Origin of the sequence: Specibacter cremeus, from assembly GCF_003946885.1 — a bacterium.
Taxonomy (GTDB): Bacteria; Actinomycetota; Actinomycetes; order Actinomycetales; family Micrococcaceae; genus Specibacter; species Specibacter cremeus.
The window spans coordinates 1-51,873 of the sequence record NZ_RWKQ01000032.1 but is presented as its reverse complement, the minus strand read 5'-3'; the positions used below and the strand labels follow the sequence as shown (position 1 = coordinate 51,873).

Annotated in this window: 56 protein-coding genes and 1 pseudogene; 23 read left to right on the top strand and 34 right to left on the bottom strand. The window is 69.9% G+C overall.

The features are described 5' to 3' along the window. Positions 1-48 precede the first annotated feature (48 nt). From EJC77_RS13215 to EJC77_RS21590, 3 genes are all read right to left on the bottom strand, one after another. Positions 49-426, bottom strand: a complete 378-nt coding sequence (locus tag EJC77_RS13215) for a type II toxin-antitoxin system VapC family toxin (RefSeq protein ID WP_125613379.1) — start codon at positions 424-426, stop codon at positions 49-51. 3 nt (positions 427-429) lie between these two features. Next, positions 430-621, bottom strand: a complete 192-nt coding sequence (locus tag EJC77_RS13210) for a type II toxin-antitoxin system VapB family antitoxin (RefSeq protein ID WP_125613377.1) — start codon at positions 619-621, stop codon at positions 430-432. 202 nt (positions 622-823) lie between these two features. After that, complete coding sequence (locus EJC77_RS21590) at positions 824-1,306, bottom strand: HigA family addiction module antitoxin (protein WP_125613375.1); 483 nt, start codon at positions 1,304-1,306, stop codon at positions 824-826. A gap of 241 nt (positions 1,307-1,547) precedes the next feature. On the opposite strand from EJC77_RS21590, the gene EJC77_RS13195 reads away from it, so the two are divergent. Further along, positions 1,548-2,525 carry a S1C family serine protease gene (locus EJC77_RS13195; RefSeq protein ID WP_240630239.1) on the top strand — a complete coding sequence of 326 codons (978 nt, stop codon included), beginning with the start codon at positions 1,548-1,550 and terminating at the stop codon, positions 2,523-2,525. Positions 2,526-2,617: 92 nt separating this feature from the next. Here EJC77_RS13195 and EJC77_RS13190 read toward each other — a convergent pair whose 3' ends face one another. The 10 genes from EJC77_RS13190 to ychF all read right to left on the bottom strand — a co-directional run bounded on the left by EJC77_RS13190 (position 2,618) and on the right by ychF (position 7,731). Next, positions 2,618-3,097, bottom strand: coding sequence for an NUDIX hydrolase (locus tag EJC77_RS13190; RefSeq protein WP_125613373.1), 480 nt, complete (start codon positions 3,095-3,097; stop codon positions 2,618-2,620). Beyond that, complete coding sequence (locus EJC77_RS13185) at positions 3,094-3,396, bottom strand: HigA family addiction module antitoxin (protein ID WP_125613371.1); 303 nt, start codon at positions 3,394-3,396, stop codon at positions 3,094-3,096. Before EJC77_RS13185 ends, EJC77_RS13190 begins: the two co-directional genes overlap by 4 nt. Beyond that, positions 3,383-3,664 (bottom strand): type II toxin-antitoxin system RelE/ParE family toxin, encoded by a 282-nt coding sequence (locus EJC77_RS13180; protein ID WP_125613369.1) that lies wholly within the window; start codon positions 3,662-3,664, stop codon positions 3,383-3,385. The genes EJC77_RS13185 and EJC77_RS13180 overlap by 14 nt, the downstream gene beginning before the upstream one ends. A 113-nt stretch (positions 3,665-3,777) precedes the next feature. Beyond that, complete coding sequence (locus EJC77_RS13175; protein ID WP_125613367.1) at positions 3,778-4,191, bottom strand: PIN domain-containing protein; 414 nt, start codon at positions 4,189-4,191, stop codon at positions 3,778-3,780. After that, complete coding sequence (locus tag EJC77_RS13170) at positions 4,188-4,400, bottom strand: type II toxin-antitoxin system VapB family antitoxin (RefSeq protein WP_125613365.1); 213 nt, start codon at positions 4,398-4,400, stop codon at positions 4,188-4,190. Before EJC77_RS13170 ends, EJC77_RS13175 begins: the two co-directional genes overlap by 4 nt. Positions 4,401-4,653: 253 nt before the next feature. Continuing rightward, positions 4,654-4,998 carry a type II toxin-antitoxin system PemK/MazF family toxin gene (locus EJC77_RS13165; protein WP_125613363.1) on the bottom strand — a complete coding sequence of 115 codons (345 nt, stop codon included), beginning with the start codon at positions 4,996-4,998 and terminating at the stop codon, positions 4,654-4,656. Then, positions 4,991-5,218 carry a ribbon-helix-helix protein gene (locus tag EJC77_RS13160; protein ID WP_125613361.1) on the bottom strand — a complete coding sequence of 76 codons (228 nt, stop codon included), beginning with the start codon at positions 5,216-5,218 and terminating at the stop codon, positions 4,991-4,993. The genes EJC77_RS13165 and EJC77_RS13160 overlap by 8 nt, the downstream gene beginning before the upstream one ends. 571 nt (positions 5,219-5,789) lie before the next feature. Next, positions 5,790-6,128, bottom strand: a complete 339-nt coding sequence (locus tag EJC77_RS13155) for a HepT-like ribonuclease domain-containing protein (protein ID WP_125613359.1) — start codon at positions 6,126-6,128, stop codon at positions 5,790-5,792. After that, positions 6,125-6,568 carry a helix-turn-helix domain-containing protein gene (locus EJC77_RS13150; RefSeq protein WP_205787268.1) on the bottom strand — a complete coding sequence of 148 codons (444 nt, stop codon included), beginning with the start codon at positions 6,566-6,568 and terminating at the stop codon, positions 6,125-6,127. Before EJC77_RS13150 ends, EJC77_RS13155 begins: the two co-directional genes overlap by 4 nt. A 77-nt stretch (positions 6,569-6,645) precedes the next feature. Continuing rightward, a complete protein-coding gene (gene ychF, locus EJC77_RS13145; RefSeq protein WP_125613357.1) occupies positions 6,646-7,731 on the bottom strand; it encodes a redox-regulated ATPase YchF in 1,086 nt (361 codons plus the stop codon). 129 nt (positions 7,732-7,860) lie between these two features. Here ychF and EJC77_RS13140 point away from each other — a divergent pair, with 129 nt between their 5' ends. Beyond that, positions 7,861-9,051: a DNA recombination protein RmuC gene (locus EJC77_RS13140; RefSeq protein ID WP_125613354.1), complete on the top strand. Its 1,191-nt coding sequence runs from the start codon at positions 7,861-7,863 to the stop codon at positions 9,049-9,051. Positions 9,052-9,060: 9 nt separating this feature from the next. On the opposite strand, the gene EJC77_RS13135 is transcribed toward EJC77_RS13140, so the two are convergent. Together EJC77_RS13135 and EJC77_RS13130 are read right to left on the bottom strand one after the other, a co-directional pair. Then, positions 9,061-9,699 carry a TetR/AcrR family transcriptional regulator gene (locus EJC77_RS13135; RefSeq protein ID WP_164520411.1) on the bottom strand — a complete coding sequence of 213 codons (639 nt, stop codon included), beginning with the start codon at positions 9,697-9,699 and terminating at the stop codon, positions 9,061-9,063. Between the two features lie 14 nt (positions 9,700-9,713). Next, positions 9,714-11,177, bottom strand: a complete 1,464-nt coding sequence (locus tag EJC77_RS13130; RefSeq protein ID WP_240630237.1) for an APC family permease — start codon at positions 11,175-11,177, stop codon at positions 9,714-9,716. A gap of 176 nt (positions 11,178-11,353) precedes the next feature. Here EJC77_RS13130 and EJC77_RS13125 point away from each other — a divergent pair, with 176 nt between their 5' ends. Further along, positions 11,354-12,538 carry a DmpA family aminopeptidase gene (locus tag EJC77_RS13125; RefSeq protein WP_125613350.1) on the top strand — a complete coding sequence of 395 codons (1,185 nt, stop codon included), beginning with the start codon at positions 11,354-11,356 and terminating at the stop codon, positions 12,536-12,538. Here EJC77_RS13125 and EJC77_RS13120 read toward each other — a convergent pair. Both EJC77_RS13120 and EJC77_RS13115 read right to left on the bottom strand, forming a co-directional pair. Beyond that, positions 12,535-13,620 carry a 4-hydroxy-3-methylbut-2-enyl diphosphate reductase gene (locus EJC77_RS13120; RefSeq protein WP_125613348.1) on the bottom strand — a complete coding sequence of 362 codons (1,086 nt, stop codon included), beginning with the start codon at positions 13,618-13,620 and terminating at the stop codon, positions 12,535-12,537. The genes EJC77_RS13125 and EJC77_RS13120 overlap by 4 nt on opposite strands. 9 nt (positions 13,621-13,629) lie before the next feature. Then, positions 13,630-14,451 carry a hypothetical protein gene (locus EJC77_RS13115; RefSeq protein WP_125613346.1) on the bottom strand — a complete coding sequence of 274 codons (822 nt, stop codon included), beginning with the start codon at positions 14,449-14,451 and terminating at the stop codon, positions 13,630-13,632. Positions 14,452-14,679: 228 nt separating this feature from the next. Here EJC77_RS13115 and xseA point away from each other — a divergent pair, with 228 nt between their 5' ends. Then, the gene (gene xseA / locus EJC77_RS13110) at positions 14,680-15,942 is read left to right on the top strand and encodes an exodeoxyribonuclease VII large subunit (protein ID WP_125613395.1); all 1,263 of its coding nucleotides are present in this window, start codon (positions 14,680-14,682) and stop codon (positions 15,940-15,942) included. Positions 15,943-15,951: 9 nt separating this feature from the next. Further along, positions 15,952-16,194, top strand: a complete 243-nt coding sequence (locus EJC77_RS13105; protein WP_205787266.1) for an exodeoxyribonuclease VII small subunit — start codon at positions 15,952-15,954, stop codon at positions 16,192-16,194. A 363-nt stretch (positions 16,195-16,557) separates the two neighbouring features. Here the strand turns inward: EJC77_RS13105 and EJC77_RS13095 are convergent, their stop codons facing one another. Continuing rightward, positions 16,558-17,469: an SPFH domain-containing protein gene (locus tag EJC77_RS13095; protein WP_125613312.1), complete on the bottom strand. Its 912-nt coding sequence runs from the start codon at positions 17,467-17,469 to the stop codon at positions 16,558-16,560. Positions 17,470-17,789: 320 nt separating this feature from the next. On the opposite strand from EJC77_RS13095, the gene EJC77_RS13090 reads away from it, so the two are divergent. Then, a complete protein-coding gene (locus EJC77_RS13090) occupies positions 17,790-19,076 on the top strand; it encodes an NAD(P)-binding protein (protein WP_125613310.1) in 1,287 nt (428 codons plus the stop codon). A gap of 329 nt (positions 19,077-19,405) precedes the next feature. On the opposite strand, the gene EJC77_RS13085 is transcribed toward EJC77_RS13090, so the two are convergent. After that, entirely contained in the window at positions 19,406-20,290 is an 885-nt protein-coding gene (locus tag EJC77_RS13085; protein WP_125613308.1) for a polyphosphate kinase 2 family protein, read from the bottom strand. A 29-nt stretch (positions 20,291-20,319) separates the two neighbouring features. Further along, positions 20,320-21,537 carry a pyridoxal phosphate-dependent aminotransferase gene (locus EJC77_RS13080; protein WP_125613306.1) on the bottom strand — a complete coding sequence of 406 codons (1,218 nt, stop codon included), beginning with the start codon at positions 21,535-21,537 and terminating at the stop codon, positions 20,320-20,322. Between the two features lie 186 nt (positions 21,538-21,723). Here EJC77_RS13080 and EJC77_RS13075 point away from each other — a divergent pair, with 186 nt between their 5' ends. Beyond that, positions 21,724-22,737, top strand: a complete 1,014-nt coding sequence (locus EJC77_RS13075) for a LacI family DNA-binding transcriptional regulator (protein WP_125613304.1) — start codon at positions 21,724-21,726, stop codon at positions 22,735-22,737. Between the two features lie 258 nt (positions 22,738-22,995). Here the strand turns inward: EJC77_RS13075 and EJC77_RS13070 are convergent, their stop codons facing one another. The 4 genes from EJC77_RS13070 to EJC77_RS13055 form a co-directional block, all read right to left on the bottom strand. Next, complete coding sequence (locus tag EJC77_RS13070; RefSeq protein WP_125613302.1) at positions 22,996-23,280, bottom strand: hypothetical protein; 285 nt, start codon at positions 23,278-23,280, stop codon at positions 22,996-22,998. A gap of 219 nt (positions 23,281-23,499) precedes the next feature. Then, a complete protein-coding gene (locus EJC77_RS13065; RefSeq protein ID WP_125613300.1) occupies positions 23,500-24,453 on the bottom strand; it encodes an ABC transporter substrate-binding protein in 954 nt (317 codons plus the stop codon). A gap of 72 nt (positions 24,454-24,525) precedes the next feature. Further along, the gene (locus EJC77_RS13060; RefSeq protein ID WP_240630235.1) at positions 24,526-26,340 is read right to left on the bottom strand and encodes a glycoside hydrolase family 35 protein; all 1,815 of its coding nucleotides are present in this window, start codon (positions 26,338-26,340) and stop codon (positions 24,526-24,528) included. An 85-nt stretch (positions 26,341-26,425) separates the two neighbouring features. Next, positions 26,426-27,334 carry an N-acetylglucosamine kinase gene (locus EJC77_RS13055; protein WP_338069478.1) on the bottom strand — a complete coding sequence of 303 codons (909 nt, stop codon included), beginning with the start codon at positions 27,332-27,334 and terminating at the stop codon, positions 26,426-26,428. A gap of 17 nt (positions 27,335-27,351) precedes the next feature. Between EJC77_RS13055 and EJC77_RS13050 the strand changes: the two genes are divergently transcribed. Beyond that, positions 27,352-28,389, top strand: coding sequence for a nitronate monooxygenase (locus EJC77_RS13050; protein WP_125613298.1), 1,038 nt, complete (start codon positions 27,352-27,354; stop codon positions 28,387-28,389). Between the two features lie 70 nt (positions 28,390-28,459). On the opposite strand, the gene EJC77_RS13045 is transcribed toward EJC77_RS13050, so the two are convergent. Next, complete coding sequence (locus EJC77_RS13045) at positions 28,460-29,413, bottom strand: LysR family transcriptional regulator (RefSeq protein ID WP_125613296.1); 954 nt, start codon at positions 29,411-29,413, stop codon at positions 28,460-28,462. Positions 29,414-29,465: 52 nt separating this feature from the next. On the opposite strand from EJC77_RS13045, the gene EJC77_RS13040 reads away from it, so the two are divergent. Next, a complete protein-coding gene (locus tag EJC77_RS13040; protein ID WP_125613387.1) occupies positions 29,466-30,731 on the top strand; it encodes an MFS transporter in 1,266 nt (421 codons plus the stop codon). On the opposite strand, the gene EJC77_RS13035 is transcribed toward EJC77_RS13040, so the two are convergent. Further along, entirely contained in the window at positions 30,712-31,875 is a 1,164-nt protein-coding gene (locus EJC77_RS13035) for a trans-sulfuration enzyme family protein (protein WP_125613294.1), read from the bottom strand. The two genes, EJC77_RS13040 and EJC77_RS13035, sit on opposite strands and share 20 nt — an antisense overlap. Before the next feature lie 152 nt (positions 31,876-32,027). Here EJC77_RS13035 and EJC77_RS13030 point away from each other — a divergent pair, with 152 nt between their 5' ends. Together EJC77_RS13030 and EJC77_RS13025 are read left to right on the top strand one after the other, a co-directional pair. Then, positions 32,028-32,537 (top strand): Lrp/AsnC family transcriptional regulator, encoded by a 510-nt coding sequence (locus EJC77_RS13030; RefSeq protein WP_125613385.1) that lies wholly within the window; start codon positions 32,028-32,030, stop codon positions 32,535-32,537. Between the two features lie 132 nt (positions 32,538-32,669). Next, complete coding sequence (locus EJC77_RS13025) at positions 32,670-33,602, top strand: endonuclease domain-containing protein (protein ID WP_125613292.1); 933 nt, start codon at positions 32,670-32,672, stop codon at positions 33,600-33,602. A gap of 38 nt (positions 33,603-33,640) precedes the next feature. Here EJC77_RS13025 and EJC77_RS13020 read toward each other — a convergent pair whose 3' ends face one another. Beyond that, on the bottom strand, positions 33,641-34,873 hold the full coding sequence (locus EJC77_RS13020) for an MFS transporter (RefSeq protein ID WP_125613290.1): 1,233 nt from the start codon (positions 34,871-34,873) through the stop codon (positions 33,641-33,643). A 168-nt stretch (positions 34,874-35,041) separates the two neighbouring features. Here EJC77_RS13020 and EJC77_RS13015 point away from each other — a divergent pair, with 168 nt between their 5' ends. Together EJC77_RS13015 and EJC77_RS13010 are read left to right on the top strand one after the other, a co-directional pair. Beyond that, positions 35,042-35,554: an Lrp/AsnC family transcriptional regulator gene (locus EJC77_RS13015; protein ID WP_240630232.1), complete on the top strand. Its 513-nt coding sequence runs from the start codon at positions 35,042-35,044 to the stop codon at positions 35,552-35,554. After that, positions 35,551-36,447 carry an alanyl-tRNA editing protein gene (locus EJC77_RS13010; protein WP_125613286.1) on the top strand — a complete coding sequence of 299 codons (897 nt, stop codon included), beginning with the start codon at positions 35,551-35,553 and terminating at the stop codon, positions 36,445-36,447. Before EJC77_RS13015 ends, EJC77_RS13010 begins: the two co-directional genes overlap by 4 nt. Before the next feature lie 13 nt (positions 36,448-36,460). Here EJC77_RS13010 and EJC77_RS13005 read toward each other — a convergent pair whose 3' ends face one another. After that, positions 36,461-37,747 (bottom strand): ATP-binding protein, encoded by a 1,287-nt coding sequence (locus EJC77_RS13005; RefSeq protein ID WP_125613285.1) that lies wholly within the window; start codon positions 37,745-37,747, stop codon positions 36,461-36,463. Between the two features lie 136 nt (positions 37,748-37,883). Continuing rightward, entirely contained in the window at positions 37,884-39,302 is a 1,419-nt protein-coding gene (locus EJC77_RS13000) for an MFS transporter (RefSeq protein WP_125613282.1), read from the bottom strand. A 162-nt stretch (positions 39,303-39,464) separates the two neighbouring features. On the opposite strand from EJC77_RS13000, the gene EJC77_RS12995 reads away from it, so the two are divergent. Beyond that, a complete protein-coding gene (locus tag EJC77_RS12995) occupies positions 39,465-40,094 on the top strand; it encodes a malonic semialdehyde reductase (protein ID WP_240630230.1) in 630 nt (209 codons plus the stop codon). Between the two features lie 161 nt (positions 40,095-40,255). On the opposite strand, the gene EJC77_RS12990 is transcribed toward EJC77_RS12995, so the two are convergent. Continuing rightward, positions 40,256-40,867: a TetR/AcrR family transcriptional regulator C-terminal domain-containing protein gene (locus tag EJC77_RS12990; protein ID WP_125613278.1), complete on the bottom strand. Its 612-nt coding sequence runs from the start codon at positions 40,865-40,867 to the stop codon at positions 40,256-40,258. Between the two features lie 111 nt (positions 40,868-40,978). Here EJC77_RS12990 and bioB point away from each other — a divergent pair, with 111 nt between their 5' ends. From bioB to bioD, 5 genes are read left to right on the top strand one after another with little or no spacing between them, the layout of a single operon-like run. Beyond that, positions 40,979-42,055 carry a biotin synthase BioB gene (gene bioB / locus EJC77_RS12985; RefSeq protein WP_205787262.1) on the top strand — a complete coding sequence of 359 codons (1,077 nt, stop codon included), beginning with the start codon at positions 40,979-40,981 and terminating at the stop codon, positions 42,053-42,055. Then, positions 42,048-43,385: an adenosylmethionine--8-amino-7-oxononanoate transaminase gene (locus tag EJC77_RS12980; RefSeq protein WP_125613276.1), complete on the top strand. Its 1,338-nt coding sequence runs from the start codon at positions 42,048-42,050 to the stop codon at positions 43,383-43,385. Before bioB ends, EJC77_RS12980 begins: the two co-directional genes overlap by 8 nt. Continuing rightward, positions 43,385-44,530 carry an 8-amino-7-oxononanoate synthase gene (locus EJC77_RS12975; protein ID WP_125613274.1) on the top strand — a complete coding sequence of 382 codons (1,146 nt, stop codon included), beginning with the start codon at positions 43,385-43,387 and terminating at the stop codon, positions 44,528-44,530. The genes EJC77_RS12980 and EJC77_RS12975 overlap by 1 nt, the downstream gene beginning before the upstream one ends. Beyond that, positions 44,527-45,612 carry a cytochrome P450 gene (locus EJC77_RS12970; RefSeq protein ID WP_240630228.1) on the top strand — a complete coding sequence of 362 codons (1,086 nt, stop codon included), beginning with the start codon at positions 44,527-44,529 and terminating at the stop codon, positions 45,610-45,612. Before EJC77_RS12975 ends, EJC77_RS12970 begins: the two co-directional genes overlap by 4 nt. Beyond that, positions 45,609-46,322, top strand: a complete 714-nt coding sequence (bioD, locus tag EJC77_RS12965; protein WP_125613272.1) for a dethiobiotin synthase — start codon at positions 45,609-45,611, stop codon at positions 46,320-46,322. The genes EJC77_RS12970 and bioD overlap by 4 nt, the downstream gene beginning before the upstream one ends. Before the next feature lies 1 nt (position 46,323). Here the strand turns inward: bioD and EJC77_RS12960 are convergent, their stop codons facing one another. Beyond that, positions 46,324-46,887: a dihydrofolate reductase family protein gene (locus tag EJC77_RS12960; protein ID WP_240630226.1), complete on the bottom strand. Its 564-nt coding sequence runs from the start codon at positions 46,885-46,887 to the stop codon at positions 46,324-46,326. 153 nt (positions 46,888-47,040) lie between these two features. Beyond that, complete coding sequence (locus tag EJC77_RS12955; protein WP_125613268.1) at positions 47,041-47,232, bottom strand: hypothetical protein; 192 nt, start codon at positions 47,230-47,232, stop codon at positions 47,041-47,043. 173 nt (positions 47,233-47,405) lie between these two features. Between EJC77_RS12955 and EJC77_RS12950 the strand changes: the two genes are divergently transcribed. From EJC77_RS12950 to EJC77_RS12945, 3 genes and pseudogenes are all read left to right on the top strand, one after another. Next, positions 47,406-48,185: a LamB/YcsF family protein gene (locus EJC77_RS12950; RefSeq protein ID WP_125613266.1), complete on the top strand. Its 780-nt coding sequence runs from the start codon at positions 47,406-47,408 to the stop codon at positions 48,183-48,185. Positions 48,186-48,221: 36 nt separating this feature from the next. After that, positions 48,222-48,742 (top strand): annotated as a pseudogene (locus tag EJC77_RS21585) (carboxyltransferase domain-containing protein); the annotation flags it as partial. Between the two features lie 27 nt (positions 48,743-48,769). Further along, a complete protein-coding gene (locus tag EJC77_RS12945) occupies positions 48,770-49,795 on the top strand; it encodes a 5-oxoprolinase subunit C family protein (RefSeq protein ID WP_420820317.1) in 1,026 nt (341 codons plus the stop codon). A 68-nt stretch (positions 49,796-49,863) separates the two neighbouring features. On the opposite strand, the gene EJC77_RS12940 is transcribed toward EJC77_RS12945, so the two are convergent. Then, on the bottom strand, positions 49,864-50,343 hold the full coding sequence (locus tag EJC77_RS12940) for an SRPBCC family protein (RefSeq protein ID WP_125613264.1): 480 nt from the start codon (positions 50,341-50,343) through the stop codon (positions 49,864-49,866). Then, positions 50,340-50,675 carry an ArsR/SmtB family transcription factor gene (locus tag EJC77_RS12935; protein ID WP_125613262.1) on the bottom strand — a complete coding sequence of 112 codons (336 nt, stop codon included), beginning with the start codon at positions 50,673-50,675 and terminating at the stop codon, positions 50,340-50,342. Before EJC77_RS12935 ends, EJC77_RS12940 begins: the two co-directional genes overlap by 4 nt. A gap of 109 nt (positions 50,676-50,784) precedes the next feature. Between EJC77_RS12935 and EJC77_RS12930 the strand changes: the two genes are divergently transcribed. After that, entirely contained in the window at positions 50,785-51,783 is a 999-nt protein-coding gene (locus tag EJC77_RS12930) for a malate dehydrogenase (RefSeq protein WP_125613260.1), read from the top strand. The last annotated feature ends 90 nt before the right edge of the window (positions 51,784-51,873 follow it).

Genomic DNA, 51,873 nt, shown 5'->3' with positions numbered 1-51,873 from the left:
ACGACAGCGAACCCCGCCCCTCCGAATTGCCCCTTGTTCAGCGCCCTCCTAGCGTGCACCCGGGTCAGGAGCGGCCACGCCCACATCCGCCGCGGCCGCGCCCAGGCGCCGATCCCGCGTCCACAGCACGACGCCGGGGGTCAGCAAAGCGGACGCCAACAGGTGTGCGCCGACGAGCCCCAGGCCCCGCCCGTACAAGCGTCGACGCTCGATGAGTTCGCTGACCTCGGCGTGTGAGGCGACTCGGGTCGAGGGCAACGCCGCCAGTAACGCCAGGAATTCGGTGCGGACCCGCAGCGTTCCAAGCGCCAATTCGCCCAAGATCATCGGGTGTTGGAGGACGTTCGAGCGTCCCAGTGCTGCGACGAGTCGCGGCTCGAATCCGCGCAGGTGGTCGATCCAGATCGACGTGTCGACGAGGAGCATCAATCAGCCGGTGCGCAGCCGTGGGGCCGCGGCCGCCTCCGGGTCCGTTCCCGCAAGCAGGGCCAGCCTGCGTGCACTCTCGCGTTCGATCAAAGCCTCAAGTCCCAGACGGATGAGCGCGGACTTCTCTTCCCTGCCGGTGAGTTCGGCGGCCCGGGCGATCAGGGCGTCGTCCACCGTCACCGTGGTTCGCATGGTCACACCTCCTGCATCAATTTTCGCATCAGCTGGTGCGCTTTGGCAGTGCCTGTGGAGAACCCGTGGCAGGTCGTTGCAAGAATCCCGTGTCATGGGGATTCGTTGCTGTGCCCGTCAGGTGGCCGCGGTCCACACGGAACCCTCGCCCAAGCCGACGACGGCCTTGTCCAAGTGATCGGGTGACGGCCGCAGCGGCCGCTCAGGCCGATTCCAACGGCGTGATCGCATCCAGGGCGGACCCGAGGTTGTCGCGCTCGATCTCCAGGACGTACCGCGTCTGCAGGTTCAGCCAGAACCTATCGGTGGTGCCGAAAAAGCGGGCCAGTCGCAGCGCCGTGTCTACCGTGATCCGGCGCTTGCCATGCACGATCTCGTTGATCCTCCGCGGTGGCACTCCGACGGCGATGGCCAGTCGATGCGGGGTCACCCCGAGCGGGTCGAGGAACTCATCCATGAGTACCTCCCCGGAATGGATCGGTGAAATCCGGTCCATGCGTGCCACCTCCTGGTGATAGTCCACAATCTCCAAGCGATCGGGGCCGGCTTCAGTCCACACGAAGCCGATCCGCCACCGCTGGTTGACGCGGATGCCGTGCTGGCCGACCCTGTCGCCGCGCAGGGCCTCCAAACGGTCGCCCGGCGGGACCCGCAAATCGTCCAGGGTCTCGGCTGCATCCAGCATTGAATCGGACCTCGACGATGTCGTCATCCTGCATGACGCGGTCCTTGCCCACGACCCGAACCGTGCCTTGCGCCTTGGCCTCGCGCATGGAGTCGACCTGGTGATGGCAGGGACGTCGCTGTCCAACCCGCACCCAGCGGATGCCTGCTCGACGGCGGTTCGCCGAGGGCGTACCGGGATCCGGATTAGTCGCGCGGCCAAGGACGTTGTACAGGCAAGTACCAGCCCAAGGAGGTGCGCCGTGGACACCAGCCCCGACACGCACATTGAACAGCCCCCCGACGCCCAAGACCCGCTTGACACCTACTCACAGACGGTCATCCGCGTTGCCGAGACCGTCATCCCGCACGTGGCGGCCATCGAGATGTCGGGCAGCGCCCCCGACGGACGCTCCACGTTGGGAAGCGGCTCCGCCGTCGTCTTCACCGAGGACGGCTACATGCTCACGAACGCCCACGTGGTGGCCGGGGCCTACGCGGGCCGCGCCAGCTTCGCCGACGGCACGGGAACGGAGGTGGACATCATCGGCTCGGACGCGTTGTCGGACCTCGCCATCGTCCGCGCCCGGACGACGGCGCCGACGCCGGCCACGCTCGGGGACGCCGAGGCACTGCGCGTCGGCCAGTTGGTCATTGCCGTCGGCAACCCGCTCGGCCTGGCCGGTTCCGTGACGGCCGGCGTCGTCAGCGGCCTGGGGCGCTCCATCCCGACCCGGTCCGGGAGGTCACGACGGGTGATCGAGGACGTGATCCAGACCGACGCCGCCCTCAACCCCGGCAATTCCGGCGGGGCGCTGGCCGATACCCGGGGCCGCGTGGTGGGCATCAACACGGCCGTCGCGGGGGCCGGGCTTGGCCTGGCCGTGCCCATCAACGCCACCACGCGCCGGATCATCTCCGCGCTGCTGTCGGACGGCCTTGTCCGGCGCGCCTATCTCGGTGTGGTCAGTACGCCGGTCGCGCTGAGTCCGGCCGTCGCGCACCGCACCGGCCAGCGCCAGGCGCTGCGCGCCGTCGAGGTGATCGCCGGCTCGCCCGCCGAGGAGGCCGGCCTCAAGGCCGGCGACGTCGTGCTCAGCGCCGGACGCCGCCCCGTCGCGAGCGCCCAGAGCCTGCAAAAGCTGCTGTTCAGCGACGCCATCGGCGTGCCCCTTCCCATCACGGTGCTGCGTTCCGGGGCCGCGGTGGACGTCATCGCCGTGCCACGGGAAATGACGTAGGCGTTCGTCGCGGGCCGGTCGGTCACCACGGGCCGCCGAGCTGCGGTCTTATCGCACGACTACACGTTGAAGCGGAACTCCACCACGTTCCGTCACGGAGAAACATCACGTAGTGGGTTCATCGGGTGCGATGCTACTGATACGCGCACCGAACGGAATCCGGCGCAGAGGACGTGCGCGTTCTTGAGCGGGAGCCACCAGCACGTCCACCGCTCAGCATCACCGCCGTCGGATGGAGACTCTTCTCCCGCGCCCCATCGGTCCGGAAGCGCTTGCTCTAACGGCGCAAGCAAGAAGAAGTGACGCTCGTGCACCTCAGCTTTTGACGGCCGCACGTCATAGTGCTCGACACCCAGAGCACGGACAACGCGCGTCGCAATGCCAGTCTCTTCAAGTGCCTCACGCACGACCGCCTCTTCAGGCAACTCCCCCGGTTCGATCGTTCCTGCGGGCACTTGCACTCCCGCGATCTCGATCGCTACGTGATCGTGAGTGAACACCAGCAGACGGCGATCGTGAACGATGTAGGCGACAACCTTCCGCACCGTGCGTCGACCTGGACGCTCGGTCATGCGACGCGGAGTGGCGTGATTGCGTCGATTTGGTCAGCTGCACGGTCTTCCGCTAGATCCAGGTCGTAATGTGCCTGCAGGTTGAGCCAGAACTGTGCCGAGGTCCCGAAGTACTTGGCAAGGCGCAGAGCGGTATCTGCGGAGATGCCGCGCTTTCCATGCACGATCTCGTTGATGCGGCGCGGCGGCACACCGATCGACACCGCGAGCTTGTTCTGTGTGATGCCGAAGCCCTCGATGAAGTCCTCCATGAGAACCTCGCCCGGGTGGATCGGGGCGATCTTGTCAGTGGTAGTCAACGATCTCGACCTCCTCGGGGCCAGCGTCGGTCCATCGGAAACAGATCCGCCACTGGTCGTTGATTCTAATGCTGTGTTGACCGGCACGGTTCCCTTTCAAGAGTTCGAGCCGGTTGCCGGGTGGAATCCGAAGATCGCCAAGCGACTCCGCCGACCCCACCTGGCGGAGCTTCCTGAGTGCAGCCCGCTGAATCCGAGGATCCAGCGACGGCACACGTTCACGACGCCACAGTCGTTCGGTGTCCCTGTTGCCGAACGACCTGATCACGAGATCAGCATATAACGGAACGCGTTATTAACGCTAGACGTTAAATCTAAATTCCACTGAGTTCCGACAGAGAGAACCATCACGATTGCACGGCTGCAGCGATGCCCACGACTTCACGACAAAGGCGGAACATACTCGTGTCTCAAATCGCTCACCGCGGCGATATGGTCGAAGTCGTGGTCTGCAGCCAGCACAGTCGCGTCGTTCACGATCGCGTAGCCCGCGATGAGAATGTCGAGTGAACCCGCCGCGCGGACAAGGCCCGAACTCCACAGAGCACTCTGAATATCGAGCACCAACGACTCGTCCGGCGCATGCTCCAACGGGAATCCGAGCGAGATCTGTTCCCGGTACTTCGCGTACTCAGCGGGCGTCCGGGCACTATGGCAGAACTCCAGTACTTGCGGTGGACAGGTCACGAAGAGATCCGACGGCGCGCGCTCAATGTGCCGCAGCCGTCCGGTGATGCGAGCATCACCGGACGCGAGCCGGGCCCAAACGGAGTTGTCGACCAGATAGTCGGTCACGAGGCCTGGGCCGGAGCAACGACCGGCGCGCCGAGCTCGGACTCAAGATCACCCAAAGCAGAGATGCCGTCAATCATCATGCCCTTCTGCTTCGAGGCGATAAGGCGGCGCAATGCGAGGTCGAGGACGGCGCGATTCGACTTTTCGCCCGTGAGCGCCCTTGCCCGCTCGATTAACTTCAGGTCCAGATCGACACTTGTGACTGCCATGATGGACTCCCCTCTGTATATAACTAATTATATATCAAATGATCTTGGGCGTCACTGCTGCAACCACATACCCACATGTCTGGGACAAAGCACACTGCCGCGGCCCGAGCACAGAAACGCCTGGAATGCTTGAAGCATCCCGGGCGTCCCCAAAGCAGTACAGCGGCACTACACGTTGAAGCGGAACTCCACCACGTCGCCACGGCGAAAAACATCTGCGTTCTGGGGCGGTGGCGATCGCACCTTCAGCCCTTCACGGCAACGCGAGGAAGTCCCGCAACCAGCCGTCCACATCCCGCATCGTTGCGGCGTCGACCGCTCCGATGTCGCCGACGAAGCGGTCCCGGGTCACGGTGCGCGGCTGCTCCGTCATCACGAACGTCGGCTTCGACAGGCCGAGCCGCGGACCACGCAGGAGTATGTGGTTCGGCCATCCCCGATCGATCGTTGTCGCAGGCAGCACGATCGCGAGCGTGTCCGCCTGCTCGAGGTACAGATCGCTCGCCACCACCAGCGCTGGTCGGCGCCCAGACTGCTCACGTCCGCGCACTGGATCGAGCTCCGCCCAGACGACGTCTCCGCGACGAAGTTCACTCACCGGGTCGGCCGTCGTCGAGGGTCACGTCCCATGACCGGAACTCATCCCAGTACGCCGCGTCTGCGTCCCTAAACACACGCCCGAATGCCTCCATGCGCTGACGCCTCTCATGCGCATCGAGCAGTCGCTCGATCAGACCTGCCGCAGTGACACCGCGCTCGTGCGCGTCACGGTTGATCCGATCGCGCAGCTCCGCGCTCACCTTGATCGTCGTAGCCATGGTTCGATTATACCGAACGGGATACCATCAGGTCTACCTCATCTACGCATCAATCTGGCTCAACCACGACGCCACGCTTTCAGAACCGTTGAATCAGAAGTGGCCGAGACCAGACCGCCCTTCGGCAGGTGCGTATCAATGGGAGACCAACAGCGGCAGGGCCGGCGCATCACCCTCGCGCGCAGTCGGACGGGGCTATTCTCTCGCTGGCTCAACGTGCTCGGCGTCGGCCTGGCCCCCGGATGCCCTGCTCGCTCCGGGTCTGGGATCTCCAGACCGCGCCCGGCTAGGTGTCCGGCGAGCTCGTCAAGACTCAGTGGCGGCTTGTCATAGCGGAGAGTGCCACGGGGTCGCGGCGTTCGAGGCATGTGTGTTCCCCTGACCCGAGATAGAAAAAATCCCCCAAGTGCGCATCGTGGAGAGGCGTGGGGGATGTAGTGGGTCGAGAATATCACGAGCGGCCGCCAGCGGGACGGCCAGACGTTAGACCGGAATTCGATTACACATTGAATCTAAATTCCACCCACATTCCGACTCGGAGCAACCTCACCGGCGACGGGCCATGGAGGTCTCACTCTGCTTCGAGCGATTGAACGTGCCTGCTGATTGTTGGCAGATCGACGACCATCGTGTCCCAGACCGCCTCATAGTCGGTGCCTTCATAGTGATGTGCCAAGCGGTCCCGCATCCGCTTGATCAGCGACCACGGCACCTCGAGATGCCGGTCGGTCGTGTCGGCACTCAGACGAGCGACATTCTCACCGATCTTGATGATCAGCGATTCCGCGGCCAGACCCGGCACGTTGTCGATATCACCGAGGTACCACGCATGGCCGCGCGCCACGAGATTCGCACCGACACCGCACAGGCGGACGATCTCCCTCAGCGCCGCAGCGTCCCGCTCGTTCATACCGCGACGGCCGTTGCCAAGATCTCGTGGTCGGCGCGCAGACCGCCGTCGGTCACCACGTCGACCTCGACGCCGAGCAGCTCCCCCGCTTTTGCAGCGAACGCCGCAACCGTGAGCAGGCCGGTGCCCGGCGAGCGGGTAACGAGGACGTCCAGATCGCTGCCGGGGCGGTCGGTGCCGCGTGCCACGGAGCCGAAGACCCGGACGTTGCTGAGGCCATAGCGTCCGGCGAGACTCACCAGGTCGGCACGGTGCGCAGCGAGCGCATCGTGAGGCAGTGGCCGCGCGGCCGCGCGAAGGCGCTCCAGCATCTCGGCCGAGACCCTGCGCCGTCCAGCCTCGTAGGCGGCAACGTTCGGCTGAGCGACTCCGGACCGTCGGGCTAGCTCTGCCTGACTGAGGCCAGCAGCCTCACGAAGCATTCGGACAAGGTTGGCCATGAGCTGATCATATCGCGTGATATGCCCAGAGTGACAGCAGATGGGTTGGGTTTCCCAGACGTTTGACCGGATTTCGACTACACATTGAACCGGAACTCCACCACGTCACCGTCCTGCATGACGTAGTCCTTGCCCTCGATCCGGACCTTGCCGTGGGCCTTGGCCTCGTGCATGGAGCCGGCCTGGATGAGGTCGTCGAAGTGGACCACCTCGGCCTTGATGAAGCCGCGCTGGAAGTCGGAGTGGATGACGCCGGCGGCCTGCGGGGCGGTGTCGCCCTGGCGGATCGTCCAGGCCCGGGTCTCCTTCGGCCCGGCGGTCAGGTAGGTCTGCAGGCCCAGCGTGTGGAACCCGACGCGGGCCAGCTGGTCCAGCCCGGACTCGTCCTGGCCGTTCATCTCCAGCATCTCCCGGGCCTCGGCCTCGTCCAGTTCGACCAGGTCGGCCTCCAGTTTGGCGTCGAGGAAGACGGCGTCGGCCGGCGCCACGAGGGCACGCAACTCCTCCTGGCGGGCCGGGTTGCCGAGCACGGAATCGTCGGCGTTGAACACGTAGATGAACGGCTTGGCCGTCAGCAGGCCCAGCTCCTTCAGGTGCTCCATTTCCAGCTTGTCCCTCTTGATCGAGGAGAAGATGGTGTCGCCGCGTTCCAGCACGGCCTGTGCGGCCTTGATGGCGTTGAGTTCCGCGGCCTCGCGCTGCTTGAGCTTGACGGCCTTCTCGATCCGGGGGATGGCCTTCTCGATGGTCTGCAGGTCGGCCAGGATCAGCTCGGTGTGGATGGTTTCCATGTCGGAGCTCGGGTCAATCTTGCCGTCGACGTGGACCACGTCCGGGTCGTCGAACACGCGGACGACCTGGGCGATCGCCTCGGCCTCGCGGATGTTGGCCAGGAACTTGTTGCCCAGGCCCTCGCCCTCGGAGGCGCCCTTGACGATGCCGGCGATGTCCACGAACGACACCGTGGCCGGCAGGATCCGGGCCGAGCCGAAGACGCCGGCCAGCTTCTCCAGCCGCGGGTCGGGCAGGCTGACAACGCCCACGTTGGGCTCGATGGTCGCGAACGGGTAGTTCGCGGCGAGCACGTTGTTGCGGGTCAGTGCGTTGAACAGGGTTGATTTGCCGACGTTGGGCAGTCCGACGATGCCAATAGTAAGAGCCACGGTAGTCAAGCTTACCGGCAGGATCCGCGCTCGGCCGCCTGCGGCCGGGCGCGGGAGCCGGGAAGCGTTACCGGGGTCTCGACTAGCTCGACCACCGGTCTTGTCGGTGCCCCGTGTTTAGCTGGAGGCATGACTGGAACTGGGTGGCTGGTGGCCACGGTATTGCTGTTGATCGGGCTGTTGGCGGGCGCCGCCGTCGTCGGTCTTTACTTCCGTGCGCGGCTGCGCGACGCGGAGCAGGAGACGGACCGCGCGCTGGCGCGCCTGGCGGACGTGAGCGCGCAGTTCGCCGCGGCGGACGCCGAGCGGCGGTTGCTGGCCACGCAGAACCGGTCCATCGCGACGCAGCAGGCCGGCGATTCGGCCGTGCTGCAGGCGCTGGGACCGGTGTCGGAGAAGCTGACGGCCGTGCAGCGCCAGGTCGCCCTGCTGGAGCGCGACCGCGTGGAGCAGTACGGCCAGCTGGCCGAGCAGCTGCGCGACGCGCGGCTCTCCGACGAGCGCCTGCTGTCCACCACCGAGTCGCTGGCGTCCGCGCTGCGCTCCAACAACGTGCGCGGCCGGTGGGGCGAGGTGCAGCTGCGCCGGGTTGTCGAATCGGCGGGCATGCTCGCGCACGTCGACTTCGCGGAGCAGGTGCACAACAAGGCCGACGACGGCGTGCACCGCCCCGACATGATCGTGCGCCTGCCGGGGAACAAGGAGGTTGTCCTGGACGCGAAGGTGCCGCTGTCGGCCTATCTGCGGGCGCACGACGACGGTGCGAACGGCGGGCGCGACGCCTCCGACCACCTGGCCCAGCACGCGAAGGCGCTGCGCGCGCATGTCGATGCGTTGGCCGGGAAGAAGTATTGGGCGTCGGCGACGAATTCGCCGGAGCTGGTGATCTGCTTCGTGCCGGTGGAGTCCATCCTGTCGGCGGCGCTGGCGGCGGATCCGGCGCTGCTGGACTACGCGATCGGCAAGAACGTGGTGCTCGCCTCCCCCATTTCCCTGCTGGCAATCCTCAAGGCGGTGGCGTTCAGCTGGCGGCAGGACGTGCTGACCGAGAGCGCGAAGGAACTGTTCGACCTGTGCGCGCAACTGTACGCACGGCTCGGCACCATGGGCGAGGCCGTGGCGAACGTGGGGGCATCGCTGAAGTCCTCCGTGGACAGGTACAACAAGCTGGTGGGCACGCTTGAAACCCGCGTCCTGCCCACGGCCCGCAAGCTGAACGCCTTCGACCCCAAGTCGCTGGACGCCCCGGCGAAGGTCGAGGCCGTGCCCCGGACGCTGACGGCGCCGGAATTCGGCGACGCGGAGGACGCCATCGCGTAGGACGGCCGGCTACCCGGCGGCTCCCCCGGCCGGTTGCTCCAGGGCCTCCAGCGGGGGGAGCTCGCAGGCCAGGGCGGTCTGCACATAGGAGGCAATGTTGCGGCGGTAGCCGGCGGCCGGGAGATCGAACCCGATCAGGGGGTACATATCGTAGGCGTCCTCGAGCGCGACGATGTTCCGCGCGATGACGTCGATCCCGGTGGTCGGGTGGAAGTCGCCCAGGGCAACGCCAATCTCGATGGCGGAGCGGTACAGCATGACCTGCCGTTCGACGACCGAGCGGTGCAGCGGCTTGTACTGGGGCTGTTGCCGAAGCAGCGGGATGCTCTCGTACGCCATCCGGAGATCAGAACTGATCTCATCCGGGACGCCCGCCACGATGAGGGCGGCCAGCCGTGCACGGGGATCCGTGTGCGCGTCGGAGATGGCCCGCCGACGCTCGTAGAATTCCTCCATGACGCCCTCGACCGTGGCAAACATGAGCTCGTCAAAATTGGGGAAGTAATACAGCACCGAGCCCACGCTGACGGCCGCCTCGGCGGCGACGGCGCGCACGCTGGTGCCGGCGAGACCGCTCTCCCTCGCCACCTTGCGCGTCGCGGAGATCAGCGCCTCGCGTCGCTGGATGCGGGTCTTCTGCTGGGCCACTCTTTCCCGCCTGACTATTGTTCTGCCACCATGTTCGTCAATTCAGCATAGTGTGCCGGACGCCGGCGCTTGAGGACGCGTCCGGTGACGATTCCCGCGATGAACAGCACCGGGGTGGGCAGCAGCAGGATCCAGTTGACGGCCCCTTCCATGCCGGTGACGATGTCGAAATTCACGACGATGAGGATGAAGCCCGTCGCCAGTCCGAGCACGCCCAGCGCGGGGGCGACGATCACCCGCCAGATGTTGTGGCCGCGCCGATCCTTGACGAAGAAGACGACCACCGACAACGCCGCCACCGTTTGGGCGAAGACCAGCCCGGCCACGCCGGTCGCATAGGTCCAGATGGCGAACTGGAGGAACGGATCGGCCCCCGTGACGATGCACACCAGGATCGCCGCGAGGGCGATGCCGGACAGCAGGGCGCTCGCACGGAACGGCGACTTGGTCTTCGGGTGGGTTTTGCCCAGCGCCCGGGGAAGCAGCCGCTCCCTGCCCATGGAGAACAAGTAGCGCGAGCAGGCGTTGTGGAATGCCAGCAGGCAGGCCAGGAAGCTTGTCACGATGAGCACGCGCATGACGATGGTCGCCCAAACGCCCAGATAGTTCCCCGAGGCGGTGAAGACCATGTCCTGGAAATCGTCGGACGTGGCCATCTTGAGGACGCCGTCAAGCCCGAAGGCCACCGTGAGCACCCAGAACGTGAAGGCGTAGAAGATCCCCAGGAAGGCGATCGCGATGTAGGTGGCGGCCGGGACCGTCCGTGCCGGGTTCTTGGCCTCCTCGGCATAGATGGCGGTCCCCTCGAAGCCCAGGTAGGCGCCAAAGCCCATCACGAACAGGCTCCCCGAGCCCGCCGCGAAGAACACATTGCCCGGGGAGAACGACGCGAACGACACCGGCTCCGGGCCGCCGTGGGCGAGCACTGCCACGGACAGCACCAACAGGATCGTGATCTCGAGGGTCAGCAGGACGGCGAGCACCTTGGCGCCGACGTCGATGTTCCGGTATCCGAGCACGGCCACGAGGACCAGTGCGAGCAGGGAATAGACGCCCCATGGCAGATCGAGTCCAAAGAGGTCCTTGAACGTGGTCGCAGCAAAGAAGCCGATGAAGCCGTAGAAGCAGATGCACAGGAATCCGTACGCGAAGATGGTCACGAAGGCGATCCCGATGCCCGCCGGCTTCCCGAGCCCCTTGGCCGCGTAGACGTAGAAGGCCCCGGCGTTGCGGACATACTTGGACATGGCCGTGAACCCCACGGCGAAGAGGGTGAGCACCAGGCCGCAGGCGAGCATCGCGCCGGGTGCACCGATGCCGCCCATCCGCATGGAGGTCGGCGCGGCGCTGGCGACGACCGTCAGCGGGGCGGCCGCCGAGACGACGAAGAACACGATGGCCCAGATGCCGAGGCGCCCCTTGGCGAGTCCGTCCGGTTTGGCTGTGCTGGTTTCCAGCGTTTGCACTCGTTCTGGCACTGTTCTGCTCCTCGTTGGTCCGGGTGTGGGGAATCAGTCATCCGCGTTCACTCGAAGTTGAACACTAATTCAGAAGCGATGCTAGTGACTTAAATCACCCATTGCAATGATTTTTGGACTACAATTTGAACAGTCGTTCAAATACGCATGTGCGTCGGACCAGGAGGAGCACCCCCATGACAGCATCGACCAGCCCAGGCACCCACAGCCCGGACGGCAGGCCGCGCGCCCGCGGCCTCGGCCTCGACTTCGACGGGACCCCTGGCCGGTTCAACGCCATCACCGACGTCCCCGGCCTGGAGGTCGGGTATCGAACGCTCATCGCCGGAGACGGCCCTCTGGTTGACGGGAAAGGGCCGGTCCGCACGGGCGTGACGGCGATCCTGCCCCGGGGCAGGCCGGGGGTCGGGGTCCCGTGCGCGGCTGGCACCTACTCGTTCAACGGCAACGGCGAATTGACCGGACGCGCATGGATCGACGAAGCGGGCATGCTGGCGATGCCCATAGCGCTCACCAGTTCGCATGCGGTCGGCGCGTGCCACCAGGGCATCGACCAGTGGGTTCACCGACACCGTCCCGACCTGTCCGCCCGATGGATGCTGCCGGTCGTCGGCGAGACCTGGGACGGTTATCTCAACGACATCAACGGCGGCCACGTCCAACCCGCCGATGCCGGGATGGCCATTGACGCGGCAACGTCCGGGCCAATCGAGGAAGGCTCGGTCGGCGGCGGGACCGGCATGAACTGCTATGCGTTCAAGGGCGGATCCGGGACGGCGTCGAGAACCATCGCGCACGGGGGTGAACGCTACACGGTGGGGGTGTTCATCCAGGCGAATTTCGGCAGCCGGCGGGAGCTCCGGCTCGCCGGGATGCCCCTGGGCCGTGACTCGTGCGCACCGAACCCGATGGAGGGGACGGACTGGCTGGTCCAGGACGGGCGCCCCCACAGGGCACCGGGCGGTGCCGGCTCGGCGATCATCGTGATCGCCACGGATGCGCCGCTGCTGCCCGGCCAGTGCGCCGCGCTGGCCCGCCGGGCACCGCTCGGACTGGCCCGCACCGGAACCGCTGGAAGCCACTTCTCAGGCGACATCGCCCTGGCGTTTTCGACGGCGAACCCCGGCAGCCTGACCTCGAGCATACCGGCGCACCGCGCGACCCGGGACGACTATGAGAGCCTGGCGTTCATCCCCTGGGGATACATCGACCCGTTCTACACCGCCGTGGTTGAGGCCGTGGAGGAGGCCGTGGCGAATGCGCTGGTCGTCAACCAGGACATGACGGGACGCGACGGCCATTTCAGCCCCGCCTTGCCGCACGAGGAAATCGTCGCGGCACTTGGCAGGCGAGCCGGCTAGGAACTGGGACGCTGGCCGTGCCCGCCGAGGGCCCGGCTGGTGTCCCCGGCCTCCTTCAACGTGGCCCGCAGTTCCTTGGGCAGCGAGAACAGCAGGTCCTCCTCGGCCGTGACGACCTCCTCGACGTCGGCGTAGCCATAATCGGCCAGCAGGCGCAGCACGTCCTTGACCAGGACCTCGGGGACGGAGGCGCCGCTGGTGACGCCGACGGTGGCCACGCCCTCGAGCCAGGCCTCATCCACCTCGTTGGCGAAGTCCACACGCCGGGCGGCGCCGGCGCCGTATTCCAGCGCCACTTCGACGAGCCGCACCGAGTTGGATGAGTTGGCCGAGCCGACCACGATGACCAGGTCCGCCTGGGGGGCGATCTTCTTGATGGCAACCTGGCGGTTCGTGGTGGCGTAGCAGATGTCGTCGCTGGGCGGGTCCTGCAACGTCGGGAAGCGGTCCTTCAGGAGCCTGACGGTCTCCATGGTCTCGTCCACGCTGAGCGTCGTCTGGGACAGCCAGATGACCTTCTCGGGATCGCGCACCCGGACCGAGTCCACCTCGTGCGGGCCGTTGACGATCTGGATGTGCTCCGGCGCCTCGCCGGCCGTCCCCTCGACCTCCTCGTGGCCTTCGTGGCCGATCAGCAGGATGTCGTAGTCGTCCTTCGCGAACCGGACGGCCTCGCGGTGCACCTTCGTGACCAGCGGGCAGGTCGCGTCGATGGTGCGCAGGCCGCGATCCTCGGCGGATTGCACCACGGCCGGGGACACGCCGTGGGCGGAGAAGATCACCAGCGCGCCCTCGGGGACCTCGTCGTTCTCCTCCACGAAGATGGCGCCCTTGGCCTCGAGCGAGCTGACCACGTGCACGTTGTGGACGATCTGCTTGCGCACGTACACGGGCGGGCCGTAGTGTTCCAGCGCCTTCTCAACGGCGATGACGGCGCGGTCGACGCCGGCGCAATAGCCGCGGGGGGCGGCCAGCAGCACCTTCTTGGACCCGGTCACGGGCGCCGCGGCGGCGACCTCCGCGGGTGACCGGCGCTGCCGGGGTACGGAGGGCATGGGGATGGAGACTGCGGCACTGCTCATGTCCCCATCCTACTGGGGCGCCCTCCCCGCCAGGACCCTGCCGACCAGCCCGACCGCCGCCATCGACGCCGCAACGATGAGCGCCATCAGGATCCACCGGTCCACGCTCTGGCTGAGGAGCGCCTGGTATTGGTCCGCGAATTGCTTGAGCAGGGTGTTGGCCAGGTGGTTGCGTTCCAGCGTCGCGGTGAGCACCAGCTCCGCCACCTTCCAGAGCCCGGCCACCACGGCCAGCCCGATGCCGGCGAGCAGCAGCGTCGTCGTCCGCCGGCGTGCCAGCAGCAGCCCGAGCACCAGCAGCAGGACCGCACCGCCCAGCATCCAGTACGCGGCGGCGCCGATGTCCTTCAGCAGCGGCACCACGGTGCCCTGCGCGGAGTTGTCGACGGTGACCAGGACCTGGTCCGGGGTGGGGACCGTGGCGCCGAGGCCGGTCGTGGCATTATCGACCAGCAGGCGCACGAGCGGGGCGATGTCGAGTTGCAGGGCGGCATCGGCCGGGGCGTCGAACGCCAGCTCGTGGCTGCGGCGCAGCGTCTCGGTCCAGGCCGCCGGGTAGCCGGGCAGCGTTGTCAGTTTCGCGGCCGCCGCCTCGATGAGCTTGCCCGCCGCCTGGTCCAGTCCGTGCGGCACGTCAAGGTGCTTGACGGCGGTCTGGGCGACCGTCTGCGTCAGGGCCTGCTGGAACCGTGCGTCGCCGCCGAGGGGGTCGACCATGGACACGAACCCCTGCTCGTTGACGACGTTGCGCTGCACCCAGACGGATGGCACCGCCACGGCCGTCAGCAACAGCGACAAGATGACCATGACGGCCGAACCGAACGTGCGCACGGTGTCCCTTCGTTGGCGAAGCTTTCCACCCCAAGGCTACTGGACGCGCCTCCCCGGCCGGCCTGTGGATAAGCGCCGTGCCCGTCGGTGCGCAACGATACAGTGGAGGCCACGGCAGGATGCGGGCGGCAACGTGGGATGGTGAGTGGGATGGTGAGCGGGGCAATGGGCGCAGCACAGGACGGATTCGTTCCCGAGGGGACGCTGGATGCCGCCGGGTACGCCGGCATGAACGACGACGACGTGCCCGCCCCCCAGCGCGGGGTCATCCCCCCGACGGCCGCCCAGACCAGCCCCGAGAACCCGTGGCCGCTGCACCTGCTCAGCGAGAAGCTGAAGGCGCACATCGAGAAGGCCCCGCCCGCCTGGGTCGAGGGCCAGGTCATTGAGCTGAACCGGCGAGCCAACGTCAGCTACATCACGCTGCGCGACGTCGACGCCGAAATATCCTTGAGCGTGACCGTGTGGGGTTCGGTCATGAACGCCCTGGCCACGCCGCTGGAGCGCGGCGCCCGGGTCGTGGCCCAGCTCAAGCCCGACTTCTGGCTCAAGACCGGCCGCCTGTCCATGCAGGGCCGGGACATCCGGCCGGTGGGGGTGGGCGACCTGCTGGCCCGGATCGAACGGCTTCGCCAGGCGCTGGCCGCCGAGGGCCTGTTCGACGCGGACCGCAAGCGAGCGCTGCCGCTGCTGCCGCACCGGATCGGGCTCATCACCGGACGCAACTCCGACGCCATGAAGGACGTGCTGCGCAATGCGGCCCTGCGCTGGCCCGCCGTGGAGTTCGAGGTCCGCGAGGTCGCCGTCCAGGGCGTGAACGCCGTGTCCGCCGTCATGGGGGCCCTGGCCGAGCTGGATGGGCGTCCGGACGTCGACGTCATCGTGATAGCCCGTGGCGGCGGGTCGCTGGAGGACCTGCTCCCGTTCAGCCATGAGGCCCTGGTCCGGGCGGTGGCCGCCGCCCGGACACCGGTGGTCAGCGCCATCGGCCATGAGGCGGACAGGCCGCTGCTCGACGATGTGGCCGACCTGCGCGCCTCGACGCCGACCGACGCGGCCAAGCGCATCGTCCCCGACGTGGCCGAGGAGCTCCGCCGCGTCGACCAGGCCCGGGCGCAGCTCAACCGGCGGATCGACTCGCTGCTCGAGCACGAGTCGGAGCGTCTGGCCCAACTGCGTTCCCGCCCGGTGCTGGCCAACCCGGAGGGCATGGTGACGGTGCGCGCCGACGACGTCGCCCGGCTGGGCGGGCGCGCCCTCACGGCGATCCGGGCACAGGTGGCGCGGCACGCCGACCGGGTGGCGCACCTGCGCGCCCAGGTCCGGGCCCTGTCGCCGCAGAAGACGCTGGATCGCGGCTACGCCGTCGTGCAATTGGCCGACAGGTCGATCGTGCGCGACCCCGCGCAGGCGCCCGACGGCACCGAGCTGGCGATCCGGGTGGCCGGTGGCGGTTTCACCGCAACAGCAACGTCAACTACTGAAAACTAAGGACTGACCATGACGAAAGCAACCCCCAACCCCGCCATGGCGGACGTGGCGCAACTCAGCTACGAACAGGCGCGTGAGCAACTGCTCGCCGTGGTCACCCAGCTCGAGGCCGGCAGCGCCAGCCTGGAGGATTCGCTGGCCCTATGGGAACGCGGCGAAGCCCTGGCGCAAAAGTGCGAGGAATGGCTTGAGGGCGCCAAGACCCGGCTGGCGGCCGCCCGGGTCTCGACAGGCTCGACCAGCGGGGACTGATGCGGTGGCCGCGGTGATTGATGCGGTGGCCGCGGTGATTGAGCCAGTCGAAATCACCGACAGGCAATCACCGGACGTGCTCGCCTTTGCCTACCGGTCAGGAGTCGCCTCTGCCGGGCCCTGACCTGGCCAGGTCATCAAGGAGACACCTCCAAGCGATGGCTTATGGGTTTTTCGGTCGTCCGCGTTGAGGTAGGGGGCCCGGTGTGCTTGGCATTCGTCCGGCACCTTTGAGTGCGTCCCTGAGCAGGATCTCGATCTGCGCGTTCACGCTGCGTAGTTCGTCCGCCGCCCAGCTGGAGATCGCGTCGTGGATGGCGGGATCGATCCTGAGCAGGACCTGTTTCCGCTGGCCTGCCACGGCTAGTAGAGGGTGCCGGTGTTGACGATCGGCGAGGCGGGCTGGTCACCACAGAGCACGACCATCAGGTTGCTGACAATGGCGGCTTTGCGTTCGTCATCGAGGTCGACGATTTGCCGCTCGCCCAGTTGGGCCAACGCCATCTCAACCATTCCGACCGCGCCTTCCACGATCCGCGACCGGGCGGCAACAACCGCATTGGCCTGCTGCCGTCGCAGCATCGCCTGCGCGATCTCCGGCGCATAGGCCAGGTGACTGATCCGAACCTCCACGATCTCCACACCCGCCAACAACACGCGTTCTGCGACTTCCTTGGCGAGTTCCGCGGCGACCGTGTCGGTGGAACCACGCAGTGACTCTCCCGCGCTGTCGGCGTTATCGTACGGGTGCGTGGTCGCCGTGTGGCGAAGAGCAGATTCCGCCTGCACCGAGACGAAGTTGAGATAGTCGTCGACCGCATAGACCGCCTTGGAGGTGTCGGCGGCCTGCCAGACGACGATCGCCGCGATCTCGACCGGGTTGCCGTCCGCGTCATTGACCTTGAGCCGGTTGGTCTCGAAATTGCGGACACGAACGCTGACGCTGCGCCGGGTCGCGAGCGGGATCACCCACGACATCCCGGTGCGACGCACGGTTCCCGCGTAGCGGCCGAAGAATTGGATCACCCGGGTTTCGCCGGGCTGGACGACCACGAGCGAGGAGGCCACGACAACGAAGGCAAAAGCGGGCAACGCGGACAGCCACGTCACCGAACTCGTCAACAACCAGATGAAGGCGGCAAGGCAGAACGCCAAAACCAGGATTGCCCAACCGCCGCTGATCGCCCCTGCCTTGCGCTCGTGAATCTGCACGCGCGCCCCGTCGTGTCCGACCGGGACTGCCTCGACCAGGCCGTCGGAATCTGAAGACGACATGTCCCGCCCCTTTCATAAAGAGATATAAAAATGATATCAGTTTAACGGGTTTGCGGCCGCCCCCGGACGATCCACTGTCGGCACCGGCAGTTTCCTTCCTCGGCCGCGGCACGGTGGCCGGATATGGGTGCCCTGATGACACATCCGTTGCTCCGCTGCCTCGAGCGTGCGAGCATACGCACATGGCGACGCCCGACATCCCGCTCGTTCCGAAATCCGAGGAGGAGACCGCTCAGTGGCTCCCGGTCACGACGGCCCCGGGTACGAGACCGCATCGAGGCACAAGCCGAAGCGTCTGTAAAACGGAAAGGGGAACGGGCATGGTCACGCACCACCTCAAGGCGGACTACCTGGTGGTCGGTTCCGGTGCCGCTGGCATGGCGTTCACCGACGCGCTGATCGCCGATGCCGACGTGGATGTAGTCATGGTGGATCGGCGCCACGCGCCCGGCGGGCATTGGAACGACGCTTACCCGTTCGTGCGCCTGCACCAGCCGTCGGCCTACTACGGGGTGAACTCGCTGCCGCTCGGCGACGACGTGATCGATGACGACGGCCTGAACGCCGGCATGTACGAACAGGCGAACGCGGCCGAGATCTGCGGCTATTACGACCGGGTGATGCGCCGGAGCCTGCTGCCGTCGGGGTCGGTGCGGTACCACCCGATGTGCGAGGTCGTCGGCGACGGGCACTTCGTCTCCCGCGTCTCGGGAGATGAGTTCCGGGTCGAGGTGCGGAAGGCGCTGGTCGACGCCGCCTACCTTGAGCCGGCGATCCCGGCAACGTTCACGCCGACGTTCGACGTGGCATCCGACGTGCGATGCCTCCCCGTCAACGCGCTCGTGCGCGTCGCTGAGTCGCCCGCGGATCGCTTCGTCGTCATCGGCGCGGGCAAGACGGCCATCGACGCCTGTCTGTGGTTGCTGCAGACCGGGGTCGAGCCCGATGCGATCCGCTGGATCAAACCGCGCGAGGCGTGGCTTCGCAACCGCTTCTACGCGCAGGGTGGCGAACTGGTCGGCAACCTGATCGACGGTATCGCCCTGCAACTGGAGGCCGCGGCCTCCGCAACATCCGTCGACGACCTGTTTGATCGGCTGGAAGGGAGCGGGCAGCTGTTCCGCATCGATGATCGGGTCGCGCCCACGATGTACAAGGCCCCGACGATGAGCACCGCCGAGCTCGAGCTGGTCCGGCGCATCGACGATGTCGTGCGCCTCGGGCACGTCCGGCGCATCGCCCGCGACGAGGTCGTGCTCGACGGGGGCACGATCCCGGCCCGACCGGGCGACCTGTACGTGCACTGCGCCGCGCCCGGCCGGGACATCCGCGAGAAGAACCGATTGTGCCCGCCGAACCGGTTGCCCGATGCTCCACTCGACTGGGTGCGAGGTATCGCCATCGAGATGGGCGCCGACCGCGTCTGGTCGAAGGAGCCTGACATCGCGAGGTGGCTCGAGGGAGCGCGCCTCAACACCGCCCGTGGGCTGCGGCAGCGTGTCGCCGAACCGCAGGTGCAGGATGCGATGACGCGCTTTCGGGCCTTCGTGCAGCCGGGGCTCGCCAGGCTCGGCACGCTGCTCGCGGATGCCACCGGTTCGAGGTAGCGGACGGTGGCGCCACCGAGGTGCGACCTTGCCGGGAAGCCCTGTTCCGTGGCGCTTGACGTCGACTTCCGCGAGCACTGGGGCCGCTTGCTCGCGGGGGCCTCCCCTGGCTTCCGGTCAATCAGGTACGGGGCGGGGCAACCTCAAATATCTCGCAGATTCCCGCCAGGACCTTCGTGTCCGAAACCAGCCGCGAGGGGCCCCGCCCGAGCTTGCGAGGGTGGGGAGCGGCTGGGGAGCGAAATCACCGCCCGTGGGTCTCGACAAGCTCGACCACCGCCTGGGTCTCGACAGGCTCGACCACCGGGGACGGGGCTCGACCACCGCATTCAGGCCTGGGCGAGCCGGGCCAGCTCGACGGCCACGTCGAAGTGCCCGGACGGCCAGGTCATGTCCAGCGCGGCCAACGCCTCGATGAGGATCTCCTGGACGGCGAGGCGGGCGTACCACTTCCTGTCGGCGGGGACCACATGCCACGGCGCGGCCGGTGTGCTGGTGCGGTCAAAGGCCGCCTGGTAGGCGTCCATGTAGGCCGGCCAGTACGCGCGTTCATCCAGGTCGGTCGTGCTGTACTTCCAATGCTTGGTGGGGTCCGCCAACCGGGCGGCCAGCCGCCGCCTCTGTTCGTCGCCGCCCACGTTGAGCATGACCTTGACCACCGTGGTCCCGGCCGCCGTCAGTTCCGCCTCGAACGCGTTGATGGCCGCGTACCGGCGCCCCAGTTCGGCCGCGTCCGCCCAGCCGTGCACACGGTGGATGAGCACATCTTCGTAATGGGACCGGTCGAACACGCCGACCATGCCGGCGGCCGGGACGTTGGGGCGGATGCGCCACAGGAAGTCGTGGGACTTTTCCTCGTCCGTGGGCGCCTTGAACGATTTCAGCTGCACACCCTGCGGATCCACGGAGCCGACCACGTGCTTGACGATCCCGCCCTTGCCGGCGGTGTCCATGGCCTGCAGCACCAACAGGACGGACCTCGTGCCGCCGAACCGGCTTTCCGCGAACAGCTGCTCCTGCAGCCCCGCCAGGACCCCCGCCCGGGCACCCAGGGCGGCTGCGCCGTCGTTCTTCTTCCCGGTGAATCCAGGCGTGGCGTCGGTGGGCCGGTCAGCCAGCCGGAAGCCGGGATCGGCACGCAGCAATGCGGCCGGGCTCGCCGTGAAGACGCCCTTGTGGGTCCTTGCCTTGCGGGAGCCTGTCTTCGGATTCATGGTGCCGCCTTCCACTTGCCGTTGGTGCGTCAGGGCTTGTACGTGCTCAGGAACTCCGCGATCCGGCCAATGGCCTCCGTCAAATCCTTCACATTGGGCAGCGTGACGAGCCGGAAGTGGTCGGGGCGAACCCAGTTGAACGCCGTTCCGTGGGAGATGAGGATCTTCTGCGATTCGAGCAGGTCGAGGGCGAATTTCTCGTCGCTCGTGATTGGGTACACCTCCGGGTCCAGTTTCGGGAACAGGTACAGGGCCCCCCTGGCCTGGTTCGTGGAGACGCCGGGGATGTCATTGAGCAGGCGGTAGGCGATGTCGCGCTGTTCGCGCAGCCGGCCGCCCGGCAGGATCAGGTCCTCGATGCTCTGGTGGCCGCCCAGCGCCGTCTGGATCGCGTGCTGGCCCGGCACGTTGGCGCACATGCGCATGTTGGCCAGCAGGTTGATGCCCTCCAGGTAGTCGGCGGCCCGGGTCTTGGGCCCCGAAATGGCCAGCCAGCCGGAGCGGTAACCGCAAATCCGGTAGGCCTTGGACAGCCCGCTGAACGTCATGCACAGCACGTCGTCGCCGGTGATGGTGGCCGTGTTGATGTGTTCGGCGTCGTTGTAGAGGATTTTCTCGTAGATCTCGTCCGAGAACACCACCAGTCCGTGCTTGCGGGCCAGCTCGACCATGGCCTGTACGACGTGGCGCGGGTAGACCGCGCCGGTCGGGTTGTTGGGGTTGATGATGACCAGGCCCTTGGTGTTCGGGGTGATCTTCGATTCCAGGTCCGCCAGGTCCGGCCACCACTCGCTGTCCTCGTCGCACAGGTAGTGGACGGGACGGCCGCCGGCCAGGCTGACCGACGCCGTCCACAACGGGTAGTCGGGCGTGGGAACCAGGACCTCGTCCCCGGTGTCCAGCAGCGCCATGAGGGAGAGCGTGATCAGCTCGCTGACGCCATTGCCGAGGTAGACGTCGTCGACGTGGATGTTATGGATGCCGCGCGTCTGGTAGTACTGCACGACGGCGGTCCGGGCCGAGAAGATGCCCCGCGAGTCGCTGTAGCCCTGGGCGTGGGGCAGGTGGCGAATCATGTCCACCAGGATGGCATCCGGCGCCTCGAATCCGAAGGGGGCCGGATTGCCGATGTTCAGCTTCAGGATGCGGTGTCCCTCGGCCTCCATCTTCTGGGCCTGTGCCAGTACTGGTCCGCGGATGTCGTAGAGGACGTTGTGAAGCTTGGTGGACTGGGTGAATTCTGCCATGCTTCAAATATGGCACAGGCGCCGGTACGGCCGGCGCCGCGACGCCCCCAGTTTCGCCCGTGCGAACGGGCCAATGGTCAGGAATTGGCCTTGCGGGCCCTGGGCGGGTGTGGGGCGTGTTACAGCAACAATTACAATGTTAGGCATCACCATCCCCGTCACTGGCGGGCCGACGCCGGGAGGCCCATGCCGGAGCAACAGTTCAGCCGCGGCCCGTCCATGCGCGATGTTGCGGCGCGGGCAGGCGTCTCGGCACAAACCGTTTCGCGCGTGCTCAGCGACCACCCGAACGTGCAGGCCGGAACCCGGGGCAGGGTCTTGGCCGCCGCTGAGGAGCTCGGCTATCGACTCACCCACACGGCGCGCGCCCTCGTGACCGGCAAGTCCATGGCCATCGGGATGCTCACCCTGGCGACGGGCAACTATTCGCGTTCATCGTTGGCGCTGGGGGTGGAACTGGGTGCCCGGCAGGCCGGGTACACGGTCAACTCGGTGACGGCGGACCTGACGGTCCAGAGCCTGACGGACGCCGTCTCGCGTCTGGTCCACCAGGGTGTGGATGGCATCATCATGGCGGCGCCCCTGCTCGAGGCCGCACCGCGCATCCGCGAACTGACGAAGCGGATGCCAACGGTCAGCACGGACGAATCCTCCGACCTGGGGGGCGAGAAGGTTGGCGTCAGCCAGGACGCGGCCACCGTCCTCGCCACCCGGCACCTGCTCGACCTCGGCCACAGGACGGTGTGGCATGTGGCCGGCCCCCCGGACTGGTCGGACGCCGCCACCCGAGAGGCCAGCTGGCGGCGCGCCCTTGAGGCGGCCGGCACCGAGGTCCCCCCGGTCCTGCACGGCGACTGGAGCCCGGCCTCGGGCTACCGGAACGGGCTGATCCTGGGCCGCATGCCCGAGGTCACGGCCGTCTTGGTCGCCAGCGACGAGATGGCGTTCGGTGTCATCCGGGCGCTGACCGAACTCGGCCGGCGCGTCCCGGATGATGTTTCGGTGGTCGGCATCGACGACATTGCCCTGGCCGCGTACGCGAACCCGCCGTTGACGACGATCCGCCAGGACTTCGAGAACACGGGCCGGCGGGCCGTCGTGCGATTGCTGGCCCAGATCGCCCACCCGGATGAGGCGTTCGTGCCGGACCTGGTGGACCCCGAGTTGATCGTCCGCGGCAGCACGGCCCCGCCGCCGTGAGTCGTTTCAACAATTCCGCATTACCCGTGGGTGTCCGGCCCGGACACCCACGGGAAGTGCGGAACGGATGCTCGGACGTGGTCCTGGCCCGGCCATCCGCGAGAGCGCAGCGCGTTCTGGAAGAGATTCAAGGCGACGGCACCGTGATCACGCATGTCTGCGGCGTAGACCTTGACCTGTTCCCAGCCACGTTCGGCCGTTGTCCTGTCCCGGAACCTGTCCGACGCCGGTTGCTCGGGACTGCGGTGATGCGCCCCTTCATATTCGCCGCACACCCGGAACTTGCGGCACCCGGGCGATGCGCGGCCACGCGAAGGATCGGCGGTGTTCGGATACCAGATGATCCGCGGCCGCGACCGGGTCGTTCAGTGACAGCATGGCTGCCAGGTCCAACCAGGTACGCGCCAATGACGTGACGGGAATGCCGTCCAGGAGCTGGATCTCGTCCGGGCGCAACGCGCGCTCGTGCCCCACCACGCCAACTCGACGCGGCGCCGTGCAGGAGACGGGCCGGGTCAGGTGGATCGTGCTTGCGTTCTGCATCCCGAGCGGCAGCGGCACCCCGCGCCTCGTAGACGGTGAACGCCCGGCGGATGAGGGGTCCGGGAAGGGGCTGGCGGCGGGTCATGCATCCATCGTGGGCCACGATTCGATGGCGCAGAGCGTTATCCAGCCGGGGCCGGGGCTCCCGCAACTGTTCCGCACTCTCCATGGGTGTTTGGCGCCTGCACCCACGGGGAGTGCGCAATGGATGCGGCCGGACTACTGGGCGGCCTTGACCAGGCCCTTCGACGCCAGCCAGAACGCCGCGATCTGCCGCGGCGTCGCATGGTGCTCGCCCCGGGACAGCCCGCGCAGCTGCATCAGGTCGGTCGTGGACAGCTGCGCGGACACCTTGTCCAGCACCTGCCGGACCGCATCCGGCACGGCGCGGGTGTGGACCACCGGCACCAGCTGCTCCACGGCCAGCACGTTCTTCGGGTCCGTGAGCACCACCAGGTCGTTGTCCGGGACCGCCGGGGACGCACCCTGCAGGTCGGCCACCTGGACCTCGTCACGCAGCAGCGCCATCAGCAGGGCGTCCTGGGTGTTGGGCAGGGACCGGACCGTCGCCGGCCGGCAGCCGTACGTCTTCTCCAGCGCCGCGAGCCCGGAACCGCGTGCCCGGAACGTCTCGGGCGCGCCGAGCACCACCTTGTCGCACACCTTGGCCAGGTCGTCGATGGTCTTGAGGTTGTATTTCTGGGCCGTCACCTGCGTGACCACAAGCGTTTCGTTGTCCTCGGCCTTGGCCGGCTGGGTCATCGCGACGCCCGCGGGCAGACTGGCGGCCAGGGCTGTGAGCTGGTCGGCCGGCGTCCGGGCGACGCTGGCCGGGCCCACCGACCGCAGCAGGGATCCGGTGAATTCCGGGACGATGTCAACGGCACCGCTCGCCAGCCTCGTCACCAGCGAGGCACCCGTGGGATCGTCCGTGCTCACGACCGTCTTGATGCCGGCCGCCTCCAGCGCCGCCGCATACACGTACGCCACGATGTCCTGCTCCCCCGCGTTCCCGGTGTCCGGGAGGTCGGCGGCGGCGATGACCAGGGGCTTGGCGTCGTTGCTCCTGGTGGCCGATGGCACGGCGACGATCGGTTCGGGCGTGCAGCCGGTGACCACCGTAACGGCCAGCAGCGCGGCGGCGGCCACGGCGCCGAGTCGGCTTGCGCGCATGCCTGCGACCTCCTGGAGCGGCTGGACTGGTGGTTGGACGGCGCCCGCCCAACCACCAATTCTAGCCAATCGTCAGATTAATTCCTCCACCTGGCCCACCCGGCCGGCGCCCAGGTCGGGCCGGTCGCGCAATTGGAGCGGACCGCCGTCGTGCTCCAGTTCCAGCACGGTGACGCTGTTCGCCCCGGTGCGCAGCAGCGGCGCCGGGGCGTACAGCGTCACCTGCGGCCCACGTTCCCAGTACCGTCCGAGCAGGAACCCGTTGAGCCACACGAAGCCCTTCCCGAAGCCCGGCAGCGCCAGGTGCGTGTCGGCGGGCGTGTCGACGGTGAAGCGCGCGTGGTGGAACCCGGCGCCGCGGTGCCCGCCCACGGGGCCCGTCCCGCGTGACAGCAGTTCCGGCAGCGGCGCCTGCAGGTCGATGGCCCGGTGTTCCCAATGGAACACGTAGCGCTGGTTGACCAGGACACCGCCGAGGATGCCCTTGCCCTCGCCGAACCGCGGCCCGTAGTTGATGCGGCCCAGGTTCTCGACCAGGATTTCCAGCCGGGCCCGTTCCCCGGCACCCGCCACCGCCAGTCCGGCGTCGGCCGTGCCGTCGTCGAGCACGCCGGCGAACACGCCGTCGACCCAGACATGGGCGCGGTCGTGCAGGCCGCGGATCCGCAGGCGCGCCTCGCCGGCCGGCAGCACGGCGGTGGCCGCGTAGTGCACCAGGCCGCGGTCCAGGCCCAGCTGCTCGAACGTGAGCGGCCTGAGCCCGGATACCGGGTCGCCGGCGCGCATGAACGCCTCCAGCGTGGTCCCGCGCACGACGGCGAGTTCCCGGCTTGGCAGTGTTGGCGCCGGTTGGGTGAGGGCCGCCGGCAGCGGGGTGGGCGTCCGGCCGGCGGCGGCCAGGAACACCTCGCGCATGGCGTGGAACTTGGCGGTCAGGTGGCCGTCCTCGGCGATCGGGGCGTCCGAGTCGTAGCTGGTCACGGTCGGCTGGAGGAGGCCGTCGCCGCCGGTGTTGGCGCCGGATGCGAGACCGAAGTTCGTGCCGCCGTGGGCCATGTACAGGCAGACATGGCCGCCCAGGTCGGTGATCTTGCGGACCTCGGTGGCCGCTTCCACGGCATCCCGGGCGTGGTGCTGTTCGCCCCAGTGGTCGAACCAGCCGTTCCAGAATTCCGCGGCCAGGAACGGCTCGCCGGGGCGCCGGCGCCGCCACACGGCCACCGATTCGTCGCCGCGCGAGCCGAGCGTCGCGGCCGCCCACGTGTCCGGCAGGGCGCCGCCGTCCAGGTAGTAGTCCGTGCCGCCGTCGGCCGTGAACAGGATTTCGGTGATGCCGCGCCCGGCCAGTGCGTCCCGGGTCCATTCCAGGTAGGCCCGGTCGTCGCCGTAGCTGCCGTATTCGTTCTCGATTTGCACGGCGACGACGGGGCCGCCGTGCCGGGCCTGCAGCGGTTCGAGTACCGGCATGAGGGCGTCGAACCAGGTCCCCACGATCCTCGTGAACTTCGGGTCGGAGGAGCGCGGGACCAGGCCGGGGTCGGCGAGCGCCCAGGCCGGGAAACCGCCATTGTCCCATTCGGCGCAGATGTACGGCCCGGGGCGGACGATCACATCCAGGCCGGCCTCCCCCGCCAGCGTGATGAAGCGGGCCAGGTCGCGCCAGCCGGTGAAGTCCGGGGCCTGGTCGCGGTACGGCTGGTGGAAATTCCACGCCACGTACGTGTCGAGTGTATTGGCGCCCATGGCCACGAGGCGGTCGATGCGGTCCCGCCATTGGTCCGGGTGGACGCGGAAGTAGTGGATGGCGCCGGCCAGGATCCGGTGCGGTGCGCCGTCCCGAAGGAGGGTGCCGTCAGCGATGGACAGGGCGGGGTCGGCGTTCGGCACGGGCGCTCCAGGTGTTCAACGGCGGGTTGTTATGCATAACAACTCTAGCTGGCCGTGGTGCGCCCGTCCATGCGCCGAAGCCAGGTCACCTCCGCGGTGCGCCGGCGACCAGCAGCGGCACGCCAAGAATCGGGTCCTTGTCGAGGACGCGGACGTCGGTCAGGCCGGCGGCGGCCAGGTGGCGGCGGAACGCGTCCTGCAGCGGCGGCTGGTTGGAACCCAGGCCGCCGCCCAGCACGATCGGCCCGGCCAGGCCCAGTTGCCGCGCCACCTGCACGGCCATGCCGGCCAGGTCGCGCCCGGCGAGGTCGATCAACTCGAGGGCGCGGGCATGTCCGGCCGCGGCGGCGTCGAAGACGACCGGGGATGTGGCGGCCCAGTAGCGGCGGGTGGTGCCCTGGTGGAAGTGGGCGATCAGCTCGCGCGGTTGCGAGAGCCCGCAGCGTGCCAGCAGGGCGGTCGTCAGCCCGTCGGCGGGCAGGTCCCGGTCCATGCGGTGCAGGCTGTGCCGCACCGCCTCCCGGCCGAACCAGTAGCCGCTGCCCTCGTCGCCTAGCAGGTAGCCCCACCCGCCGGCGCGCACCTGCCCGCCAGCGGCGTTCACGCCCCACGCGGCCGAACCGGTGCCGGCGATGACAGCGACACCGGTGCTGGCGCCGGCGGCGGCCAGCAGCAGCCGGGTGTCGTGGACCACCGTGATGGCGGCGCCCGGCACCTGCGCGGCGATCAGGTTGCGCAGCGCGGCGGCGTCGGCGTCGGTGTCGATCCCGCCGGCGCCGGCGAAGACGGTGGCCGCCCCGTGCACGTCCAGGGCCGCGAACAGCTCGGCCATGTTGGCCTGCGCCGTCGCCGCCGACACGTTCTGCACGTTGGCGCTGCCGACGGTCGCGTCGGCGGCCACGGCGCCACCGCGCCACACCATGCCGCGCGTCTTCGAACCCCCCACGTCGAGGCCCACGACGACCCCGGCCATCCCTGCGTTCTCACTGTTCACGTGCCTAGACTAATGCCATGTTCTCCACCCCCCTGATCGCCGCCCCGATGGCCGGTGGCACCACAACGCCGGCCCTCGTCCATACGGCCCGACGCGCCGGCGCCTATGGGTTCGTCGCCGGCGGCTACCTGACCGCGCAGAGACTGGCCGACCAGATCGCCGCGGTCCGCCGGGACGGGGAGGACTTCGGCGTCAACCTGTTCGTCCCGCGCCCCGAACCGCTCTCCCCCGCGGACGCGGCCGCCCTGGCCCGGTACCGCACCGAACTGGAGGCGGCCGCCGGGCTGCTCGGCTCCACCGTTCCGGCGCGGCCGCCGGCCGCCACGGACCCGGCCGCGCTCGACTACTGGGATGAGAAGGTCGAGCTCCTGCTGGCCGACCCCGTGCCGGTCGTCAGCTTCACGTTCGGCCTGCCGCCGGTCCGGCTCGTCCAACAACTGCACGCCCGGGACACCCGCATCGTGGCGTCCGTGACGACCGTGGCCGAGGCGCGCGCCGCCGCGGACCTCGGCGTGGACGCCCTGGTGGTCCAGCACCCTCACGCCGGCGGGCATTCGGCGGCGTTCCTGCCGCCGGGACCGAATGCCGAAACCGGTACCGACACCATCGCCGAGCTCGTCGCCCGGGTGCGCGCCGCCGTCGACCTTCCCCTGGTCGGGGCGGGCGGCATCGGCGACGCCGCGACGGCCAAGCGCGTGCTCGCGGCCGGCGCCCAGGCCGTCCAGGTCGGCACGGCGCTGCTGCGCACCGATGAGAGCGGGGCCCGGCCGCTGCACAAGGACGCGCTCGCCGACCCGCAGTACACGAGGACGGTCGTGACGCGCGCGTTCACGGGACGGCCCGCCCGGGCGCTGGAGAACGACTTTGCCCGCGCGCATTCGGCCACGGCCCCGGCCGCCTACCCGGAGGTGCACTTCCTGACCGGCCCGTTGCGGGCCGCCGCGGCGGCCGTCGGGAACCCGCAGGCGCTGAATCTGTGGGCCGGGACGGCGTGGCGCCAGGCGCGGCCGGGCCCCGCGGCCGGCATCGTCGAATCGTTCCTGCGCGAGCTGTAGCCGTCCCATCTGTGACGCGGTAAGTGCTGATTTTGGCCGGATTTTCAGCACTTACCGCGTCACAGTTGGGCTATCCGCGGCCGAACGCGGCCTGCAGCACCTCGCGCCCCCCGGTGAGCACCAGGTCTCGGAAGCGCGCCACCTGGCCGGGCTCGTCGGGGCGGTTGCGCCACACCAGGCCGATGCCGCGCCGCGCGGGGGGCTCGTCGATGCGCAGCTCCCGCCAGCCCAGTCCGCTGCGCCGCGGGGTCAGGTGGGCGGGGCCGGTCGGCGGCAGGATGCTCACGCCGAGCCCGGCCGAGACGAGCCCGCGGACTGTGTGCGCGTCCTGCCCCTCGAACGCGATGCGCGGCCGGAACCCGGCGTCCTTGCACAGCTGTTCCACGATCGAACGCAGCCCGTAGCCGGATTCGAGCATGATGAACTTGTCGGCGCGCACCTCCGCGAGCGCCACGCCGTCGCGCCCGGCCAGCCGGTGCCCGCCCGGGACCACGAGCATCAGCTCCTCCGTGTACAGCAGCGCCGTCGGGCGTGCCCGGGTGGGGTCCGGCACCGGCGCGACGACGGCGAAGTCGGCGGTCCCGGCGTCGAGCGCGTCGAGGCAGAACGCCCGGCTGCCCTGCTGCAGGTCGAACCGGACGCCGGGATGGTCGGCCGTGAACCGTTGCAACAGCATGGGCAGGGTCGCCTCGCCGAACGTGTGCTGGAACGCGATGCCGATGCGCCCGTACGACCGTCCCGCCTCCGCGCGCGCCTCGGCGAGCCCCTCCTGCACGCGGTCGAGGGCCGCGTTGACGTGCGGGATGAGCGCCAGCGCGGCGGGCGTCAGGCGCACGCCGCGCCCCTGCCGGGTGATCAGCGGGGTGCCGACGACGGCGGCGGCCCGGGACAGCGCGCGGCTCACCGTGGGCTGGGGTATGCCGAGCAGCTCCGCCGTGGCGGTGATCTGGCCGCTACTGCCCAGTTCCGCCAGCAGCGGCAGAACGGGCAGCAGTTTCACGAGGTCGGCATAGTCGTCGCGCATGCGTCCATCGAACCACAAAGCATGACTCATTCGCATGGATTTGCGCCTATTCATGTATTGGACGCATGCCTTGGCGTGGCCCTACCGTGGAATCGTGACTGAGACCATCACCGCCGGCCCCTGGACCGGCCACCTGCACGGCAGCGTCGGCTACCGGCGCGTGCTGGCCGCGCTGGCCTGCGCCGGGGTGGCCACGTTCGCCCAGCTGTACTCCGTGCAGGGCCTGCTGCCGCTCATGGCGCGCGACCTGCAGATCACCGCCACGCAGGCGTCGTTGTCCGTGTCCGCCGCGACGATGGGCCTGGCCGTGACGGTGCTGCCGTGGTCGTTCGCCGCGGACCGGTTCGGCCGGGTGCGCACCATGGGCGCCGCCATCCTGCTCGCGACCGTGTTCGGCCTGCTCGTCCCGGCGGCACCCACGTTCGGGGTGCTGGTGGTCCTGCGCACGCTCGAGGGCGCGGCGCTGGGCGGGATCCCGGCCCTGGCGCTGGCCTATCTCAACGAGGAGATCAGCCGGAAGCACGCGGCGGCCGCGGCGGGCGCATACGTCGCCGGCACCACGATCGGCGGACTGTCAGGCCGGCTCATCGCCGGGCCCGTGGCCGATGCGTTCGACTGGCGGATCGCCACCTTGGCCGTGTCCGTGCTGGCCGCCGGCGCCGCGATCGGGTTCCTGTCCCTGGCCCCGCAACCGCACGGGTTCCGCCCGTCCGCCATGCCCGGCGGGTTCGGCGGCGTGCTGGCCAGGCTCGTGCCGCAATTGCGCAGCCGCTCCCTGCTGGCGCTCTACGCCCAGGCATTCCTGCTGATGGGCACGTTCGTCACCGTGTACAACTACCTGGGCTTCCGGCTGGAGGCGTCCCCGTACCTGCTGCCGGCGACCGCCGTCGGGCTGCTGTTCCTGGCGTACCTGGCCGGCACCGTCTCGTCCCGCGCCGTGGCGACGCTCGCCGCCCGGTGGGGCCTGCGCACCGTGCTGCTGGGTTCGATCACGCTGATGGTGGCCGGGTTGGCCGTGACGCTGGCGTCCCCGCTGGTGCTGATCCTGGCCGGGCTTCTCGTGTTCACGGCCGGGTTCTTCGGCGCGCACAGCATCGCGTCCGGGTGGACGGGGGCCATGGGCGTGACCGGCCGGGCACAGGCGGCGGCGCTGTACAACCTGAGCTACTACGCCGGGTCCAGCATCGTGGGCTGGTCGGCCGGATTCGTGTTCCAAGCGTTCGGCTGGGCGGCGCTGGCCGGGGTGCTGGCCGTGCTGGCCGGCGTATCCGCCGCGGTGGCGCTGGCCCTGCCGCGGGCTACCGCGACGCCTCGATAGCCTGCACCAGGTCCGCCGCGATGTCGTCCGGGTCCTCGAGGCCCACCGAGACGCGCAGCATGGTGGCGTGCGGTTTGGCGTCGGCGGCGACGGGGCGGTGCGTCAGTCCGGCCGGATGCTGGACGAGCGTGTCCACCCCGCCCAGGGACACCGCATGCGTGGCGAGCCGGACGAACGCCGGCATGCGTTCGGCGTGCCCGGCGGACGCCAGTTCCAGTGACAGCAGCGACCCGGATCCCGCCATCTGCGTGCCCACCAGGCCCAGCGGATCCCCCTCCGGCAGTCCCGGGTACAGCACCCGGGCGACGGCCTCGTGCCCGGCCAGCGCGGCCGCCACCTTCGCGGCATTGTCCTGCTGGGCCCGTACCCGCACCGGCAGCGTGGCCAGGCCGCGATGCAGCAGGTAGGCGGGCCAGGGGCCGAGCAGGCCTCCGGTCACGGCGCGCACCCGGCGCAGCCGGGACGCCCAATCCGCGTCCGCGGCCACGACGCCGCCCATCGCGTCGCCGTGGCCGCCGATGAACTTCGTGGCGCTGTGCAGCACGAGCGCGGCACCGTGGTCCAGCGGGCGCTGCAGCACGGGTGTGGCGAACGTGTTGTCGACCAGGACGGGGACGCCGTCGGCGGCGCGCACGAGGACGGCAATGTCGAGCAGCCGAAGGTCCGGGTTGGCCGGGGTCTCGGCGACGACGAGTCCGGTGTCCGGACGCAGTGCGGCGTGCACCCCGTCCGGTGAGACGAACGTGACATCGGTACCCAGCAATCCGGTGGCCAGCACGTGGTCGGTGCCGCCGTACAACGGGCGCACCGCCACGACGTGCGGCTTGCCGCCCGCCACGACCGCCAGCAGGACGGCGGCCATGGCGGCCATGCCGGAGGCGAAGGACACCGCCTCCTCGGCGTGCTCCAGCAGGGCCAGCCCCTGCTCGAACCGGCCCACGGTGGGATTCCACAGGCGCTGGTATACGGTGCTGGCGCCCGCGGCCGGGACGCCACCGCCGGCCAGCCGCTCATAGGCGAGCCCGCCGGCCTCGACGTCGGTCAACGGCGCCGTCGTCGACAGGTCCAGGGGCAGCGCGTGCACGCCCAGCTCCGTCAGGTCGTCGCGCCCCGCATGCACGGCTTGGGTGTCCGGACCCCACATGGCCTTGCCCCCTTCCCACCGGCGCTTCAGCCGGAGATTCGTTCATCATTTCCGGAAAGTATGACGCATATGTTCGGTGATTTGATAGAGTAGTGAACTAATAGCGTGAATTTGCCCACAATTCACGGCAAGTGAACAATCAGGAGGACCCCATGGCGTCACCGGCGAAGAATATTCGGCGCGATCCGGCGGCGACCTACGCGACCGAGCCGCTTGACGCCGTCGACCGCCAGATCATCGACGTGCTCGTGGCCGATGCGCGCATCACCAACCGGGACCTGGCCGAGGCCGTGGGCATCGCCCCGTCAACGGCGCTCATGCGCACGCGCTCGCTGGTGGAGCGCGGCGCGATCGAGGGTTTCGCGGCAAAACTGAACCTGGCCGCGATCGGCCGGTCCGTCCAGGCCCTCATCGCGGTGCGGCTGCGCGCCCACGACCGCGACCAGATCGACGCGTTCACGTCGCGCGTGCCGCGGCTGCCGGAGGTGCTCTCCACGTTCCACACGTCCGGTTCGGTGGACTACCTGCTGCACATCGCCGTCGTCGACACGGATGCCCTGCGTGACTGGGTGCTGGACAACCTGACGACCGATCCGGCGGTCGGCAACACCGAGACGACCCTCGTGTTCAAGCACATCCCCGGGCACGCCGGCCCGCTCTGACCACCCAACTGGTGGACAGTAGTTGCTCGTTTTCCGCCAATTTCCAGCAACTGCGGTCCACCAGTTGGATGGCGGGGACTGATCTGTGGATAACCTCCGCCAGCCGCGCCGTGACCTTGCCATGATGGGCTCATGTTCGATCCCGCGAAGTTCCCACCCGAGTTGCTGGCCGGTCCGTTCACGATGCAGCGTGCCCAAGAACTGGGGGTCAGCTACGGAAAGCTCCGGCACGCCCGTCTCGTCAGGCTCAGCCGCGGCATCAGAATGCTCGACGACGGCAATGTGTCACTTGCGTTGCTGACCATGCCGTATACGCAGGTCACCGGGTACTCGGCCGCCTCGCATGCGACCGCGTTCGAAATCTGGGAGCTCCCGGGCTTCATGCCCGGCACGGGGACCGAGGACATCCACATCACCCGCCAGGCGCCGCACCGGGCCCAGCGGCGTCGGGGCGTGGTCGGCCACATGACCCAGTTCCGCAACGACGAGGTGGTGCGGCTCGGCCAATTGTGGATCACCACCCGGGTGCGAACGTGGCTGGACTGCTCACGACGAATGAGCGTGACCGAGCTCGCCGTGGCCGCCGACCACCTGTTGCGCATCCCACGCCCGGAATTCGAGTTCCGCGACCAACCGTATGCGACGCGCAACCAGCTGGACTGGATGCTCGACCGGCACAAGGGCGCGCCGGGCATCCAGAAGGCCCGCATTGCGTTGGAGCTGGCACGCGTCGGGTCCGACTCGGCCCAGGAGACCCGCCTGCGCCTGGCCCTGGTTTCGGCCGGCCTGCCAGAACCGCGATTGAATGTGCATGTCGCGCTGGCCCCCGGCGTCACGCGCGTCCCGGACCAGTCGTTTCCCGAGTACCGCGTGGCCGTGGAGTACGACGGCGGCAACCACGCCGATCCGGACCAGGTCGTCCGTGACATCGCCCGTGCGGAGGACTATGCGGCCGCTGGATGGATCGAGGTCAGGATTTCCAAACGGCACATGGCCGATGGCGCGCGTGGTGCGGTCCGCGCGGTGCGCAACGCCCTGCGCCAGCGCGGCTGGCCCGGAAAGTAGTGGTCACTTGCTGCACGTTTTCGGCGGATTTCGTGCAACTACCGTCCACCAGTTGGGTGGCGGACGGACACCACGGCCAGGACGGCGCAGGCCGCGGCGACGGCCGTCGCGAACCACGCGACACAACCCTGCAGGTCCCACACCCGCACAGCCATGCCCAAACCCAGGACCGGGAGGGCACTGCCCAGGTACGTCACGATGTACACGGCCGAGACAATCTGCGCCTGCCGGCCCGGTTCGGCCGCGCCGGCCACGTTGTTGAACACGACCCGGAACGCGACGCCCTGGCCGAGCCCGGCACCCATGCCGGCGGCCACGAGCAGCCACGGCGACCCGACGGCGCCCGCCACGGCGAACAACACCACGGACGCGCCCAGCACCAGCAGCCCGGCCGGGACCAGGAACCGGCCGCGCAGCGACACGAGCTGGCTGAGCGCCGAACACGCCAGCGTCAGCGCCGCCAGCAGGCCGATGACCGGACGGGAATCCGCGTGCATGATGTGCGCGAAATACCCCGGCGCCAGGGACAGGCAGAACCCGAACACGGCGAAGCTGAGGAACCCGGTCAGCGCCGCCATCCAGAACGTGCCCCGGGCCCGGCGGGACACGGTCGGGCGGCGCGGCAACAGCACCGCGGGCCCCCGCCCGGACGCGCCGATGGCGGGACGCGCATCGAGCAGCAGCAATGGCACCAGCAGCGCGGCCAGCACGATCGAATGGACCAGGAACGGAGCCTGGCTGCCGTCCGGCAGCAGCGACAGCAGCCCACCGGCCACCGGCCCCACCGCCACCCCGCCGGAGGACGCGAGCAGCGTGAACCGCGACGCCCACTCCGGGCGCGCCGGCAGGAGCTCGCGCAGCGCCGCCGCGCTGGCCCCGGTGGCGAGGGCCACGGCGAGACCTTGCAGGGCGCGGCCGAGCACCAGCAGCGGCAGGCTGCCGGCCAGCCCGAACACGAGGCCGCCGGCGAGGCCGACGACGACGGCCAGCACCAGCGCGGCCCGCCTGCCGATGTGGTCGGACCAGTGCCCGAAGAGCACGAGGCCGCCGATGAGCGAGAGCACATACGCGCTGAACGCCACGGTCAGCCCGAACGAATCGAAGCCGAGCCGGGCCTGCAGGAGCGGATACAGCGGCGTGGCCAGGTTCGCCCCGACGAGCAGCACGAAGATGACGGTGCCTGCCAGCACCAGGCGCGTCACCGTGGACGCATCCCACGCGCGGGCAGGACGGGAGGGCGGCCGCATCCGCAGTTCACGCAGTACCGTCATGGGTCCTCCGGGGGTCGATGCCGCGTCGAAGCGGTGTTCATGGAAGGCGCGGAAATCACGCAAATTCACCTCAAGGATGCCGTCATTGCACGTGGTGATCGACCACTCGCGGAACAATGTGCCAGAATGATCAAATCCCGTGCCCCAACCAGTCCCGGAGTGAGCTTCGTGAGCACCCTCGACCCCCTCGACGTCCGCCTCGTGCTGGCCCTGATCGACGACCCCCGGGCCCAGGTCAGCGAGCTGGCCGAGCTGCTCGGCGTGGCCCGCAACACGGTGCAGTCGCACCTGCGCCGGCTGCAGCGCGGCGGGGTGCTGCGCAACGGCGGACGGGACGTGGACCTGGCCGCCGTCGGCTATGACGTCGTGGCGTTCATCACCGTCGAGGTCACCCACCGCGACCTGGACGGCGTCATCGCCGCGCTGCGCGCGGTCCCGCAGGTCCTTGAGGTGTTCGAGATCTCCGGCCGCGGCGACGTCTGGTGCCGGGTGGCCGCCCGCGACGTCCACCACCTGCAGGTCGCGCTGCGGCAGATCCTGCGCATCAAGGGCGTCATCCGCACCGAGACGTCGCTCGGGCTGCACGAACACATCCCGTACCGGCTCCAGCCTCTGCTCGAGGGGCTGCCGGGGGCCGGCCGGTCCGGGCAGGGCCCGGCGCCCTCTAGGCTGTTGCCATGACACTCCCCCGCATCGACACACTCGTCAGCTACCCCGGGCAGGCCCTGTCGGGCACCGGCACGGTCCTGCACGTCGACGGCAATGTCGCGACCCACGACGGACAAAAAGTCGTCCTGGTCGATGCGACGCCGTTCCACCCCGTTGACGCGGGCTGGCCCGACCAGGGCCCGGACACCGGCACGCTGTCCACGGACACGGACACCTGGCCGGTGCTCGATTGCGTCGTGGCCGCCACCGACGGCGCCGCCCTGCACCTCGGCGCCGACATCCCCGTGCGCAAGGGCACCGACGGGTGGGCGTTCGTCGTAGCGCATCTGCTGCCCGGCGATGCGGCCGTCACCGAGGGCGCCGCCGTCGCGCTCCGGGTCGATGCCGAAAGGCGGCGGGCCCTGAGCCTGGGCCACACCGGCTGCCACCTGGCGTCGCTGGCACTGAACCGGGCGCTGGCGCCGCGGTGGACAAAGGAGACCCGCGCCGATGCGCTCGGCGCACCCGATTTCGACGGCGCCGCGATCGCGTCCTCGACCATCACCGAGTTCGGCGCGGTGGACGTGTACCGGCTGAACAAGTCACTGCGCCGCAAGGGATTCGGCGCGGACTGGCTCACCGGCGGCGGGCTCGACGACGGCCTGGCCGGGCTGGCTGCCGACGTGAACGCCACGCTGGCCGAGTGGGTCGCAACCGGGGCGCCAGTCCGGGTCGACTGCGACGGCCCGGCGCTGACCGATCGGCGCTACTGGGTGGCCGGGCTGCCCGGGGGCGCGGCGTCCATCCCCTGTGGTGGCACGCATGCGGCATCCCTGGCGGAGCTGGCCGGGCTGCGCGCGGACTTCACCCTCGGCGAGGCGGACGGCACCATGACGCTCACCATGACGACGCGCTGCGAGCCCTAGACACCTAGCGCCGCTACGTCCGGGCCAGCAGGTCGATGTCCTCCAGGAACGCCTGCCGGACCGCGTCGCTGACCGTGGCGCGCGTGTCCGCGATGGTGTCCAGGTAGTCGGCGGTGACCGGGCCACGGCGGTCGGCGACGGGCACGTCGTCGTAGATGGCCTTCTCCAGCGCCCGCTGGGAGGCGCTGCGGGCGGCGAACTCGATGTCCGCCGGCGAGAAGCCCTCGCTGGCGCCGACAAGCTCCGGCACGTCGACGCCGTCGATCACGGCGGCCGGGATGAAACGCCCCCACATGGCCGTGCGGGCCTCGGAATCGGGCAGGCCGATCGGGATGACATAGTCGAACCGGCCGTGGCGCAGGAACGCCTTGTCCAGGGAGCGGATGAAGTTCGTGGCGCACACCAGCAGCCGGCCGGGCTGGTCGCGGAACGCCGGGATGATCTTCAGCAGCTCGTTGGTCACGCCCTGCAGCGGTGACGGCGGCTCGCCGGAACGCTTCGAGGCGATCTCCTCGACCTCGTCGATGAACACGACGGCATGCTCCAGCTCGGCGATGTCCAGGAACGTCTGGCGCAGCGCGCCCGCCAGCCCGGCCGGGTCCGCGGCCAGCCGGGACGGGAACACCTCCACGAACGGCCACTCCAGCCGGGACGCGATGGCCTTCGCGAACGTGGTCTTGCCCGTGCCGGGCGGGCCGAACAGCACGACGGCGCGCGGCGGCACGACGCCGAACTCCTCGGCCAGCTCCGCCTCCGCCAGCGGCAGCACGAGCCGGCGCTCCAGCAGTTCCTTCTCCGCCGCCATGCCGGCCACCCGGTCCCACAGGTCGCGGGGCAGCAGCCGGCCGCCGAGTTCCTCCAGCGCCCCGAGCTCGGCCCGCTGGACGGGGATGCGGCGCTCGAAGTAGCGCAGGTTCTTCTTCACGGCGAAGCCGCGGTTCGTGAACGCCTCCACCCGGGTCTCCGTCTCCGGCATGAGCGCGGAGAGCTTGTTCAGCCCATAGTGGGCCATGCGGTTCTCGACGGCGGCGAGCAGCGACGTGCCGATGCCGCGGCCGCGGAAGTCCGGCAGCGTGGACAGGAACACGATCCAGCCCTGGTCGTGGGCGGCGCGGGCGACGGCGGCGCCCACCACCTGCTCACCGTGCACGGCGACGACGGCGTGGTCCTTCTCGCACGAGGCCAGCACCTCGGACAGGTCGTAGACGGGATCGAGGCCGGCGGCGCGCAGCGACAGCCACAGCGCCAGGATCCCCTCCACGTCCTGCGAGTGGAAGTCACGGATTTTCCACGGTGTCATGCGCCAGCGCTCCCTTGCGTTGCTCCCTGTGCCCGGTGCCCGGTGCCTGCATCATGGCATGGTCGGCCCCGCCGCAGGAAATGTGCGTAGGAAATATGTCGTGCCGGCAACCCGTCAGGCTGCGCCATCCCGCGGTTCAGCGGGCGCGCACCCCGTCGCCCGCCAGCTTCGGCATGACGACAGCCTCGAACACCGGGTAGAGCATGAGCACGGCCAGCACGGCGAACGTCCACTGGTAGCTGACCACCACGGGCGCCCCCGGTACGGTCCCAGCCAGCAGCGCGTCGGCGGCGCGCAGGATCAGCGCCCCCACGGCCACGCCCAGGCCGGTCGCCACCTGGGCGATGGTGGAGGACAGGGTGTTGGCGCCGGACATGCGCGCCTGCGGCACGTCAGCGAACTGCAGCGTGTTGTAGGCGCTGAACCCGACGGACCGGAGCACGCCACTGGCAAACAGGACGGCGGCAATCACGGCCGGCGGCGTCGCCGGACCCAGCAACCCGCACGCGGCCAGCACGACGGCCCCGCCGGCATTGCTGATCAACAGCACGCCGCGGAAGCCGAGGCGGCGGATCAGCGGCGTCGTGGCCGGCTTGATCAGCACGTTGCCGGCGAACACGGCCATGGTCATCAACCCCGCCTCGGCCGCGGTCCAGCCAAATCCGAGCTGGAACATCAGCGGCAGCAGGAATGGCACGGCGTTGATGACCAGCCGGTACAGGCCGCCGCCTGCATTGCCCACGCGGAACGTGGGGATGCGCAGGGCACGCAGGTCCAGCAGCGGATGGCGCGAGTGCCGGAACCAGGCCAGCATGGTGCCACCGGCCAGGATGGCCACCGCAAACCAGAGCACGACGACGGCCCACCGGGTGGGTGACGAGCCGATCCGGTCCATGCCCACCACCAGGGCCGCCAGGGCAATGCCGCACAGCGCGAAGCCGACCCAGTCCGGTGGCGGCACGCGGCGTGCCCGAACGGTGGGAACGACCCGCGTGGCGACGACGATGGCAACCACACCCAGGGGGACGTTGATCAGGAAAATCCAGTGCCAGCTGGCATAGGTGGTGAGCAGGCCGCCCAGCGCCGGGGCGATGACCGGGGCCACCAGGGCCGGCCAGGTCAGGTAGGCGATGGCCTCCAGGAATTGCTTGCGGTCGGCGTCGCGCAGCACCACCAGCCGGCCCACCGGGACCATCATGGCGCCGCCCAGGCCCTGCAACATCCGGGCCAGGCACAGCAGCAATAGGTTGGGGCTCACGGCGCACAGCAGGGACGCGACGGTGAACACGGCGATGGCGAGCGTGAAGACCTTCCTGGCGCCGAAGCGTTCGGCCAGCCAGCCGCTGATGGGGATGCCCACGGCCAGCGTGATCAGGTAGGACGTCATGGCGGCGTTGATGTCCACCGGGCGCACATGCAGGTCCACGGCCATGCCGGCGGCCGCCGTGGCGATGATGGTGCCGTCGAGGATCTCCATGAAGTACGTGCCGGCGACCAACAGCGCCAAGGTGCGGCTGAAGGACGAGGTGTCCGCCGCCGTCGTTGTTCTGGTCATCACCGCCACAGCCTACGGCAGCACGGCGGCGCGGATCCGTCCCGTACCACCGGCCGTCCGGGCGACGTGAGGCATGTCACGTCGATTCGGGAAACAATTTGCGCCCGCGCCACGCTGACTATAGGTGGAAATATACATACGCATGAAGAAAGCGGGCACCGCGTGAGCGTCGATCTGGCCACCGAAATCAACCTTCAGGACGAACTGATCCTCGACCCGGACGCCGCCGCGGCCCTGTTCCTCGAGGCGCGCACCGCCAACTCCTTCGCTCCTGACGAGATCTCAGAGGCGACCTTGCAGGCCGTGTACACGCTGACGAGGATGGGCCCGACGGCCATGAACATCCAGCCGTTGCGGATCACCTGGGTGCGCTCGGCCGAGGCCCGCGAGCGCCTGGTCGCCCACATGAACGACGGCAACAAGGACAAGACGCTGGCCGCCCCCATGGTCGCACTGCTCAGCTACGACACCGACTGGCACGAGCTGCTCGGCTCGACGGCCCCGCACGCGGCCGGCATGGCACCGATGTTCGCCGAGAACGTCGAGGGCCGGCTGGCCATGGCCGCGAACAACGCGCACCTGCAGGCCGGCTACTTCGTGGTCGCCGCCCGCTCCGCCGGCCTGGCCGCCGGCCCGATGACCGGTTTCGACAACGCCGGGATGGATGCCGAGTTCAACGCCGGCTCCACCCACAAGTCCTTCATGGTCGTGAACCTGGGCAAGCCGAACGGCGTCATCGACCGCCCGCGCCTGCACCGGCTCGACTTCGACGTGGCCACCGCCACGCTGTAGCCCCGACCCGGCAATTGAGCCCGTTCGGTGATTGAGCCCGTCGAAATCGAGGGCCTCGATGCACGACCACCGATCCGCCCCGCCTCCGTGACCCGGACGGCGGGGCTTTTCCTTGTTCGCGGCCCGTTGCCGCGGGTCTCGACGGGCTCGACCACCGCGGGTCAGGCCGGGCTCGCGGAGAGCCCGGCCAATCCGGCCAGGACGATGTCCACGCCGAACCGGAAGGCCTCGTCGCCGCCGGGCTCCCCGGAGCCGGCTCCCCTGCCGCCGGCTTCCCTGTCTCCGGCCAGGAGGCCGGCCGCGGCGAGCTCGGCATGGGTCTGTTCCTCGGCCACGGCCCCGAGGATGTAGTGCGTCAGCGTCCGGGCGCCCCAGCGGGCCTGGCGTTCGCCGAGGCCGGAATCGGCCAACAGCGACCGCAGCGCGGTGAGCGGGGCTAACGATTCCGGCGTCAGCGCCTGTGCCAGCGAGACGACGTCGGCGCCGTCGCGCACCGACAACAGGGCCGTACGGATGTCAGCGGCCACACGCCGCACTGCGCCCAAGCCATCCGAAGCACCGGGCCCCACGCCACCGGCGGGCAGCGGCACGCCGGCGAGGATCCGGCCGGCCAGCACGCCGAGCAATTCCTGCTTGTTCTTCACATGCCAGTACAGCGCGCCCGGCTGGACGCCCAGGTCACGGGCCAGGCGTCGCATGGACAGGTCGGCCAGCCCGAAATCGCGCAGGATGGCCAGCGCGGCGCCCACCACCTGCTCCCGTGTCAACGGCATGCTCCCAACCCCTCCCCGCGCCTGCGGCGCACCTCCATCTTGCCCCATGGCCGGGCCGCACGTTCACACCCGGCGATTGACAGTCCGGCGCCGGCTTCCCATACTTGAACGGTGTTCAATTATTTTGACGACCTGGCCACCCGGCAGCGCTCCGGTGGCACCCTGACCCGCGCCGAGGCGCTCTCCGTGCTCCAATCAAGCGACGACCGGCTGCTCGACGTCGTCGCGGCCGCCGCCCGCCTGCGCCGCGCCCACTTCGGCAACACCGTCAAGGTCAACTACCTGGTCAACCTGAAATCCGGCCTGTGCCCGGAGGACTGCACCTACTGTTCGCAACGCCTCGGCTCGGCCGCGCAGATCCTCAAATACACGTGGCTGAAGCCCGAGGAGGCGGTGGCCCAGGCGGCCACCGGCATCCGTGCCGGCGCGTCGCGGGTGTGCCTGGTGGCCAGCGGCCGCGGCCCCACCGACCGGGACGTGGAGCGCGTGGCGTCCATGGTGGACGGGCTCAAGGACGAGCACCCCGGCGTGGAGGTCTGCGCGTGCCTGGGCCTGCTCAAGGACGGCCAGGCGCAGCGGCTCAAGCGTGCCGGCGTCGACGCGTACAACCACAACCTGAACACCAGCGAGGACAACTACGCGGACATCTGCTCGACGCACGAGTACACGGACCGTGTGGACACCGTGGAGCGGGCCAGGGACGCGGGCCTGTCCCCCTGTTCCGGCCTGATCGTGGGCCTGGGCGAAACCGATGACGACCTGGTCGACGCCGTCTTCGCGCTCCGCGAGCTGGCCGCCGACTCGATTCCGGTCAACTTCCTCATGCCGTTCGACGGCACGCCACTGGAGGGCACCTGGCTGCTCACCCCCGCCCGCTGCCTGCGCATCCTGGCCATGATCCGCTTCGCCTGCCCCGACGCCGAGCTGCGCATGGCCGGCGGTCGCGAGATGCACCTGCGCACGCTCCAGCCGCTGGCCCTGCACGTGGCCAATTCGCTGTTCCTGGGCGACTACCTCACCAGCGAGGGGCAGGAGGCGGACGCCGACCTGGCCATGATCGCCGACAACGGCTTCACCGTGCTGGGCAAGGACAGGCTCGGCCAGAGGGACGACGGCGGATCGCGGCCCGGTGCCCCCGTCGCCATCCGGCGCCGCGGCGCCGGCACGGCCGTGGCCCCGAATGTGTAGCGCCACGCTCGCGGCGCGCGGCAACCTTATCGGGCGCGATCAGGGGCTCCTCTGGCACCCGTACGCCCCGCTGGACGGGGACGCCCCCTACGCGGTGACGTCGGCGGAGGGGACACGGCTGCGCCTGGCCGCGGCGGACGGTTCCGGCTTCGAGGCCGTCGACGCCATGAGCTCGTGGTGGTCGGCCGTCCACGGCTACCGGCACCCGGTGCTGGACCGGGCACTGCTGGGGCAGGCCGCCCGGTTCAGCCATGTCATGTTCGGCGGGCTGACCCACGAGCCGGCCGTGGTGTTGGCCGAGCAGCTGACGGCGTTGGCCCCGGCCGGGTTGGCGCACGTCTTCCTCGCGGACTCGGGGTCCGTGTCGGTGGAGGTGGCCATGAAACTGGCCGTGCAGTACCAGCGGGCCACGGGCCACCCCGGCCGGACCGGCTTCCTGGCGCTGCGCGGCGGCTACCACGGGGACACGTTCGCGGCGATGAGCGTTTGCGACCCCGTCGACGGCATGCACGCCGAATTCCCCTCGCTGGTGGCCGAACAGCGGTTCCTGCCCCGACCGCCCGCCGCCCGGCTCGTAAACGGCCGGCTCGTCGCCGACGCGCGGGAGGTCACCGCCTGGGTCGACGTCCTGGAGCGGACGGTGGCCCGGCACGCCGGCGCCCTGGCCGCGATCATCGCCGAGCCCGTCCTGCAGGGCGCCGGCGGCATGCACGTGTACGCCCCGGAGTGCCTGGCCGCGGCCGCGCGGGTGGCGCGCGAGCACGGCCTGCTGCTCATCCTGGACGAGATCGCCACCGGCTTCGGCCGGACGGGCCGGCTGTTCGCCGCGGAGTGGGCGGCCGTGGCGCCGGACATCATGTGCGTGGGCAAGGCCCTGACGGGCGGGTACCTGACGCTGGCGGCGATGCTGTGCACCTCCGCCGTCGCCGACGCCGTCACCGGATCGCCGCTGCGCGCCCTGCTGCACGGGCCCACGTTCATGGGCAATCCGCTGGCCTGCGCCGTCGCGTCCGCGTCGCTGGGCCTGCTGGCAGAGGTCCCCTGGCGAGGGCAGGTGGCGACCATCGAAGCCGGGCTGGCCGATTCGCTGGCCCCGGCCGCGGGCCTGTCCTGTGTGCGCGACGTGCGCGTGCTCGGCGCCGTCGGCGTCGTCGAGCTCAAGGGGCCCGTCGATGTCCCGGCGCTCACTCGCGCCGCGCTGGAACGTGGTGTGTGGGTGCGCCCGTTCCGCAATCTCGTCTACACCATGCCGCCCTACATCAGCAGCGCCGACGACGTCGCCCGCATCGGCGCGGGCATCTGCGCCGCGGTCGAGGCGGTGCACGGCTGATGGCCGGCACTCCCCCGTCCGCCCTGGACGCGTGGCTGGATTCGCGTGCGCGGGTGCGCCGCCGGCGCGGGCTGGTCCGCGCGGCGACACCCCCCGATTCCGCACGGCCCCTGCTGGATCTGGCGTCCAACGACTACCTGGGCCTGTCCGCCGATCCGCGTCTCATCGACGCGGCCGTCGGCGCCCTCCGCCGGCACGGCGCCGGCGCCCGGGCGTCTCGGGTGGTTTGCGGCACGACGGCGGCGCATGCGGACCTGGAGGAGCAGCTGTGCACGCTCACCGGCCAGCCGGCCGCGCTGGTGTTCTCCAGCGGGTACGCGGCCAATCTTGGCGTGCTCACGGCGCTGGGCGGGCCGGGGACGCTGCTGGTCCTCGACGCCCATGTTCATGCCTCGCTCATCGACGCCGCCCGGCTGTCCCGGTCCCCCGTGCAGGCCGTGCCGCACAATGACATCGGGGCGGTCCGTGCGGCCCTGGCCGGGCGCGCCCAGCCGCGTGCCGTCGTCGTCGTCGAGTCCATCTATTCGGTGCTGGGCGACGCGGCGGACCTGCCCGCGTTGGCCGCGGTGTGCGCCGAGCATGATGCGTTGCTGCTCGTCGACGAGGCGCACGGCATCGGCGTGGCCGGGCACGGGCGCGGGGCCGTCTATGCGGCGGGCCTGTCCGGGAGCCCGCATGTGGCGCTCACGGCCACGTTGTCAAAGGCGCTGGGCTCGCAGGGCGGCGCCGTGCTGGGCTCGGCCGGGCTGCGCGAACACCTGGTGAACACCGCCCGGACGTTCATCTTCGACACCGGCCTGGCACCGGCGTCGGCGGCCGCGGCGGCACAGGCCTGCCGGATCGTGCTGGCCGAGCCCGCGCTGGCCGGGCGCGTCCTGGCCAATGCCGGGGTGTTGGCCGCCGGCTGCGGGGTCCTCCCGGCGGCCGGCGCCGTGCAGTCCGTTCCGGTCCATTCGGCGGGCACGGCGCTGGAGTTGGCGGCCGCCCTCCACGACGCGGGCGTCCTGGTGGGCTGCTTCCGGCCGCCCAGCGTGCCCGACGGCGTGTCCCGGCTGCGGCTCACCGCCCGGGCGGACCTCACGACGGCGGACGTGCGCCGTGCGGCCGCGCTGGTGGCTGACGCCATCGGGGTGGCGGCGCCGTGACTGACGCAATGACACCCACGGCGCCGTATACCGTGGTCGGTGAGCCGGACGCCGTCCGGGAGGTCATGCGCCGCAGCGACGACTTCGCCCCGACGAACGCCCTGACCTCGGTGGTGCCGCTGGCCCCGCCCGCCCTGCGCATCCTCAGCCGGGCCCGGTTTGCGCTGCCACCCGTGCTGGCCTCGGCGACGGGCGCCCGGCACCGTGCCGTCCGCAAGCTGGTGGGGGCGTTCTTCACGCCCGCGAAGGTCGCCCGGATCGCCCCGCAGGTGCGCGAGCTGGCCCGTGAGCGGCTGACCGGGCTTGAGGCGGCGCTGGCCGTGGGCCCCGTGGACCTGGTCCGGGCCGTGGCCGCACCGATCCCGCCGATCATCATGGCCGCGTTGACGGGCCAGCCCAACCCGGAGCTGGACGTCCTGAAGCGCTGGAGCCGGGATTCGCTGGAACTGTTCTGGGGTTGGCCGGACACCGAACGCCAGGTGGAGCTTGCCCGCAGCGCCGCCGAATTCCACCTCTGGTTGCGCGGGGAAGTGCTGGCAAGCCGGGGGCGCGATTCCCTGTTCGGCGTGCTGCATGGCGCCGGATTGACAACCGAGGAGGTCTGCTCGCTGGGCTACTTCCTGGTGATCGCGGGCCAGGAGACCACGTCGCAGCTGATCAGCACCGCCCTGTTCCGTGGACTTGCGGACGCCGGGTGGCCCGGCCTGGCCGATCCTGCCGCCGCCACCGCCCACGTCCGGCACGTGCTGGCCACGGAATCCTCCGTACACACATGGCGGCGGCAGGCGGTGCGCGAGACCGTACTGGACGGGACGGCGCTGCCGGCCGGCGCCGAAATCCTGCTCGAGCTCAGCGGACGCCACGGCGAGGACGCCGGGCCGACCGCGTATTCGCTCGCGTTCGGCCACGGCCTGCACCGCTGCCTGGGCGCCAAACTGGCGGAGCTGGAGACGGCGCTCGTCGTGGCCGAAACCGCCGCCGCATACCCGGACCTGCACCCCGCCGGCCCCGCACCCGACTGGCTGCGGCTGCTGTCGTTCCAGGCCCCGACCACCGTCCTGGCCGCCAGGGGCCCGCGATGACCGCCTGGGTCGCGGCCCTGCCGGCGGTGACGTTCATCACCGGAACCGATACGGACGTGGGCAAGACGGTGACGACGGCGGCCCTCGCCGCGGTGTTGTCGGCCGGCGGTTCCCGCGTGGCCGTCTACAAGCCGGCGCAGACCGGCGTGGGCCCGGCCGATCCCGGCGACATGGGCGAGGTCCGGCGGCTGGCCGGCGTCACCTCCGTCCATGAGGGGGTGCGGCTGCGCGAACCCATGGCCCCGGCAGCCGCCGCCACCGCCGAACGGGCCGCACTGCCGCCGCTGGCCTGGCACGTCGCACGCATCCGCGCGCTGGCGGCGGCGCATGACACGGTCCTGGTGGAGGGCGCCGGCGGGCTGCTCGTGGCGTTGGACGGCGCCGGGCACACGATCGCGGACCTCGCCGCGCACTTCCCCGACGCGGCCACCGTGGTGGTGTGCCGGAGTGCGCTCGGCACGCTGAATCACACCCTGCTGACATTGGAGGCGCTGCGAACCCGCGGCCTGCGCGTCGGCGGGGTCGTGGTCGGGGCATGGCCGGCGCGCCCCTCGGCGGTGGAACGCTCGAACCTGGCCCATTTCAATTCCCTGGACGTCCCGGTGCTGGGCCGTCTGCCCGAGCACGCCGCGCGGCTCCCGCCCGGCGACTTCCGCCATCGTTCCCGCTCTTGGCTGGTCCCGGGCGTGGAGGCATTGCTGTCCCCGTGACTCACACCGGGGTGTACGTGGCAATGACGACGCCGGTGGTCGTCACCACGGAATCCTCCAGCCGCAGCGCGGTGCGGGCCAGCTCGTCCGTGAACAACTTGCGCCCCTCGCCCAGCACCAGGGGGTGGATCGAGAGCGTCATGGTGTCGACCAGCCCCGCGCGCAGGAGCGTCTGCAACAGGTCCCCGCTGCCGAGCACCACCAGGTCCGGTCCGTCGGTCTGCTTCAGCGCGGCGACGGACTGCGCCGCATCCCCGGCCAGCAGCACGGAGTTCTGCCAGCCGAGGGGTTCGACGAGCGTGCGGGACGCGACGAACTTGCGCACCCGGTCGAGCAGCTCCGAGAACGGGTTGCCCGGCTGGTTGGGCCAGACGCGGGAGAAGTCCTCCCACGTGCGCCGGCCGAACAGCAGGTCCGCCCCGCTGGCCATGCCCTTGGCCATGTACTCGCCCATGACCGGGTCGTTGTACGGGCCCGCCCACCCGCCGTGGCCGAAGCCGCCCCGGGTGTCCTCGTCGGGCCGGCCCGGGGCCTGCATGACGCCGTCGAGCGTCACATTGTTCACTACCGAGAGTTTCCGCATGGCCTGCCCCGTCCCTCGACACTACTGTCCCGACACTTCTGTCCCGATCCACAGTTGCCCCAGTCCACGGTACGCGCGTACTGGACTCCTGCGAAGGGTTTCCGCGCGAACGGGCTGCTACCGGCCGGCCGGCAGCTACGAAACCTTGGACCGCTTGGCGCGGGCCTGCACGGCGCCGGCCGGAACCGATGCGTCGACGGGCCGGTCATGTTGCGCGGCCCGTTCGCGGGCGCGGCCACGGGAGGCACCGATCATGAAGGCGACGATGCCCAGCACAATGACCACCCACGCCGCAACAAGGATGAGGAGCACCGACCACCAAGGCATATAGAAGTCCCCCCTGGAACTTTAAATTGAGACCCCAACACCGTCAATGCTACCGGACGTCTTCGTTCGAACACGCGATTCCGGGCGGGTCGGGTGGCGGGGTGGCAGACTGGGAGTCCGGCGGGGCCCCGCGGCACGCCGCCACACCGGGGAAGGGATGAGGCACGCCAACCATGCAACTGGACAGCAACAACCGGAACACCATTGACCTGAACAGCGATGTGGGCGAGTCGTTCGGGCCTTGGACGTTCGGCGACGACGCCCGGATCATGGCGTCGGTCACGAGCGTGAACGTCGCGTGCGGCTTCCACGCCGGGGATCCGAGCACCATCCGGGCCACGTGCGCGGCGGCGGCCCGGGGCGGCCTCGCAGTCGGCGCCCACCCCGGCTACCGGGACCTGGCCGGGTTCGGCCGCCGGTTCATCGACTGTGACCCGGCCGGGCTGACCGACGACCTCGTGTACCAGATCGGGGCGCTGCAGGCGCTGGCCCGGGCCGAGGGCACGGCCGTGACGCACGTGAAACCGCACGGGGCCCTGTACAACGCGATCGTCCACCACGAGCCGCAGGCCCGTGCCGTCGCGGCGGCCGTGCTGGCCGTCGATCCCCGTCTGCCGCTGGTGGTGTTGCCGGGCAGCGTGATCGAGCGGGTGGCCCATGAGGCCGGGCTGGCGACGGTGGGTGAGGCGTTCGCGGACCGGGCCTACAACCCGGATGGCACGCTCGTGGCCCGAGGCACCCCGGGCGCCGTGCTGACCGACGTGCGCGCCGTCGTCGACCAGGCCCTGCGGCTTGCCGTCCGCCGGCAGGTCACGGCCCGGGACGGCAGCGCCGTGGATGTCGACGCGCGCAGCATCTGCGTGCACGGTGACACGCCCGGGGCGGTGGCGATGGCGGCGGCCGTGCGTGCGGCGCTGGACGGCGCCGGCGTCACCGTGGCCCGCTTCGCCTGAGCAGTGACGAACCTGAGCAGTGATGACAGAGCGCCGATGAACAGCGCACGCCCCGTCATCCGCCCGGTCGGCGACCTCGCCTTCCTGGTCGAACTGGCCAACCTCGACGAGGTGCTCGCCTTGCACGCCGTCCTGCTGGCGGCCCCGGACCCGGACCAGGTGGACGTCGTCGCGGCGGCCGGCACCGTATTGGTCAGCGCCGGCTCGCCCGCCGCGCTGCGCCGCATCGCCGGCACCGTCCGCGCCGCCGACCTGACCCGGGCGCCGGAACGGACCGGCGCGCTCGTCACCATCGACGTCGCCTATGACGGGGCGGACCTGGCCGCCGTGGCGCAGCTGGCGGGGGTCGGCGTCGAGAATCTCATCGCCGGCACACGGCCGGCCCGTGGACGGCCGTGTTCGGGGGGTTCGCGCCCGGGTTCATGTACCTCAGCGGCGGCGTCCTCGGCGTCGACGTGCCGCGCCGGGCCACGCCGCGCACGGCGGTGCCCGCCGGGTCGGTGGCCGTTGCCGGCCGCTATTCGGCCGTGTATCCGGGCGTGTCGCCGGGCGGCTGGCAGCTGATCGGTCGCGCGGACGCCCGGATGTGGGACCCCGCGCGGGCCGCCCCGGCCCTGGTACGCCCGGGCGATCGTGTCCGGTTCCGCGCCGTGCGGGATGTCGCCACCGTGACCGCGCCCCCGCCGGCCGCACCGGTGGCCTCCGGCGGCGGCAGCGCCGCCAGCGCTGTCGTGGTCCGCTCCGCCGGGCCGCAGACAACCGTCCAGGACCTGGGCCGGCCCGGGCTGGCCGACCTCGGCGTCACCGCCTCCGGGGCACTGGACCGCGGGGCGCTGCGCCGGGCCAACCGGCTGGTCGGCAACGACGCCGGCGCGGCCACATTCGAGACGGTGCTGGGCGGACTCGTGATCGAGGCCGTGGGGCCGCTGGTCGTCGCCGTCACCGGGGCGGGCGCGACGCTGACGCGCACGACGCCGGACGGAGACGCGGTCGCGGTGCCCACCGACGCGCCCCTCGCCTTGGCGACCGGTGACCGGCTGGCGGTGGCGGCGGGCCCCGGCTTCCGCAATTACGTGGCCGTCCGCGGCGGCCTGGACGTGCCCGCCGTTCTCGGATCCCGGGCCACCGACGTGTTGTCGGGGACGGGCCCGGCGCCGTTGGCGGCCGGCGCCCGGCTGCCCGTGGCCGCGGCCCGGCCGGGCCTTGCGGTCGGGTTCCCCGAGCCGCCGCCTCCCCCGCCGCCGGAGGTGACGGTGCTGCGGTACGTGGCCGGCCCGCGCGACGCCTGGTTCGATGCCGGCACGTCGGGCTTGGCCGGGCGGGACTGGACGGTGGCGCCGGAGTCGAACCGGATCGGACTGCGGCTGGCCGGGCGGCCGCTGCGGCGGGCCAGGGCCGGGGAGCTCCCCAGCGAGGGCACCGTGGCCGGCGCCATCCAGGTTCCGCCGTCGGGGCAGCCGGTGCTGTTCCTGGCCGACCACCCCGTCACGGGCGGCTACCCCGTCGCCGGCGTGGTCGTCTCGGCCGATCTGGGCAAGGCGGCGCAGCTTGCCCCCGGCGCCCGGCTGCGCTTCACCGAAATCCAGCCGCCGCTGAGCCTGCGCTCGTGACGGCGTGCATCCTCCCGAGCCGCCGCGGGACCGGACATGGGCGCCCCGGGCGGCTGGGGTCCCGGTTTCTAGCGCTCCAGCCGGCGGCGCAGCTTCTCCAGGGACGTGCTCCACCCGGACAACGAATCACCGAAGTCGAAGGACTCGGTCTCGAAGTTCTGCCGGATGGTCATGACGGTGACGCCGCCGTCGTCAACCAGGTCCACGTGGATCTCCATGCCGAACGGGAACAGGCCGCCAGCCTCCTCGCGCAGCGAGAAGCCGTTCGGCGGATCCACGCGCGTGAAGCGGCCGACGGACGGGAACTCCTGTCCGGAGTCGTCCATGACCATGGTAGCCGCCCAGGTTCCGCCGACGCGGTGGTCGATCGTGACGGTCTCGCGCGGGGTGTGCAGGTGCTCGGGGCCCCACCACTGGGCCAGCTGGTCGGGGTCGATCCAGGACGCATAGACGAGTTCGCGCGGGGCGTTGAGGCGGCGCACGATGGTCAGCGTGTTGGCGGTCGTTTCGATGCTTTCGCCGGGCAGGGTTGTGGGGGTGTCGCTCATGATTGGTCCTCCTGTTGCATGCGTTCCAGATGCTGTTCCAGCCGGACCAGGCGTTCGTCCCAGAACCGGCGGTATTTCTCCATGTACGCGACGACGTCCCTCAGGGGTGCCGCCTCGAGCCGGCTGGTGCGCCACTGGGCGTTCCGGCTGCGGGAGATGAGCCCGGCCGTTTCCAGCACCTTCAGGTGCCGGGAGATGGCCGGGAGGGAAATGTCGAACGGCTCGGCCAGCTCGGTGACCGTGGCCTCGCCCTCGCTGAGCCGGGCCAGGATGGCCCGCCGCGTGGGATCCGCCAAGGCCCCGAAGATCAGGCTGAGCTGGTCCGTCGCCATTTCGTATTTAACCTATCCGTTATTTAACTGATGCGTTAAATACAATCATCGACGCACGGCCGTGTCAAGGGGTCTGGGGCATTCCGCCGGGCGTGGCTAGACTGGCCGCATGAATGCCGCCGCAGCAAGTTCGCCCGTCACTGTCACCGTCACGGGCGCCGCCGGGCAGATCGGCTACGCCCTGCTGTTCCGCATCGCCTCGGGTGCCATGCTGGGCCCGGATGTCCGTGTCAGGCTGAACCTGTTGGAGATACCGCCGGCGGTCAAGGCCGCCGAGGGAACCGTCCTGGAACTGCTCGACTGCGCCTTCCCGCTGGTGGCCGGCCTGGACGTCTTTGACGACCCGGCACGGGCGTTCGACGGCGCGAACCTGGCCCTGCTGGTGGGCTCCCGGCCCCGCGGCCCAGGCATGGAGCGCGCCGACCTGTTGACGGCCAACGGCGGGATCTTCTCCGTGCAGGGGAAGGCACTCAATGACGGCGCCGCCGATGACGTCCGGGTCGTGGTGGTCGGAAATCCGGCCAACACCAACGCCCTGATCGCATCCGCGCATGCCCCGGACATCCCGGCGTCGCGCTTCACGGCCATGACCCGGCTGGACCACAACCGGGCCGTCGCCCAGCTGGCCGCGAAGACGGCGGCACCCGTGGCGGCCGTGACGAATGTGGCCATCTGGGGCAACCACTCCGCCTCGCAATACCCCGACCTGACGCATGCGCTCGTCGACGGCCGCCCGGCCACAGAACTGGTGGAACGGGATTGGATCGGCGGCGAGTTCATCCCGCGCGTGGCCAACCGCGGCGCCGAGATCATCGCCGCGCGCGGCGCGTCCTCCGCCGCGTCGGCGGCGAACGCGGCGACCGAGCACATGCGCCTGTGGGTGAACGGTACGCCCGACGGAGATTGGACTTCCATGGTCGTCCCGTCCGATGGATCGTACGGGGTACCGGAGGGACTGTTCAGCTCGTTCCCTGTCACGACCGCGGCGGGGACCTACCAGATCGTCCAGGGGCTCGACATCGACGTATTCTCCCGTGCCCGCATCGACGCCTCGGTGGCCGAACTCGTCGAGGAACGCCAGGGCGTCCAGGCGCTGGGCCTGTTCTAGCACCAGTTCTAGGAGGGCGCTGAACAAGGGGCAATTCGGAGGGGCGGGGTTCGCTGTCGTACCCCGTCCGGGCCGTGGGCGGCCCGCTGG

Excerpts from the sequence above, each read along its gene's own strand:
- bioD (WP_125613272.1), top strand. The coding sequence starts at position 45,609 with ATGACCGCCTGGGTCGCGGCCCTGCCGGCGGTGACGTTCATCACCGGA.
- EJC77_RS12980 (WP_125613276.1), top strand. The coding sequence starts at position 42,048 with ATGTGTAGCGCCACGCTCGCGGCGCGCGGCAACCTTATCGGGCGCGAT.
- EJC77_RS12955 (WP_125613268.1), bottom strand. The coding sequence starts at position 47,232 with ATGCCTTGGTGGTCGGTGCTCCTCATCCTTGTTGCGGCGTGGGTGGTC.
- EJC77_RS13020 (WP_125613290.1), bottom strand. The coding sequence starts at position 34,873 with ATGACGGTACTGCGTGAACTGCGGATGCGGCCGCCCTCCCGTCCTGCC.
- EJC77_RS13125 (WP_125613350.1), top strand. The coding sequence starts at position 11,354 with ATGACAGCATCGACCAGCCCAGGCACCCACAGCCCGGACGGCAGGCCG.
- EJC77_RS13005 (WP_125613285.1), bottom strand. The coding sequence starts at position 37,747 with ATGACACCGTGGAAAATCCGTGACTTCCACTCGCAGGACGTGGAGGGG.
- EJC77_RS13190 (WP_125613373.1), bottom strand. The coding sequence starts at position 3,097 with ATGACCGAGCGTCCAGGTCGACGCACGGTGCGGAAGGTTGTCGCCTAC.
- EJC77_RS12940 (WP_125613264.1), bottom strand. The coding sequence starts at position 50,343 with ATGAGCGACACCCCCACAACCCTGCCCGGCGAAAGCATCGAAACGACC.
- EJC77_RS13065 (WP_125613300.1), bottom strand. The coding sequence starts at position 24,453 with ATGCGCGCAAGCCGACTCGGCGCCGTGGCCGCCGCCGCGCTGCTGGCC.
- EJC77_RS13095 (WP_125613312.1), bottom strand. The coding sequence starts at position 17,469 with ATGTCGTCTTCAGATTCCGACGGCCTGGTCGAGGCAGTCCCGGTCGGA.
- EJC77_RS13155 (WP_125613359.1), bottom strand. The coding sequence starts at position 6,128 with ATGAACGAGCGGGACGCTGCGGCGCTGAGGGAGATCGTCCGCCTGTGC.
- EJC77_RS12935 (WP_125613262.1), bottom strand. The coding sequence starts at position 50,675 with ATGGCGACGGACCAGCTCAGCCTGATCTTCGGGGCCTTGGCGGATCCC.
- EJC77_RS13105 (WP_205787266.1), top strand. The coding sequence starts at position 15,952 with ATGACGAAAGCAACCCCCAACCCCGCCATGGCGGACGTGGCGCAACTC.
- EJC77_RS13035 (WP_125613294.1), bottom strand. The coding sequence starts at position 31,875 with ATGTGGGGTCCGGACACCCAAGCCGTGCATGCGGGGCGCGACGACCTG.
- EJC77_RS13070 (WP_125613302.1), bottom strand. The coding sequence starts at position 23,280 with ATGCAGAACGCAAGCACGATCCACCTGACCCGGCCCGTCTCCTGCACG.
- EJC77_RS13120 (WP_125613348.1), bottom strand. The coding sequence starts at position 13,620 with ATGAGCAGTGCCGCAGTCTCCATCCCCATGCCCTCCGTACCCCGGCAG.
- EJC77_RS13215 (WP_125613379.1), bottom strand. The coding sequence starts at position 426 with ATGCTCCTCGTCGACACGTCGATCTGGATCGACCACCTGCGCGGATTC.
- EJC77_RS13150 (WP_205787268.1), bottom strand. The coding sequence starts at position 6,568 with ATGGCCAACCTTGTCCGAATGCTTCGTGAGGCTGCTGGCCTCAGTCAG.
- EJC77_RS13010 (WP_125613286.1), top strand. The coding sequence starts at position 35,551 with ATGACACTCCCCCGCATCGACACACTCGTCAGCTACCCCGGGCAGGCC.
- EJC77_RS12950 (WP_125613266.1), top strand. The coding sequence starts at position 47,406 with ATGCAACTGGACAGCAACAACCGGAACACCATTGACCTGAACAGCGAT.
- EJC77_RS13050 (WP_125613298.1), top strand. The coding sequence starts at position 27,352 with ATGTTCTCCACCCCCCTGATCGCCGCCCCGATGGCCGGTGGCACCACA.
- EJC77_RS13000 (WP_125613282.1), bottom strand. The coding sequence starts at position 39,302 with ATGACCAGAACAACGACGGCGGCGGACACCTCGTCCTTCAGCCGCACC.
- EJC77_RS13025 (WP_125613292.1), top strand. The coding sequence starts at position 32,670 with ATGTTCGATCCCGCGAAGTTCCCACCCGAGTTGCTGGCCGGTCCGTTC.
- EJC77_RS13030 (WP_125613385.1), top strand. The coding sequence starts at position 32,028 with ATGGCGTCACCGGCGAAGAATATTCGGCGCGATCCGGCGGCGACCTAC.
- EJC77_RS12930 (WP_125613260.1), top strand. The coding sequence starts at position 50,785 with ATGAATGCCGCCGCAGCAAGTTCGCCCGTCACTGTCACCGTCACGGGC.
- EJC77_RS13080 (WP_125613306.1), bottom strand. The coding sequence starts at position 21,537 with ATGGCAGAATTCACCCAGTCCACCAAGCTTCACAACGTCCTCTACGAC.
- EJC77_RS13210 (WP_125613377.1), bottom strand. The coding sequence starts at position 621 with ATGCGAACCACGGTGACGGTGGACGACGCCCTGATCGCCCGGGCCGCC.
- EJC77_RS13170 (WP_125613365.1), bottom strand. The coding sequence starts at position 4,400 with ATGGCAGTCACAAGTGTCGATCTGGACCTGAAGTTAATCGAGCGGGCA.
- EJC77_RS13090 (WP_125613310.1), top strand. The coding sequence starts at position 17,790 with ATGGTCACGCACCACCTCAAGGCGGACTACCTGGTGGTCGGTTCCGGT.
- EJC77_RS13040 (WP_125613387.1), top strand. The coding sequence starts at position 29,466 with ATGTATTGGACGCATGCCTTGGCGTGGCCCTACCGTGGAATCGTGACT.
- EJC77_RS21590 (WP_125613375.1), bottom strand. The coding sequence starts at position 1,306 with ATGCTGGATGCAGCCGAGACCCTGGACGATTTGCGGGTCCCGCCGGGC.
- EJC77_RS13140 (WP_125613354.1), top strand. The coding sequence starts at position 7,861 with ATGACTGGAACTGGGTGGCTGGTGGCCACGGTATTGCTGTTGATCGGG.
- EJC77_RS13085 (WP_125613308.1), bottom strand. The coding sequence starts at position 20,290 with ATGAATCCGAAGACAGGCTCCCGCAAGGCAAGGACCCACAAGGGCGTC.
- xseA (WP_125613395.1), top strand. The coding sequence starts at position 14,680 with ATGAACGACGACGACGTGCCCGCCCCCCAGCGCGGGGTCATCCCCCCG.
- EJC77_RS12975 (WP_125613274.1), top strand. The coding sequence starts at position 43,385 with ATGGCCGGCACTCCCCCGTCCGCCCTGGACGCGTGGCTGGATTCGCGT.
- EJC77_RS13075 (WP_125613304.1), top strand. The coding sequence starts at position 21,724 with ATGCCGGAGCAACAGTTCAGCCGCGGCCCGTCCATGCGCGATGTTGCG.
- EJC77_RS12945 (WP_420820317.1), top strand. The coding sequence starts at position 48,770 with ATGTGGGACCCCGCGCGGGCCGCCCCGGCCCTGGTACGCCCGGGCGAT.
- EJC77_RS13160 (WP_125613361.1), bottom strand. The coding sequence starts at position 5,218 with ATGGCTACGACGATCAAGGTGAGCGCGGAGCTGCGCGATCGGATCAAC.
- EJC77_RS12990 (WP_125613278.1), bottom strand. The coding sequence starts at position 40,867 with ATGCCGTTGACACGGGAGCAGGTGGTGGGCGCCGCGCTGGCCATCCTG.
- EJC77_RS13045 (WP_125613296.1), bottom strand. The coding sequence starts at position 29,413 with ATGCGCGACGACTATGCCGACCTCGTGAAACTGCTGCCCGTTCTGCCG.